Annotated in this window: 57 protein-coding genes (2 of these 57 running past the window's edge); 32 read left to right on the plus strand and 25 right to left on the minus strand. The window is 55.9% G+C overall.

The features are described from left to right. From ACR3FC_RS18730 to ACR3FC_RS18760, 7 genes are all read right to left on the minus strand, one after another. Positions 1–419, minus strand: the 5' portion of a protein-coding gene (locus ACR3FC_RS18730; protein WP_480477703.1) for an ABC transporter permease subunit. Its footprint begins 187 nt before the window's first position; 419 of the gene's 606 nt are visible here — the first part of the coding sequence; it begins with the start codon at positions 417–419; the stop codon falls past the left edge of the window. A 5-nt stretch (positions 420–424) separates the two neighbouring features. After that, positions 425–796: a hypothetical protein gene (locus tag ACR3FC_RS18735; RefSeq protein WP_480477705.1), complete on the minus strand. Its 372-nt coding sequence runs from the start codon at positions 794–796 to the stop codon at positions 425–427. Further along, positions 756–1,832, minus strand: coding sequence for an ABC transporter permease subunit (locus ACR3FC_RS18740; protein ID WP_480477707.1), 1,077 nt, complete (start codon positions 1,830–1,832; stop codon positions 756–758). The genes ACR3FC_RS18735 and ACR3FC_RS18740 overlap by 41 nt, the downstream gene beginning before the upstream one ends. Then, entirely contained in the window at positions 1,829–2,944 is a 1,116-nt protein-coding gene (locus ACR3FC_RS18745) for a putative 2-aminoethylphosphonate ABC transporter ATP-binding protein (RefSeq protein ID WP_480477709.1), read from the minus strand. The genes ACR3FC_RS18740 and ACR3FC_RS18745 overlap by 4 nt, the downstream gene beginning before the upstream one ends. A 132-nt stretch (positions 2,945–3,076) precedes the next feature. Further along, positions 3,077–4,096, minus strand: a complete 1,020-nt coding sequence (locus tag ACR3FC_RS18750) for a putative 2-aminoethylphosphonate ABC transporter substrate-binding protein (RefSeq protein ID WP_480477711.1) — start codon at positions 4,094–4,096, stop codon at positions 3,077–3,079. A 242-nt stretch (positions 4,097–4,338) separates the two neighbouring features. Beyond that, entirely contained in the window at positions 4,339–5,514 is a 1,176-nt protein-coding gene (locus ACR3FC_RS18755; protein WP_480477713.1) for an alpha/beta hydrolase, read from the minus strand. 264 nt (positions 5,515–5,778) lie between these two features. After that, positions 5,779–6,804: a helix-turn-helix domain-containing protein gene (locus tag ACR3FC_RS18760; protein ID WP_480477715.1), complete on the minus strand. Its 1,026-nt coding sequence runs from the start codon at positions 6,802–6,804 to the stop codon at positions 5,779–5,781. Positions 6,805–6,954: 150 nt separating this feature from the next. On the opposite strand from ACR3FC_RS18760, the gene ACR3FC_RS18765 reads away from it, so the two are divergent. From ACR3FC_RS18765 to ACR3FC_RS18795, 7 genes are all read left to right on the plus strand, one after another. Then, complete coding sequence (locus ACR3FC_RS18765; protein ID WP_480477717.1) at positions 6,955–8,019, plus strand: DUF1214 domain-containing protein; 1,065 nt, start codon at positions 6,955–6,957, stop codon at positions 8,017–8,019. Positions 8,020–8,034: 15 nt separating this feature from the next. Then, the gene (locus tag ACR3FC_RS18770; RefSeq protein ID WP_480477719.1) at positions 8,035–9,039 is read left to right on the plus strand and encodes a DUF1214 domain-containing protein; all 1,005 of its coding nucleotides are present in this window, start codon (positions 8,035–8,037) and stop codon (positions 9,037–9,039) included. 20 nt (positions 9,040–9,059) lie between these two features. Then, entirely contained in the window at positions 9,060–9,278 is a 219-nt protein-coding gene (locus tag ACR3FC_RS18775) for a glycine zipper 2TM domain-containing protein (protein WP_480477721.1), read from the plus strand. A 48-nt stretch (positions 9,279–9,326) separates the two neighbouring features. Next, positions 9,327–9,698 (plus strand): hypothetical protein, encoded by a 372-nt coding sequence (locus ACR3FC_RS18780; RefSeq protein ID WP_480477723.1) that lies wholly within the window; start codon positions 9,327–9,329, stop codon positions 9,696–9,698. Positions 9,699–10,457: 759 nt separating this feature from the next. Then, positions 10,458–11,477 (plus strand): putative 2-aminoethylphosphonate ABC transporter substrate-binding protein, encoded by a 1,020-nt coding sequence (locus ACR3FC_RS18785; RefSeq protein WP_480477711.1) that lies wholly within the window; start codon positions 10,458–10,460, stop codon positions 11,475–11,477. 132 nt (positions 11,478–11,609) lie between these two features. Beyond that, the gene (locus ACR3FC_RS18790) at positions 11,610–12,725 is read left to right on the plus strand and encodes a putative 2-aminoethylphosphonate ABC transporter ATP-binding protein (protein WP_480477709.1); all 1,116 of its coding nucleotides are present in this window, start codon (positions 11,610–11,612) and stop codon (positions 12,723–12,725) included. Further along, complete coding sequence (locus ACR3FC_RS18795; protein ID WP_480477725.1) at positions 12,722–14,743, plus strand: putative 2-aminoethylphosphonate ABC transporter permease subunit; 2,022 nt, start codon at positions 12,722–12,724, stop codon at positions 14,741–14,743. The genes ACR3FC_RS18790 and ACR3FC_RS18795 overlap by 4 nt, the downstream gene beginning before the upstream one ends. Positions 14,744–14,983: 240 nt before the next feature. Here ACR3FC_RS18795 and ACR3FC_RS18800 read toward each other — a convergent pair whose 3' ends face one another. After that, a complete protein-coding gene (locus ACR3FC_RS18800; protein WP_480477727.1) occupies positions 14,984–15,769 on the minus strand; it encodes a DeoR/GlpR family DNA-binding transcription regulator in 786 nt (261 codons plus the stop codon). 203 nt (positions 15,770–15,972) lie between these two features. On the opposite strand from ACR3FC_RS18800, the gene ACR3FC_RS18805 reads away from it, so the two are divergent. From ACR3FC_RS18805 to ACR3FC_RS18825, 5 genes are all read left to right on the plus strand, one after another. After that, the gene (locus tag ACR3FC_RS18805; protein ID WP_480477729.1) at positions 15,973–16,920 is read left to right on the plus strand and encodes an ABC transporter substrate-binding protein; all 948 of its coding nucleotides are present in this window, start codon (positions 15,973–15,975) and stop codon (positions 16,918–16,920) included. A gap of 76 nt (positions 16,921–16,996) precedes the next feature. Further along, the gene (locus ACR3FC_RS18810) at positions 16,997–18,019 is read left to right on the plus strand and encodes a quaternary amine ABC transporter ATP-binding protein (RefSeq protein ID WP_480477731.1); all 1,023 of its coding nucleotides are present in this window, start codon (positions 16,997–16,999) and stop codon (positions 18,017–18,019) included. Continuing rightward, positions 18,016–20,007 (plus strand): ABC transporter permease, encoded by a 1,992-nt coding sequence (locus ACR3FC_RS18815; protein ID WP_480477733.1) that lies wholly within the window; start codon positions 18,016–18,018, stop codon positions 20,005–20,007. The genes ACR3FC_RS18810 and ACR3FC_RS18815 overlap by 4 nt, the downstream gene beginning before the upstream one ends. Before the next feature lies 1 nt (position 20,008). Then, entirely contained in the window at positions 20,009–20,890 is an 882-nt protein-coding gene (locus tag ACR3FC_RS18820; protein ID WP_480477735.1) for a phosphotransferase, read from the plus strand. An 8-nt stretch (positions 20,891–20,898) separates the two neighbouring features. Further along, positions 20,899–23,343, plus strand: coding sequence for a GcvT family protein (locus tag ACR3FC_RS18825; RefSeq protein ID WP_480477737.1), 2,445 nt, complete (start codon positions 20,899–20,901; stop codon positions 23,341–23,343). A 224-nt stretch (positions 23,344–23,567) separates the two neighbouring features. On the opposite strand, the gene ACR3FC_RS18830 is transcribed toward ACR3FC_RS18825, so the two are convergent. After that, a complete protein-coding gene (locus ACR3FC_RS18830) occupies positions 23,568–24,047 on the minus strand; it encodes an Lrp/AsnC family transcriptional regulator (RefSeq protein ID WP_480477739.1) in 480 nt (159 codons plus the stop codon). Positions 24,048–24,147: 100 nt separating this feature from the next. Here ACR3FC_RS18830 and ACR3FC_RS18835 point away from each other — a divergent pair, with 100 nt between their 5' ends. Next, entirely contained in the window at positions 24,148–25,335 is a 1,188-nt protein-coding gene (locus ACR3FC_RS18835) for a diaminopropionate ammonia-lyase (RefSeq protein WP_480477741.1), read from the plus strand. A gap of 135 nt (positions 25,336–25,470) precedes the next feature. Here ACR3FC_RS18835 and ACR3FC_RS18840 read toward each other — a convergent pair whose 3' ends face one another. The 4 genes from ACR3FC_RS18840 to ACR3FC_RS18855 all read right to left on the minus strand — a co-directional run bounded on the left by ACR3FC_RS18840 (position 25,471) and on the right by ACR3FC_RS18855 (position 27,980). After that, entirely contained in the window at positions 25,471–26,340 is an 870-nt protein-coding gene (locus ACR3FC_RS18840; RefSeq protein WP_480477743.1) for a VOC family protein, read from the minus strand. Between the two features lie 41 nt (positions 26,341–26,381). Next, entirely contained in the window at positions 26,382–26,594 is a 213-nt protein-coding gene (locus ACR3FC_RS18845; RefSeq protein WP_480477745.1) for a hypothetical protein, read from the minus strand. Between the two features lie 117 nt (positions 26,595–26,711). After that, complete coding sequence (locus ACR3FC_RS18850; RefSeq protein WP_480477747.1) at positions 26,712–27,437, minus strand: MOSC domain-containing protein; 726 nt, start codon at positions 27,435–27,437, stop codon at positions 26,712–26,714. Further along, positions 27,438–27,980, minus strand: coding sequence for a MarR family winged helix-turn-helix transcriptional regulator (locus ACR3FC_RS18855; protein ID WP_480477749.1), 543 nt, complete (start codon positions 27,978–27,980; stop codon positions 27,438–27,440). Between the two features lie 87 nt (positions 27,981–28,067). Between ACR3FC_RS18855 and ACR3FC_RS18860 the strand changes: the two genes are divergently transcribed. From ACR3FC_RS18860 to ACR3FC_RS18875, 4 genes are all read left to right on the plus strand, one after another. After that, positions 28,068–28,817, plus strand: a complete 750-nt coding sequence (locus ACR3FC_RS18860) for a hypothetical protein (protein ID WP_480477751.1) — start codon at positions 28,068–28,070, stop codon at positions 28,815–28,817. 56 nt (positions 28,818–28,873) lie between these two features. After that, positions 28,874–29,398: a redoxin domain-containing protein gene (locus tag ACR3FC_RS18865; RefSeq protein ID WP_480477753.1), complete on the plus strand. Its 525-nt coding sequence runs from the start codon at positions 28,874–28,876 to the stop codon at positions 29,396–29,398. A gap of 343 nt (positions 29,399–29,741) precedes the next feature. After that, a complete protein-coding gene (locus ACR3FC_RS18870) occupies positions 29,742–30,527 on the plus strand; it encodes a phosphodiesterase (RefSeq protein ID WP_480477755.1) in 786 nt (261 codons plus the stop codon). A 3-nt stretch (positions 30,528–30,530) separates the two neighbouring features. After that, entirely contained in the window at positions 30,531–31,400 is an 870-nt protein-coding gene (locus ACR3FC_RS18875; protein ID WP_480477757.1) for an EamA family transporter, read from the plus strand. A gap of 279 nt (positions 31,401–31,679) precedes the next feature. Here ACR3FC_RS18875 and ACR3FC_RS18880 read toward each other — a convergent pair whose 3' ends face one another. From ACR3FC_RS18880 to ACR3FC_RS18910, 7 genes are read right to left on the minus strand one after another with little or no spacing between them, the layout of a single operon-like run. Then, positions 31,680–33,044: an aminotransferase gene (locus ACR3FC_RS18880; protein WP_480477759.1), complete on the minus strand. Its 1,365-nt coding sequence runs from the start codon at positions 33,042–33,044 to the stop codon at positions 31,680–31,682. After that, entirely contained in the window at positions 33,037–34,611 is a 1,575-nt protein-coding gene (locus tag ACR3FC_RS18885; RefSeq protein ID WP_480477761.1) for a trimethylamine methyltransferase family protein, read from the minus strand. Before ACR3FC_RS18885 ends, ACR3FC_RS18880 begins: the two co-directional genes overlap by 8 nt. Further along, positions 34,608–36,674, minus strand: coding sequence for an FAD-dependent oxidoreductase (locus tag ACR3FC_RS18890; protein ID WP_480477763.1), 2,067 nt, complete (start codon positions 36,672–36,674; stop codon positions 34,608–34,610). Before ACR3FC_RS18890 ends, ACR3FC_RS18885 begins: the two co-directional genes overlap by 4 nt. A 60-nt stretch (positions 36,675–36,734) precedes the next feature. Beyond that, positions 36,735–37,796, minus strand: a complete 1,062-nt coding sequence (locus tag ACR3FC_RS18895) for an ABC transporter substrate-binding protein (protein ID WP_480477765.1) — start codon at positions 37,794–37,796, stop codon at positions 36,735–36,737. A gap of 17 nt (positions 37,797–37,813) precedes the next feature. Then, positions 37,814–38,911, minus strand: a complete 1,098-nt coding sequence (locus ACR3FC_RS18900) for an ABC transporter ATP-binding protein (RefSeq protein ID WP_480477767.1) — start codon at positions 38,909–38,911, stop codon at positions 37,814–37,816. After that, a complete protein-coding gene (locus ACR3FC_RS18905) occupies positions 38,908–39,696 on the minus strand; it encodes an ABC transporter permease (protein WP_480477769.1) in 789 nt (262 codons plus the stop codon). The genes ACR3FC_RS18900 and ACR3FC_RS18905 overlap by 4 nt, the downstream gene beginning before the upstream one ends. Next, the gene (locus ACR3FC_RS18910) at positions 39,693–40,550 is read right to left on the minus strand and encodes an ABC transporter permease (protein ID WP_480477772.1); all 858 of its coding nucleotides are present in this window, start codon (positions 40,548–40,550) and stop codon (positions 39,693–39,695) included. Before ACR3FC_RS18910 ends, ACR3FC_RS18905 begins: the two co-directional genes overlap by 4 nt. Positions 40,551–40,689: 139 nt before the next feature. Between ACR3FC_RS18910 and ACR3FC_RS18915 the strand changes: the two genes are divergently transcribed. The 11 genes from ACR3FC_RS18915 to ACR3FC_RS18965 all read left to right on the plus strand — a co-directional run bounded on the left by ACR3FC_RS18915 (position 40,690) and on the right by ACR3FC_RS18965 (position 49,558). Further along, complete coding sequence (locus ACR3FC_RS18915; RefSeq protein WP_480477774.1) at positions 40,690–41,319, plus strand: TetR family transcriptional regulator C-terminal domain-containing protein; 630 nt, start codon at positions 40,690–40,692, stop codon at positions 41,317–41,319. A gap of 402 nt (positions 41,320–41,721) precedes the next feature. Next, on the plus strand, positions 41,722–42,114 hold the full coding sequence (locus ACR3FC_RS18920) for a COG4315 family predicted lipoprotein (RefSeq protein ID WP_480477776.1): 393 nt from the start codon (positions 41,722–41,724) through the stop codon (positions 42,112–42,114). Between the two features lie 42 nt (positions 42,115–42,156). Next, positions 42,157–42,666 (plus strand): RNA polymerase sigma factor, encoded by a 510-nt coding sequence (locus ACR3FC_RS18925; protein WP_480477778.1) that lies wholly within the window; start codon positions 42,157–42,159, stop codon positions 42,664–42,666. Next, a complete protein-coding gene (locus ACR3FC_RS18930) occupies positions 42,663–43,409 on the plus strand; it encodes an anti-sigma factor family protein (RefSeq protein WP_480477780.1) in 747 nt (248 codons plus the stop codon). Before ACR3FC_RS18925 ends, ACR3FC_RS18930 begins: the two co-directional genes overlap by 4 nt. 196 nt (positions 43,410–43,605) lie before the next feature. Then, the gene (locus ACR3FC_RS18935) at positions 43,606–44,766 is read left to right on the plus strand and encodes a Gfo/Idh/MocA family protein (protein WP_480477782.1); all 1,161 of its coding nucleotides are present in this window, start codon (positions 43,606–43,608) and stop codon (positions 44,764–44,766) included. 395 nt (positions 44,767–45,161) lie between these two features. Beyond that, on the plus strand, positions 45,162–45,776 hold the full coding sequence (locus ACR3FC_RS18940; protein ID WP_480477784.1) for a TetR/AcrR family transcriptional regulator: 615 nt from the start codon (positions 45,162–45,164) through the stop codon (positions 45,774–45,776). After that, positions 45,773–46,927 carry an efflux RND transporter periplasmic adaptor subunit gene (locus ACR3FC_RS18945; protein ID WP_480477786.1) on the plus strand — a complete coding sequence of 385 codons (1,155 nt, stop codon included), beginning with the start codon at positions 45,773–45,775 and terminating at the stop codon, positions 46,925–46,927. The genes ACR3FC_RS18940 and ACR3FC_RS18945 overlap by 4 nt, the downstream gene beginning before the upstream one ends. Continuing rightward, on the plus strand, positions 46,924–48,060 hold the full coding sequence (locus tag ACR3FC_RS18950; RefSeq protein WP_480477788.1) for an ABC transporter permease: 1,137 nt from the start codon (positions 46,924–46,926) through the stop codon (positions 48,058–48,060). The genes ACR3FC_RS18945 and ACR3FC_RS18950 overlap by 4 nt, the downstream gene beginning before the upstream one ends. Positions 48,061–48,064: 4 nt before the next feature. Beyond that, on the plus strand, positions 48,065–48,778 hold the full coding sequence (locus tag ACR3FC_RS18955; protein ID WP_480477790.1) for an ABC transporter ATP-binding protein: 714 nt from the start codon (positions 48,065–48,067) through the stop codon (positions 48,776–48,778). Next, positions 48,775–49,176 (plus strand): hypothetical protein, encoded by a 402-nt coding sequence (locus ACR3FC_RS18960; RefSeq protein WP_480477792.1) that lies wholly within the window; start codon positions 48,775–48,777, stop codon positions 49,174–49,176. Before ACR3FC_RS18955 ends, ACR3FC_RS18960 begins: the two co-directional genes overlap by 4 nt. 160 nt (positions 49,177–49,336) lie before the next feature. Then, on the plus strand, positions 49,337–49,558 hold the full coding sequence (locus ACR3FC_RS18965; RefSeq protein ID WP_480477794.1) for a hypothetical protein: 222 nt from the start codon (positions 49,337–49,339) through the stop codon (positions 49,556–49,558). 29 nt (positions 49,559–49,587) lie between these two features. On the opposite strand, the gene ACR3FC_RS18970 is transcribed toward ACR3FC_RS18965, so the two are convergent. Together ACR3FC_RS18970 and ACR3FC_RS18975 are read right to left on the minus strand one after the other, a co-directional pair. Beyond that, a complete protein-coding gene (locus ACR3FC_RS18970) occupies positions 49,588–50,058 on the minus strand; it encodes a MaoC family dehydratase (protein ID WP_480477796.1) in 471 nt (156 codons plus the stop codon). After that, positions 50,055–51,071, minus strand: coding sequence for an aldo/keto reductase (locus tag ACR3FC_RS18975; RefSeq protein ID WP_480477798.1), 1,017 nt, complete (start codon positions 51,069–51,071; stop codon positions 50,055–50,057). Before ACR3FC_RS18975 ends, ACR3FC_RS18970 begins: the two co-directional genes overlap by 4 nt. Before the next feature lie 175 nt (positions 51,072–51,246). On the opposite strand from ACR3FC_RS18975, the gene ACR3FC_RS18980 reads away from it, so the two are divergent. The 4 genes from ACR3FC_RS18980 to ACR3FC_RS18995 are packed head-to-tail and all read left to right on the plus strand — an operon-like array spanning position 51,247 to position 55,182. After that, positions 51,247–52,392: an acyl-CoA dehydrogenase family protein gene (locus tag ACR3FC_RS18980; protein ID WP_480477800.1), complete on the plus strand. Its 1,146-nt coding sequence runs from the start codon at positions 51,247–51,249 to the stop codon at positions 52,390–52,392. Further along, positions 52,389–53,159, plus strand: a complete 771-nt coding sequence (locus ACR3FC_RS18985; RefSeq protein ID WP_480477802.1) for a 3-ketoacyl-ACP reductase — start codon at positions 52,389–52,391, stop codon at positions 53,157–53,159. The genes ACR3FC_RS18980 and ACR3FC_RS18985 overlap by 4 nt, the downstream gene beginning before the upstream one ends. Before the next feature lie 9 nt (positions 53,160–53,168). Next, entirely contained in the window at positions 53,169–54,317 is a 1,149-nt protein-coding gene (locus ACR3FC_RS18990; protein WP_480477804.1) for a dihydrodipicolinate synthase family protein, read from the plus strand. A 4-nt stretch (positions 54,318–54,321) separates the two neighbouring features. Further along, positions 54,322–55,182, plus strand: coding sequence for a sugar phosphate isomerase/epimerase family protein (locus ACR3FC_RS18995; protein WP_480477806.1), 861 nt, complete (start codon positions 54,322–54,324; stop codon positions 55,180–55,182). A gap of 66 nt (positions 55,183–55,248) precedes the next feature. Here ACR3FC_RS18995 and ACR3FC_RS19000 read toward each other — a convergent pair whose 3' ends face one another. The 3 genes in view from ACR3FC_RS19000 to ACR3FC_RS19010 are tightly spaced (at most 25 nt apart) and all read right to left on the minus strand, a layout consistent with a single transcriptional unit that may run on beyond the window. After that, positions 55,249–55,560, minus strand: a complete 312-nt coding sequence (locus ACR3FC_RS19000) for a Dabb family protein (RefSeq protein WP_480477808.1) — start codon at positions 55,558–55,560, stop codon at positions 55,249–55,251. 25 nt (positions 55,561–55,585) lie between these two features. After that, positions 55,586–56,350, minus strand: coding sequence for an enoyl-CoA hydratase/isomerase family protein (locus tag ACR3FC_RS19005; RefSeq protein WP_480477811.1), 765 nt, complete (start codon positions 56,348–56,350; stop codon positions 55,586–55,588). After that, positions 56,350–56,840 carry the final stretch of an acyl CoA:acetate/3-ketoacid CoA transferase gene (locus ACR3FC_RS19010; RefSeq protein ID WP_480477813.1) on the minus strand. Its footprint extends 1,090 nt past the window's final position, so only the last 491 of its 1,581 coding nucleotides appear in the window; its start codon lies off the right edge, out of view; it ends in the stop codon at positions 56,350–56,352. The genes ACR3FC_RS19005 and ACR3FC_RS19010 overlap by 1 nt, the downstream gene beginning before the upstream one ends.

Consider the following 56,840-nt stretch of genomic DNA (forward strand, 5'->3'; position numbering starts at 1 on the left):
ACAACCGCCGACACGGTCGTCATTGCGTTGACGAACAGATAGATCGAGATATCCAGCACCGCAGGCAGGCAGACCGGCACCGTCACGCGGGCAAACAGCTTCATTGTTGGCTGTTTGAGAGAGGCTGACACCGACTCGAACTCTTTATCCATCTGCTTGAGAGCGGTGACCGCCGTCAGGTGCGATACGGTATAGAAATGCGTCACCGTGCAAACCACCAGGATTGCCATGGTGCCGTAGATCGCATTGAACGGATTGGACGGGTTGTTGAAGAAGAAGATATAGGACAGCCCCAGAACCATGCCCGGGATGGCCATCGGCAGCATGGCGAACATCTGAAAGATCGACCGTCCGGTTTTGAAGCCGTTCGATTTTTCCACCAGATACGCCCCGAAGAAGACAACCGTCGTGCCGATCACCGCCGTCAGGAAGGCCAGTTTGATCGAGTTGAAATACGACCCCAGCCGCCGCCATCCATCTTGTCGAACTGGTAGTTCTTGAGGCTCAGGCTCAGATCGTAGGGCCAGAACTTGATCAGCGCCGCAAACTGACACACGGCCAGAAGACCAATGATGAACAGGCCGACCAAGCTGCAGTAGATCAGGAATATGCGATCAGCCTTTGGGTTTGGTGTTGCCTGATATGGAACCGAGCGCGCAGAAAGCAGCGCCACCTGCTTGGACTGAACCATCCGGTCGATGGCAAAAGCCAGAATTGCGGGGATGACCAGAACCACCGAGACCACGGCGCCCATCTCAAAGTTCTGCTGGCCGATCACCTGTTTGTAGATATCCACGGCAAGCACGTTGAACTGGCCGCCGATCACCTTTGGCAGGCCGAAATCGGTGATCACCAGATTGAACACGACAAAGGCTGCGGAAATCAGGCCATAGCGCGCCGGGTATGGTAACGGTCCAGAATGTCCGCCAGGGGGTAGAGCGCAAGCTGACAGCGGCCTCGTACAACCGCGCATCCGATATCGCGAGCGCAGTCGATATGATCAGGAACGCGTGTGGAAAGGTAAAGAAGACCGATCCGATCACGATGCCTATGGGGCCGTAGATACTGGCACCGAACAACAACTCCTTGATCATCCCCTGATTGCCGAACAGGTAGACCAGCGCGATGCCCGGCAGCAGCGAGGGAACCAGAATCGGCGCCATCGCGATCAGGCGAAAGACCCCCTTGAACCGCATGCAGCTTCGGTTCAGCGCATAGGCAAACCAGAACGCCAGCGTCACCGTAACGATTGTGCTGACAACCGAAATCCAAAGGGAATTCTTGATCGAGTTGAACAGGGCTGGTGTCGAGAAGTAGTTGATGAAGTTGCCCAGACCCCGCGCTTGAACCGGCCGCATCTGCACCCGGCGGAACGTGTTGGAATCAAGCTCGACCCAATCGGTGCCTTCGTTCAAAGTCGACCCGACCAGAAAGCGCCCGGCCTCCGTCGTGTTCCGCATCTGGTACATGACCGGGCTGCGAAAGCTGAAATCCGGAAAGAACCCGGTCACCGGCAAACGCCCGTCCGAGCCGGTTGTCAGATCGGTGTCGGAATACACCCCCAATTGCCTGTTCAGTTCGTCAGCCGTCAGGATCGTTCCGTCGAACACACCCGCTTCATCACTGACCTGAAACTCATACTGGGACAGCTCGACCCGGTAGGTCGAGAAGGACTTGGAAAGCATCGTGTAAAGCGGCAGTGCCAGTGTCACGATCAGATAGAGCGCGATCACCATCATGCTTCCGCGCATCAGGATGTCATCGCGGCTGAGCCTGGGCCTGATATCCGGCCCGACAGGCAATGTGTCCTGATTGGTCGACATCGTGCTCATGCCGCAGCCTCCGGAAGGTCAAACGCCATCAGGCGGTTCTCGGGAAGCTCAATCACCATGCTGCACCCCTCTTCCAGCTCAAGACGACGCACGGCGTTGATCGAAAAATCCGCGATCAGTTCCGAAGATCCGAACCGCTCGTTGTTCAGGCGGCAGCGCCAGAACGAGCCCAGAAACTCCATTTCATCGAGCGTGACCTCGATGCAGTTCCGATTGCCGCCCGTGTCAAGATAACCAGCTTCATGAGGGATGATGTCTTCGGGACGAATGGCCGCAATGACAGGGGTTCCATCATTGAACGTGTGGCTGAGGCAGGCAAAGGTCTTTTCCCCGACGCTCAACCGCCCGCCTTTCGTAACCTGAGACTGGATCTGGTTCATTTCACCGATAAAGTCAGCCACGAACAGGTTGGCCGGTTCGCGGTAGATCTCCGTGGGCGATCCAACTTGTTCGATCACCCCGTGGTTCATCACCACGATGCGGTCGGCCATGGCCAGCGCTTCTTCCTGATCGTGCGTCACCATCACGGTGGTCACACCCAGCTTGCGCTGCAATTCCTTGATCTCATGCCGCAGGTGAACGCGCACCTTGGCGTCCAGCGCCGACAGGGGTTCGTCCAGCAGCAGCAGACCGGGATTGGTTGCAATGGCGCGGGCCAGCGCAATCCTCTGCTGCTGGCCACCGGACAATTGCGCCGGGTATTTCCTGCCCTGATCCGGCAGACCAACAAGGTTCAGCAGCTCGCTCACCCGAACCGCGATATCCGACTTGCTGCGGCCCGTGTTTTCAAGGCCAAATGCGATGTTCTTTTCGATCGTCAGGTTCGGGAACAGCGCATAGGACTGGAACACAATCCCGAAATCGCGCTCGGACGGGGGCAGGTTGGAGACGTCCTTGCCATCCTGCATAACCGTACCCTTGGTCTGCAGATCCAGCCCTGCAATCGCCCGCAACAAGGTGGTCTTGCCGCAGCCGGACGGGCCGAGGAAACAAATGAATTCACCTTCTTTGATTTCAAGAGAGATGTCCTTGAGTGCCAGAAAGCTGCCGAACGCTTTCCACAAATTCTGGATGCTGAGATACAGTTCACCGGGTGGTGTTTTCTGAAGCACGGGAGAGGTCCTCACATCTGCACCTCGGGCACGACCGATCCTGGCCGGTGCGCGCCGGGTGAGTTGGTTGTGTTGGTGGGAACAAGAGAGTGGCGGGCAGGAGAGGCACAAAAGCCCCTCCTGCCAATGGAATTACTTCGCTTCAGACTTTCCGTCATAGCGAGACTGCCATTCCTTCAGGATTGCCGCGCGATTGTTGGCGGCATATTCGAAATCATTGTTGATCATCGCATCCAGAAGACCCTCTGGGAAGTGTTCAACCGGTTTTGCAACGCCGGGATACGCCACGACCGCATAGCCGGTATTGTACATCTCGTTGGCCTCTTTGGTGACGGTGAAGTCCACCAGCTTCTGCGCGGCTTCCAGATTTGCAGTGCCGGCCACAATCGCGGTTGCTTCCATGTCCCAGCCGACGCCTTCCGAAGGCACAATGATTTCCAGCGGTGCGCCATCAGCTTTGGATTTCGCCCCACGGAACGCAAAAGAAATACCAATCGGGATCTCGCCCGCCGCCGCCAGTTTGCAAGGTTTCGAGCCGGAATGGGTGTAGCGCGCAATATTCTCGTGCAGCGCATCCATGTATTCCCAGCCACCTTCTTCGCCAAACATTTGAAGCCAGCTGGACACATCAAGGAACCCCGTGCCAGAGGAATTCGGGTTCGGCATGATAACCTGATCCTTGTACATCGGATCAGTCAGGTCCTTCCACGAGGTCGGCGGCTTCAGCCCGGCCTTTTCCGCCTCAACCGTGTTGTAGCAAATCGAGGCAACCCAGGCGTCCATGCCAACCCAGGCAGGCGGGTTGTCACCATCGACGAATTTCGCATCCAGCTTGTCTACGCCAGCCGGCGCATAAGGCTCCAGCATCCCTTCGGATTTCAACAGCAGCAGAGAGGTCGCAGCCAACCCCCAGACCACATCCGCCTGTGGGTTGTCCCGTTCAGCCAGCAGTTTCGCGGTGATGATCCCCGTCGAGTCCCGGACCCAGTTGATCTTGATATCCGGATTGCTCTGATTGAACGTCTCCGCATACCGCGCAAGATCCTCAGCCTCAACAGCAGTGTATACTGTCAATTCCGTTTCCGATGCCGCAGCCGTCGCCGTCAGTAAACCGAACGCCAAAACCGCATAAATTGATCTCTTCTGTTTCATGGTTGTCCTCTGTTGGTGAATTGTTTGACAGGTTCGCCATTCTTGCGCGGCGTTAAATTCACATTTGAGCATTCGCATCTTGACAGATTAATATGCCAAGAAAAATCGATTATACCTTCAAAGTCATAAGCCTGACCTATGGATAAACTTACTTATGAGATTCGAAATGATCAGACGAAGCTTCGTGTGGGAAGCTGGCCAGAATAGCGAACAGACGGGGAAAACCTAACGGTTCCTTTCCTTCAGTAAAAACGCCCCAGTTCCCTGATCCTTTGCGGATAATCATCTGGAAAACGCCAGATGATCTCTCCGGGTGCGCGCACCAGACCGCGCGCGGCGGGGTCTTTGTTGGTCAGCAATGATAGGAAAAGATCGCTGCTGGCCCATGGTGAAGACCGGAAATACCAATGTCCGTTGCCAATGCCCGCCTCTTCGGCATCCGTCACGTCGATGACATGCAGCCTTGGCGTCCGGGCCAGTTCCGCTTGCACCGCAGGCACTGCTTCGCCGGGGGGCGAGGTCTCTCCGACGCGCTTGCGGCCAAAAACGAGCCTAGACATCGCCAGGGCGGAATCCGTTTGCGACTGATAGATCGTCAGGTCCGTAACCGCATCGAGTAGACCGTCCTCGATAGCATGAATGAAATAAGCACGGTCTAGATCGCTGCCGATCAGGATGAGTTTGCCCAACCGCGCGTTTCCATCGGCCCCCAACGCGATTTGATAGGCGGCGTCAAAGGCCAGCCTTGTCCCGGCGCTGTAGCCGATCAGGTGGATGCGACGGGCATTGGTATGGGTCGAGAGAAAGGCAATCAACTCGCGCAGATAACGTCGCGAGGCCAGCGCCGATTCCTGATCACGGAAATAGGCCAGCGTATTTGGGGTTGCTGTCCAGTTGTAACTGATGAAAGCGCCCTGATAGCCCAGAAAATGCTGAAACTGGCTTGAGACTAGGGTGGAATAGTCGAAGTCCACATTATAGCCGTGGATGTAGATGAAAATGTCCTTGTTGGCCGATTGCGCCAATTGCGCATTGATTTGTGACGCAAAACGGCGACCGGCGGCTTCAACTTCGACACGGCTGGGTGGGGTATCCATGTATTTGATTGCGCTGAACGGCAAGATACCGGTCTCGGCCACGCCCACCACACGCAGCCTATAGTCCTGATCCCGCGCCGCGGCGAGTGTTATGCGCCGTGCATTTTCCCAGCTTTCAAGCGGCGGGTCCGACGCAACCTGCGCGACACCCGCCCGCAGCACTTGCCCCCGTGCGTTATTGTAGCTTTTCTGTGGGTCGTCCGGTCCTGCGGGCTGGCGGTCTGTTGCGTAAAACAGTCGCGCCCGCGACTCGAAATTGCCCTCGGTCACATCCTCGAATGGATCAAGCGTGCCATCAGCAAAGACCGTTGGCGAAGGCATAATGTCAATTTCATTGTAGGTTTTCGCTGCACACCCAGTCAGGGCGACACAGATCAATAGCCACCAAAACCTACGCATCAGACCCTTAACGCTCCGTCATATTCCGGCCGCTTTGTGAATTTGCGGCACAAGATTTCACACATTTCTTTTGCAAATAGTCCGACATTGGCAATCGTTTATTGCCACGCGCGACCATAAGTATCAGCCGCAAATTGGGTGCGGTTTCGATGCCCGGCGCCCGCACCGGGCACGACCTCGATGGGTCTAGTCTGCCAAAACCGGGTCAGATCCTGCGCGTTGCTGGGTTCGGTAGAGAGAGGGCGAAACGCCTGTCCAGCGGTTGAAGGCGCGTCGGAAGCTGCGGGGATCTTTATAGCCAAGCGTACTGGCGATCTGGTCAATAGACCTGTCGGTCTGGGTCAGCAAATGCTGTGCCTTGCTTTTTGCAAAGCGGGTTTGGACGGCGTTGAAGGACGTGCCTTCCTGACGCAGCGCGCGCTGCAGGGTTCGCGGCCCTATTGCAAGATGGCTTGCCACGGTATCCTCTGACATATCCGCGTTTGCGACAGTGATCTGCAATATCTGTTCCACTGCATCCCCAATGGTCTGCACAGGATTAACGCCCATCAACGCCGCCAGATCATCAAGATCAATGTTCGCGTCTAGACTGCGGGGCGAAGGGTTGCGCGTTTGCAAATCGCCCAGTCGGATGGCAATACCGGGCGGGCTGTCCCGAAGACGCACGGGGGCGCCAATCATCTCTTCTATTTGCGGGACATCGACTCGCGCCTCATGTGGCAGTTCAATCCAGTCCGGGTGCCAGCCTTCGCCCAGAAAGTGGCGGATAACGGTAGCGAGGACAAACACCGAGCCTTCGTCCAGATGTTTGTGACCCATGACCGTCAGCCCGACTGCACTGCGCCCGACCACGACATGGGTCTCGGTCTGACGAAATACGATCTCTGAACCTGGGTGTATCAGCAAGAACGCCCGTGCCCCGCGCGCCAGCGCGGTAGCCAGGTCAGGCGCGCTCAGCACAAAATTTGAATACGCTCCGTAACGCGCGTAATCGAATTTGCGGCCAATCCGGGCACCAAGAAGCCTGTCGCCCATCGCACGGGCCACCGTTTCAACCAGAATGCCCTCTGATGCGTAGGGTGCAAAACCCGCTTTCAGCGATAGAACAGAACGGTCCAGGCCGACCGCTTGAAGGGCGTCCGCAACGGTGCTCGCTCCGGCGAAATCTTCAAGCAGTTCCACGACATGGGCCAACTCGCGAATTGTAACCATGTTTCGACGCATTGGGTTAGTTTGTCGGGAATTGTCCGGTGACACAACCCGTCAAGGCGCTGCACAATCGCCCTGCGACAACGGGTTACACCGCCGTTCCCTCAACCCGTCATCACCGACGAAACCTGTGATTTCTTAAGGGACATGTTCGTGAGTAAGTCTTTCCCCCTCTCTCTCAGTCAATCGCTGACGTTGCTGGCCACGATCTGGGCTCAGGCGGCGTATGCGCAGGATATGGACACAACCGTCGACAGTTTAAGTGACAGCCGCGAGATCCCGGTTACCATCGACAATTTCATCCGCGCCGCGACTGATCTTGAGCTGGGCAAATATGTGTCACTGGCCGGAGGAGTGAACAGGTTCTTTCACTTTCGCGAACCGACCCCGGTAGATGATCAACCAACTATCCGGATGAACCGCGACACGCTGTACAGCACCGCTGTTATCGACATCAGCGAAGGCGCAACCCTGACGCTGCCAAATGCAGATGGCCGCTATATGACCGCAATGGTTCTCAATCAGGATCATTACATCGAAGAGGTGTTTCACGGTGGTGGCACCTATGCGCTGGATGTCGAGACTTTTGGCACGCCCTATGTTGTCGTCTTCATGCGCGTGTTGGTCGATGCCGCCGATCCTTCGGATGTGGCCACCGTCAACGCGTTGCAGGACCAGATGCTGGTCGAGGCCGGGTCGGCCCGTCCGTTCATCCTTCCCAATTATGACGAAGCCAGTTTTGAGGGGCTGTTACAGAGCATTCTGGCCCTCGGCCCCTATGTGCCGGACAGTTCCCATATGTTCGGCGCGCGTGATCAGGTTCAGGCGGTCCGGCATCTGATCGGCACCGCCGGCGGTTGGGGTGGGTTGCCCGAGCATGAGGCCTATTACGTCAGTGTAGAACCAAATCTGCCAGTGGCCGAGTATCGCATCGATGTTCCCGCCGAGGTGCCGGTCGGGGCGTTCTGGTCTGTCAGCCTTTATAACGCCAGGGGCTTTTTCCAGCCCAACGCGCAAGGTGCCTATAACGTCAATTCAGTGACAGGTGCGCGCAATGGTGATGGATCAATGACCATTCACCTGAGCGGGTGTATGGATGGGCGGGTCAACTGCCTGCCGATCATGGAGGGCTGGAACTATACCGTGCGGATGTATCAGCCCGGGCCCGAGGTTCTCGATGGGACGTGGAGCTTCCCCCCAGTTCGCCTTTTGAATTAACGGAAAGGATTTCTCATGCGACGTCTTCTTTTTGCCCTTGCGCTGTGTGTGCCCTCGATTGCCGCGTCAGAGGAGGTGCGCATCCACAACCTTGTGCGGGCGGAATCTGACACGATGATCCGGGCAAATCTTGCCGCCAATGGGGTGGGCGTGGGCGAAATCGTTCACGAGCGTACGCTGGTTTCGGCGGATGCTCCGCAGCCGATCATCCGCGCAAATCAGGACACGCTTTATTCCGCCGTGATCCTCGACCTGTCCCAGCCGGTCCAGATCACTTTGCCCGACGGCGATGGCCGTTTTCAGTCGATGCTGGCTATCAGCCAGGATCACTACGCCTTTGTCGAGGCGACGCCGGGCACCTATGACCTGACCGAGGACAATGTCGGCACGCGCTTTGCCTTTGTCCTGTTCCGTACATTCGCCGATGCCACGGATGCCGAAGATCTGGCCAGAGCGCATGCGGCGCAGGACGGGATCGAGCTCAGCGGCGGTGGCAACGGCCCGTTCGAAGCGCCGGACTGGGATATGGAAAGCCTGGCCGAGGCGCGCAAGGCGGTGAACGATCTGGCAAGCGCGGTCGGCTTTGATGCGGCCAATGCCTTTGGCCGCAAGGACGAGGTCGACCCGATCGATCACCTGGTCGGCGCCATCGCTGGTTGGGCAGGGCAACCGGCGACCACAGCCTCGGCCGTGATCGCCAGTGTCGATGCAAATGATGGCGAGACGCCCCATGCAATCACGGTCAACGACGTCCCGGTCGACGCGTTTTGGTCGATCACCGTTTACAATGCCAACGGCTATCTTGAGCCGAACGAGCTTGGCCGCAACAGTTACAACAACGTTTCTGCCAAGCCCAACGAGGACGGGTCATACACTATCCACTTCGGTGCATGTGACGATGGCCGGATTAACTGTATCCCGACCCCGCCAAACTGGAATTACACCGTCCGCCTGTACCAGCCGCGCGCCGAAATTCTGGATGGAAGCTGGACCTTTCCATCGGCTGAACGGATCAACTGAACCGATAAGGAGACCGAGATATGCAGTTTTCGACAAAGTCACAGGCCACCGCACTCGCCCTGCTGATGGCCGCAATCCTGGCCTTGCCGCTGCCAGCCGAGGCCCAGTCGCAACGAACGAAGAACACGGTTGGCGGTGCCGTCGTGGGGGCTGGGGTGGGGTACCTCGTATCCGGCAGTGACGGCGCAAAAGCCGGAGCCGTCGTCGGTGCCATCGCAGGCTATCGTAAAAAGCGTTAAGGCCACGCTGCACGTGCCGCACGCTATTGAAGAAATGAGGTAGATCACATGAAACGAGTTCCCCTAACGGCAATTTTCGGGATGTGCATTACAGCGCTGGCGAGCACTGCCACTGCCGATGCGGAGATGGACGAAATCATCGCCGCAGCTGCACCGTTCATGCATCTTAGCTGCGCCAGTGTTCTTGCAGAGCACGAGGATGACCCCGATCAGGTAAGCCAGATCGTGCGTCTCATGGCGATGGTGTCGCTCTACAACCGTCAGATCGATGTCGTGGCTACCGTCCCGGAAGAATATCTGGGCGACCTCAAGATCGAGTTCGTCGAAGAGCTTGAAGACGCCTGCGACAACGACGGTGGCAGGTTGCTGGCCGGGGCAGTGGACGATGCTGTGAGGGAAACCTTTGAAGAGTTCGAATAATCCGCTGCATTAACAATCGGCCGCCGATTGCGGCGGCCGGCTTCTTGATAGGTCTTTTGCAAAATGAAACGGCGCACGGGCGCAAAGGACCATGCCAAGCCCGCTGTGCAATGGGTAAGATGCACATCAAGGTGAAGGGCATTTGTGACAAAGCACGATTGTCTCCAGCCGTGAAGAGATTCGCAACGCAGCTGTGACGCTCTTGGCTGTCCAGCTCAAACCGCACTATCCTGTGTTTCAGAAGAAAGCTTGCTTGTTGTTTTCTCACCCTGGCCTTGCCCAACTCTGGGGTCGAAGCCTCTGGGAAACATGGCGTGATTCAGTGGGATTTCGATTGGGTGAAACTCATTCAGGGCATTACCTTTGTCCCAAAGTAGAAGCAGCTCGCAATTGTGTGGCTTTTTGTTGGTTTTTCTTGACCAGCTAATCAATTTGATACATTTTTCACGACAAAGACCTAAATGGAGCACAAATTAACACGAATTTAGACCGTTTTGTTTGTTCACCGCGATCCTTGGGAAAGAGGTTTCACTTCGGTCCAAGGATGGTTTCAAAGCGGCGGCAATGCTAAACTGGAATTCCTGTGCGGGCTGGTTTTGGCAACCTGATATGGAAAGGTATAGCCCCGACACTTCGCATGTGAACAGCGCATCTTGAGGGTCCAAATCTTTCGAACCACCGGGCACTGGATGCAAATGACCCAAAGCGCCTCGCAAATGAAGGCGCCCAAAAACGAAGATCAACCAACAGAGGACAACCATGAAACAGAAGAGATCAATTTATGCGGTTTTGGCGTTCGGTTTACTGACGGCGACGGCTGCGGCATCGGAAACGGAATTGACAGTATACACTGCTGTTGAGGCTGAGGATCTTGCGCGGTATGCGGAGACGTTCAATCAGAGCAATCCGGATATCAAGATCAACTGGGTCCGGGACTCGACGGGGATCATCACCGCGAAACTGCTGGCTGAACGGGACAACCCACAGGCGGATGTGGTCTGGGGGTTGGCTGCGACCTCTCTGCTGCTGTTGAAATCCGAAGGGATGCTGGAGCCTTATGCGCCGGCTGGCGTAGACAAGCTGGATGCGAAATTCGTCGATGGTGACAACCCGCCTGCCTGGGTTGGCATGGACGCCTGGGTTGCCTCGATTTGCTACAACACGGTTGAGGCGGAAAAGGCCGGGCTGAAGCCGCCGACCTCGTGGAAGGACCTGACTGATCCGATGTACAAGGATCAGGTTATCATGCCGAACCCGAATTCCTCTGGCACGGGGTTCCTTGATGTGTCCAGCTGGCTTCAAATGTTTGGCGAAGAAGGTGGCTGGGAATACATGGATGCGCTGCACGAGAATATTGCGCGCTACACCCATTCCGGCTCGAAACCTTGCAAACTGGCGGCGGCGGGCGAGATCCCGATTGGTATTTCTTTTGCGTTCCGTGGGGCGAAATCCAAAGCTGATGGCGCACCGCTGGAAATCATTGTGCCTTCGGAAGGCGTCGGCTGGGACATGGAAGCAACCGCGATTGTGGCCGGCACTGCAAATCTGGAAGCCGCGCAGAAGCTGGTGGACTTCACCGTCACCAAAGAGGCCAACGAGATGTACAATACCGGCTATGCGGTCGTGGCGTATCCCGGCGTTGCAAAACCGGTTGAACACTTCCCAGAGGGTCTTCTGGATGCGATGATCAACAATGATTTCGAATATGCCGCCAACAATCGCGCGGCAATCCTGAAGGAATGGCAGTCTCGCTATGACGGAAAGTCTGAAGCGAAGTAATTCCATTGGCAGGAGGGGCTTTTGTGCCTCTCCTGCCCGCCACTCTCTTGTTCCCACCAACACAACCAACTCACCCGGCGCGCACCGGCCAGGATCGGTCGTGCCCGAGGTGCAGATGTGAGGACCTCTCCCGTGCTTCAGAAAACACCACCCGGTGAACTGTATCTCAGCATCCAGAATTTGTGGAAAGCGTTCGGCAGCTTTCTGGCACTCAAGGACATCTCTCTTGAAATCAAAGAAGGTGAATTCATTTGTTTCCTCGGCCCGTCCGGCTGCGGCAAGACCACCTTGTTGCGGGCGATTGCAGGGCTGGATCTGCAGACCAAGGGTACGGTTATGCAGGATGGCAAGGACGTCTCCAACCTGCCCCCGTCCGAGCGCGATTTCGGGATTGTGTTCCAGTCCTATGCGCTGTTCCCGAACCTGACGATCGAAAAGAACATCGCATTTGGCCTTGAAAACACGGGCCGCAGCAAGTCGGATATCGCGGTTCGGGTGAGCGAGCTGCTGAACCTTGTTGGTCTGCCGGATCAGGGCAGGAAATACCCGGCGCAATTGTCCGGTGGCCAGCAGCAGAGGATTGCGCTGGCCCGCGCCATTGCAACCAATCCCGGTCTGCTGCTGCTGGACGAACCCCTGTCGGCGCTGGACGCCAAGGTGCGCGTTCACCTGCGGCATGAGATCAAGGAATTGCAGCGCAAGCTGGGTGTGACCACCGTGATGGTGACGCACGATCAGGAAGAAGCGCTGGCCATGGCCGACCGCATCGTGGTGATGAACCACGGGGTGATCGAACAAGTTGGATCGCCCACGGAGATCTACCGCGAACCGGCCAACCTGTTCGTGGCTGACTTTATCGGTGAAATGAACCAGATCCAGTCTCAGGTTACGAAAGGCGGGCGGTTGAGCGTCGGGGAAAAGACCTTTGCCTGCCTCAGCCACACGTTCAATGATGGAACCCCTGTCATTGCGGCCATTCGTCCCGAAGACATCATCCCTCATGAAGCTGGTTATCTTGACACGGGCGGCAATCGGAACTGCATCGAGGTCACGCTCGATGAAATGGAGTTTCTGGGCTCGTTCTGGCGCTGCCGCCTGAACAACGAGCGGTTCGGATCTTCGGAACTGATCGCGGATTTTTCGATCAACGCCGTGCGTCGTCTTGAGCTGGAAGAGGGGTGCAGCATGGTGATTGAGCTTCCCGAGAACCGCCTGATGGCGTTTGACCTTCCGGAGGCTGCGGCATGAGCACGATGTCGACCAATCAGGACACATTGCCTGTCGGGCCGGATATCAGGCCCAGGCTCAGCCGCGATGACATCCTGATGCGCGGAAGCATGATGGTGATCGCGCTCTATCTGATCGTGACACTGGCACTGCCGCTTTACACGATGCTTTCCAAGTCCTTCTCGACCTACCGGGTCGAGCTGTCCCAGTATGAGTTTCAGGTCAGTGATGAAGCGGGTGTGTTCGACGGAACGATCCTGACGGCTGACGAACTGAACAGGCAATTGGGGGTGTATTCCGACACCGATCTGACAACCGGCTCGGACGGGCGTTTGCCGGTGACCGGGTTCTTTCCGGATTTCAGCTTTCGCAGCCCGGTCATGTACCAGATGCGGAACACGACGGAGGCCGGGCGCTTTCTGGTCGGGTCGACTTTGAACGAAGGCACCGATTGGGTCGAGCTTGATTCCAACACGTTCCGCCGGGTGCAGATGCGGCCGGTTCAAGCGCGGGGTCTGGGCAACTTCATCAACTACTTCTCGACACCAGCCCTGTTCAACTCGATCAAGAATTCCCTTTGGATTTCGGTTGTCAGCACAATCGTTACGGTGACGCTGGCGTTCTGGTTTGCCTATGCGCTGAACCGAAGCTGCATGCGGTTCAAGGGGGTCTTTCGCCTGATCGCGATGGCGCCGATTCTGGTTCCCTCGCTGCTGCCGGGCATCGCGCTGGTCTACCTGTTCGGCAATCAGGGGATGATCAAGGAGTTGTTGTTCGGTGCCAGTATCTACGGCCCCATAGGCATCGTGATCGGATCGGTCTTCTTTACCTTTCCACACGCGTTCCTGATCATATCGACTGCGCTCGCGATATCGGATGCGCGGTTGTACGAGGCCGCTGTCAGCTTGCGCTCTACCCCCTGGCGGACATTCTGGACCGTTACCATACCCGGCGCGCGCTATGGCCTGATTTCCGCAGCCTTTGTCGTGTTCAATCTGGTGATCACCGATTTCGGCCTGCCAAAGGTGATCGGCGGCCAGTTCAACGTGCTTGCCGTGGATATCTACAAACAGGTGATCGGCCAGCAGAACTTTGAGATGGGCGCCGTGGTCTCGGTGGTTCTGGTCATCCCCGCAATTCTGGCTTTTGCCATCGACCGGATGGTTCAGTCCAAGCAGGTGGCGCTGCTTTCTGCGCGCTCGGTTCCATATCAGGCAACACCAAACCCAAAGGCTGATCGCATATTCCTGATCTACTGCAGCTTGGTCGGCCTGTTCATCATTGGTCTTCTGGCCGTGTGTCAGTTTGCGGCGCTGATCAAGTTCTGGCCCTACGATCTGAGCCTGAGCCTCAAGAACTACCAGTTCGACAAGATGGATGGCGGCGGCTGGGGGTCGTATTTCAACTCGATCAAACTGGCCTTCCTGACGGCGGTGATCGGCACGACGGTTGTCTTCTTCGGGGCGTATCTGGTGGAAAAATCGAACGGCTTCAAAACCGGACGGTCGATCTTTCAGATGTTCGCCATGCTGCCGATGGCCATCCCGGGCATGGTTCTGGGGCTGTCCTATATCTTCTTCTTCAACAACCCGTCCAATCCGTTCAATGCGATCTACGGCACCATGGCAATCCTGGTGGTTTGCACGGTGACGCATTTCTATACCGTATCGCACCTGACGGCGGTCACCGCTCTCAAGCAGATGGATAAAGAGTTCGAGTCGGTGTCAGCCTCTCTCAAACAGCCAACAATGAAGCTGTTTGCCCGCGTGACGGTGCCGGTCTGCCTGCCTGCGGTGCTGGATATCTCGATCTATCTGTTCGTCAACGCAATGACGACCGTGTCGGCGGTTGTGTTCCTCTATTCACCCAAAACCACACTCGCGTCCATCGCGGTGCTGAACATGGATGATGCCGGGGACATCGCACCCGCAGCCGCAATGGGCATGATGATCTTCTACACCAACGCCGCCGCCCGGATCTTCCACCTGATGGCATCAAAAGGCATCCTGGCCCGCACACAGGCCTGGCGCAGCAGGTAATCCACAAAAAAACTCAAGAACCCGCCGGTCACATATCTCCGGCGGTTTCCTTCTCCCCAAGAACCCGCTCCGCAAAGTCCATAAACGCCCGTATGATCTTGACATCGCGACGCTGGGACGATGTGCTCTCAGTAGTCAATCTTTCTTTTGCAATGAAACAGGTGGAGCATCGGAGGGTTCCTTCACACCGGCTTGCCCGAAATATCACGTGACCTGATCTGCCCTGATGAGACAGAGCGCCTAGTCCGACCCTGCGATAACTACTTCGATATCATTTTTATCGAGCATGTCCTGGATATTGGCAGGAGGACGGCGGTCGGTAAAAAACACATCAATTCCGGCCATGTTGTGAAGAGATATCGGAGCCCGCTTGTTGAATTTTCCGCTGTCGGCAACGACGATGCGCACTTGCGCATTTTCAGCCGCAGCACGTGCGATATTGGCTTCTTCGAGATCATGCAGCATAAAGCCCAAATCTCCATTCACGGCTCCAACCGAAAACACTGCCAACTGTACGTTGAAACGCTTCACAAGATCCAATGCCTCTGCACCGAAAGCACCCCCATCATGGGCGCGCAATTCTCCACCGGCCAGAAACACCCGGTTGTTGTTGTGCTTTGACAACGTGTAAGCGACGAAAACCGAATTGGTAACCACAAACAGGTCTTTATGTTTCCGCAACGCAAGCGCGACGTAGGCGGTTGTCGAACCGATATCCAGAAATAAGGAGTCCCCGTCGCTAATTGTATTTGCGACTGCCCGGGCTATTGCTTCTTTCGCATGCGCTTGCGTTCCCAAGCGGTTTTCAAAAGGTGGTTCAATTGCGTCTTCGCTAAGATGTACGCCGCCATGAACCTTCCTCACGATCTTGCGCTCTTCCAGTGCCTTGACGTTACGCCGGATCGTTTCATTGGAAACATTCAGTTTTTGAGCCAAGAGGCTGACCCTGCACGACCCGCCCGCATGTTGCAGCTCTCGAAGGATTTCTTCTTCGCGCTGATTTGTGGTTTTTCGTGGCTTTAACATGCGACCTCCTGAAAGGGGGATACGGCAGTCATCCCAATAAAACAATATTGCGCCCAATACGGTGCCATTCGGGGCTTTTTATGCGAATTATAACGAATTATCGTGGAGAAATGTGGTTTTTATTGACGTAGTTGTCAGATTGGCGCAGCATGGAAGTGTAATAAACGAAAAACACTCAAAAAGCCACATTCAGGGAGCACAACATGATCAGGAAATTCAATACACTACACGCAATAGCATTAGTCGCTGGCGTAACTGCTTCGGCTTCTTGGGCCGTCGAATCGACGGACCCTATCAAACTGACGCTGCATGATTGGTCAGGACAGCTGATCAACACCAAGATAATGGGAGCAATTCTTCAAGAGGCAGGGTACAACGTTGAATATGTTCAGGCGGACTATATCGCTCAGTTTGCGGGCCTGAAGACAGGTGATCTACATCTGGCAATGGAAATCTGGGAAACCACCGGGCGTGAAGCGCTGGACGAAGCCACCGCCTCTGGCAACGTGGTGAACGTTGGTGAAACCGGTCTGATGGCGATCGAAGAATGGTGGTACCCAGCTTACATGAAAGACCGCTGCCCAGGCCTGCCAAACTGGGAAGCTTTGAAAGACTGCGCAGGGGAATTTGCCACCGCTGAAACCTCGCCAAATGGGCGCTATGTCGGTGGACCTGTGACCTGGGGCGGTTTCGACGACGAGCGCGTCGAAGCATTAGAGCTAGAGTTTGAAGTTGTCCACGCAGGCACGGATGCAGCGCTTTTTGCAGAACTGGAATCTGCATATCAGCGTGAAGATCCGATCATGCTTTGGGTCTATGTTCCACACTGGGCCCCGGCCAAATATGACGGCGAATTCGTGGAGTTTCCGCCATATTCGCCCGAGTGCTACAGCGACCCGTCAGTTGGTGTGAACCCGGATTTGGCCTATGACTGCGGAAAACCGCGTGGTCCGATCTGGAAGGCTGCTTGGGCTGGTCTGCAAGAGAAGTGGCCGGGCGCGTATGACATCATCGAAGCCTATAACATCAATAACGACGAGATGAGCGCCATGGTCGGCAAAGCCGATCTGGACGGTGTGGATATTGATGCAGTTGTCGCGGATTGGATGGAGACGAACAAAGACCGTTGGTCTGGCTGGATCTCTAAATAATCTGCTTGGCCGAAGCGGTTACCCCGCTCTCCTCTACCGCTTCGGTCTTCTTCCGTTTTAGTACCGGACATCACAGATGACCCCCACAACAAAACTGTCCTGCCGAAACGTTTGGAAGCTTTACGGTTCAAACGCCGAGACCCTTCTGGCGCAAAATCCGAACCCATCGGCAGATGAAATTCGAAATGCGGGTGTTATCGGAGCGGTACGCAACGCCAATATTGAAATCGTCGAAGGTGAAATCTTCATCATCATGGGCCTGTCCGGTTCAGGCAAATCAACCCTGGTTCGTTGTCTGTCCAGGTTGATCGAACCCACGAGCGGAGAGGTTCTGTTCGACGACGCCGACCTGCTGCGCGCCGGCGAAAAAGAAATGATTGAAATTCGCCGGCACAAGATGGGCATGGTGTTTCAGCATTTTGCCCTGCTGCCGCACCTGACTGTGTTGCAGAATGTGATGTTCCCCCTGACCATTCAGGCTACGCCCAAACACGAGGCCGAAGCAAAGGCGAGAGACGTGGTGGAACTGGTCGGTCTGAAGGGGCGTGAAGACTACTATCCACGAGAGCTCTCGGGTGGTCAGCAACAGCGTGTGGGCATTGCCCGATCATTGGTGACAGAGCCCGATTTGTGGTTCCTGGACGAACCTTTTTCGGCCCTCGATCCGCTGATCCGTCGCGAAATGCAGGACGAATTTCTGCGACTACAGGAACGGTTGCATAAGACTATTGTCTTTATCACGCACGACTTTGAAGAAGCCGTTCGCTTGGCCGACCGCATCGCCATTATGAAGGATGGTGAAGTCATCCAGATTGCCACCCCAGAGGAGCTGGTGATGAATCCAGCGACAGATTATGTGGCTGAATTCACGCGGCATATTCCGCGCTCCAAGGTTTTGACGGTTGGTGGTGTAATGACGGTCGGCGCTGCGGGTAAAGGTGAGCCCATTGTGCAATCAACCCGCGTCTCGGCCGTGGCGGAACGGATCATCACCGCAGATGCACCAATTCCCGTGACAGACAGCAATGGTCTGGTTATTGGCGCCATTGATCGCAAGGCTGTGGCCTATGTGCTATTCGGTGAAGGGGACGCGGTATGAGCCGCCTGTCCCGCAGCCAGCTTGTCATTCTGCTGCTTGTCGGACTGACAATCCTGCTGGGGTATTTCGGCAGTAACCTGGGAAAAGCGCTGGATGCGCGCTGGATCACCAAATTCCCGTCGGCTTGGGTCGTCCCGTTCAAAACTTATATTTCATCTGCGATGTCCTGGTTGATCGAGGATGCAGCAATCGGCCCAGTTTCGTTCACCGACGTTACCCGCGCTGCCGCTTGGTTGATCGAACAGCCCTATGACCTTGTATTGTCCCTGCTGGCCGAAGGTTTTGTCACCGGGCAAGGCAATGATGCGCAAGTCATTCTACCTGCGATCAGCTGGATTGTAGTGATCACCGCCGTAGTAGCTTTGGGACAGTATTGCCGGGACTGGGGGCTCGCGGCATTGGTCGGCGGCTGCTTTACCTATCTGGCCGTCTTTGGCCAGTGGGACAGCGCGATGGTTACGCTTGCCTCGGTCCTGATTGCGGTGCCCATTGGCGCGGGCGGTGGGCTGTTGTTGGGGATATTGGCCTATCGCCACCTGACTTTCGACCGCATCATCTCGCCCATTCTGGACTTGATGCAGACAATCCCGATCTTCGCCTATCTGGTACCAATTCTGTTCATGTTCGGCTTTGGACCGATTTCGGCGCTGGTCGCCACGATCATCTATGCGACGCCGCCTATGGTGCGGATCACCACGCTTGCCTTGAGAGCCGTCGACCCCGAGATTTTGGACTTCGGGCGCATGGCAGGCACGACGCAAAAACAGTTGATGTGGCGCGTTTTGGTTCCTTCCGCCAGCCACAGTCTGATGGTGGGTGTCAATCAGGTGATCATGCTGACGCTGAACATGGTCATCATCGCCTCGATGATCGGGGCCGGAGGATTGGGGTTCGACGTCCTTGCCGCGCTGCGCAGACTGGATATCGGTGCAGGGTTCGAGGCCGGTATTGCCATTGTCGTTCTGGCCATTGCGGTTGATCGCCTAAGTCAGGCTTTCGCCGAGCGTATGGGGCAGGTCCATCACGAGCTCCCCGGCTCGTGGGTTACCCGCCATCGCCGGACAATTCTGGTATTGATCCTGCTAATTTTGACCTGGGTTCTGGGGCAGTTCTCACCCCTGCTGCTGGAGTATCCTGAAAGTCAAACGATAACCACTGGCGGGTTCTGGGATGACACGGTCAAATACCTGAACATCAACTATTTCGACACGTTCGAGGCGATTAAGATCTTCTTCCTGACGTGGTTCATGATCCCGATCAAAACGGTCTTGCTGGGAATTCCATGGCCTTGGGCCATTGCCATGCTGACCTTGCTGGGTTGGCATGCAGGGGGCTGGCGGCTGGCACTGCTGTGCGGAGGACTGGCGTCTCTGATCCTCATTTCAGGACTGTGGGCCAAGGCAATGGTGACAGTTTATCTCTGCGGAGCCTCTGTGTTTCTTGCGACTCTGATCGGGGTTCCGCTGGGTGTTGTGGCCGCACTTAACAAACGCGCCGGGACAGTGATCAACCTGTTTATTGATACGCTGCAGACATTACCCAGCTTTGTCTATCTGATCCCGGTAGTGATGCTGTTCCGTGTCGGCGATTTCACTGCTCTGATTGCCATAGTCCTTTACGCACTGGCCCCGGCCGTGCGTTACGCGGCCCACGGCGTGCGATCGGTCAGTGAGGAATTGATCGAGGCTGGATTGGTTTCTGGCTGCACAGGCACGCAACTCCTGCGCCATATTCGCTTGCCCATGGCCCTGCCCGAAATCCTTTTGGGTATTAACCAGACCATCATGCTGGCGCTGTCCATGCTGGTTATCACGGCCCTCGTTGGCACCCGGGATTTGGGGCAAGAGGTCTACATTGCCCTGACAAAGGCTGACACTGGCCGGGGTCTGGTGGCAGGGCTGTCCATCGCATTCATTGCCATCATCGCTGATAGGCTGATCAACGCAAGCGCTCGTCAGGCACGCATCCGCTTTGGAATGGAGAGTTGATATGACCCAATCCGATCTGATGACCCGCATTCGCAAGCTACCGATCTGGCAGGGCGAGATCAAAGCCACCCCTTTGACGGGTGGGATCACAAATGTGAACTACAAGGTTACTGACAGCAGTGGATCCTACGTGGTGCGTGTCGGTGACGACATCCCTTTGCACCAGGTGATGCGCTTTAACGAACTGGCCGCCAGTAAGGCCGCCCATGCTGCAGGTCTGTCACCCGCTGTAGTGTTTTCGTCCAACGAATTAACAGTCCTGGAATTCGTCGAAAGCCGCACTCTGACCGAAGAACACGTACGCGACCCCAGTATGCTGCCTCGAGTGCTGGAGCTCGTGAAAGCTTGCCACCTTGAGGTGCCCAAGCACCTGCGCGGCCCCTCACTGGTGTTCTGGGTCTTTCATGTCATCCGCGACTATGCCGCCACCCTCACCGATCGTGGAAGTTCGCATAAAGGCCTGATCCCTGAACTTGTGCAAATTGGAAATGATCTGGAAGCCGAGGCCGGGCCGTACGACATCGTGTTTGGCCATAACGACCTGCTTTGCGGCAACTTTCTGGACGATGGCACCCGCCTGTGGCTGATCGATTTCGACTACGCGGGCTTCAACTCGCCATTGTTTGATTTGGGTGGGCTGGCCTCGAACAACTCTCTTTCCAATGAACAAGAGGACTGGGTTCTGGAAACCTACTTTCAGGCACCCGTCACCAACCAATTGCGTCATCGCTATACGGCGATGAAATGCGCCTCGCTGCTTCGTGAAACCATGTGGAGCATGGTGTCCGAGATCACCTCGGATATCGACTTCGACTACGCAGCCTACACAAGCGAAAATCTCGCACGGTTTCGCACGGCCCTGACCGATTACAAAAACACCTGAGGACAGATATGACCGACCTTCCAAATACAGCCAAAGCCGTCATCATCGGCGGCGGCATCATCGGCTGCTCGACCGCCTATCACCTTGCCAAGCTCGGTTGGACCGACACGGTGCTGCTGGAGCGCAAAAAGCTGACTTCGGGCACCACATTCCATGCTGCGGGTCTGGTGGGGCAGCTGCGTTCGAACGCCAATATCACTCAGCTGCTGGGATATTCAGTCGATCTGTACAACAAGATTGAAGAAGAAACCGGTCTGGGAACGGGTTGGAAAATGAATGGTGGTTTGCGCCTTGCCTGCAACGAGGAACGCTGGACCGAGGTCAAACGGCAGGCCACCACAGCCCATTCCTTTGGTCTGGACATGCAGCTGCTAACCCCGAAGGAAGCGCAGGATCTTTGGCCGCTGATGGATATCGGTGACGTCATCGGCGCGGCGTTCCTGCCCACCGATGGGCAAGCAAACCCCTCGGACATTACCCAGGCGCTGGCCAAGGGAGCGCGCATGGCAGGCGCGAAGATATTCGAGGATACCAAGGCCACCGATCTTGAAATCGAGAACGGCAAGATCCGCGCCGTAATCACTGAACATGGCCGTATCGAATGTGAAAAGGTGATCGTGTGTGCCGGTCAGTGGACGCGCGATTTTGCCGCCAAGTTCGGTGTGAATGTGCCGCTGGTGCCAATGGAACATCAGTACATGGTCACAGAACCATTTGGTGTACCCGGTGATCTGCCTACCCTGCGGGATCCCGATCGGCTGACCTATTACAAGGAAGAAGTTGGTGGGCTCGTCATGGGCGGTTATGAGCCGAACCCGATCCCGTGGGCGGTGAATGGCATACCTAAAGATTTCCACTACACCTTGCTCGACAGTAACTTCGACCATTTCGAACAGATCATGGAGCTGTCGCTGGGCCGGGTGCCAGCGTTGGAGACCGCGGGGATCAAGACCCTGACCAATGGTCCCGAAAGCTTCACTCCGGATGGCAACTTCATTGTAGGTGAAGCACCAGAGCTAAAGAATTTCTTTGTTGGTGCTGGTTTCAACGCCTTTGGCATTGCTTCTGGCGGTGGCGCCGGAATGGTGCTGGCAGAATGGGCCGCCAAGGGCGAGCCGCCCTTTGACCTGTGGTCCGCCGACATTCGCCGTTTTGGCCGCCCGCATTTCGACACCGATTGGGTTCGCACCCGAACAGTCGAAGCATATGGCAAACACTACACTATGGCTTGGCCTCATGAAGAACACGAGTCCGGCCGCCCCTGCCGCAAGTCACCGCTGTACGATACGCTTATGGATCAGGGCGCTTGCTTTGGCGAAAAACTGGGTTGGGAGCGTCCGAACTGGTTTGCCGACGCATCGCTGGGTGAAACGCCCAAGGACGAATACAGCTTTGGTCGCCAGAACTGGTTCGCTGCCGTTGGTCGCGAACACAAAGCGGCCCGGGAGGCGGCCGTGCTGTTCGATCAAACATCGTTCGCCAAATTCGCGCTGAAAGGCCCCGACGCCCTGGCTGCGATGAACTGGATATGTGCCAATGATGTGGACAAACCGGTGGGCGCTCTGGTCTATACCCAGATGCTGAATGACAAGGGCGGAATTGAATGCGACCTGACCGTGGGCCGTGTAGCGCATGATGAGTTCTACATTGTCACCGGCACAGGCTTTGCCACCCACGATTTCGACTGGATCAGCCGCAATATTCCGGACGGGCTGAACTGCCAGCTGTTCGATATCACCTCCTCAAACGCAGTATTGTCGCTGATGGGGCCGAAATCGCGAGACATTCTGGCGGCGGTTACCCGCGACGATGTGTCGAATGACGGGTTCAAGTTTGGTACGATCCGGACAATCGGTATCGCCGGTTGCCCTGTCAGGGCACTGCGGGTGACATATGTGGGCGAGCTTGGCTGGGAACTGCACTTGCCTGTTGAATATGCACAAACAGTCTACACTGCGCTGATGGAAGTAGGGCAGCCACACGGGTTGGTTAATGCAGGCTACCGCGCAATTGAATCTCTTCGGTTAGAAAAGAGTTACCGCGCCTGGGGATCTGACATCGGGCCCGATCACACGCCGTTTGAAAGCGGTCTGGGATGGGCTGTGAAACTGCGCAAAAACATAAACTTCAAGGGCCGCGCGGCAAGCGAAAAGCAAAAGGCCGAGGGCGTCAAAAAGATGCTGGCCTGCTTTACCGTCGACCCTGATGTGGTGCTGTTGGGCCGCGAAACGATATACCGGGATGGAGAACGTGTGGGTTGGCTAACGTCGGGTGGCTATGGTTACACGACCGGCAAATCCATCGGTTACGGCTATGTCCGAAACCAGGGTGGTGTCGATGCGGAATTTGTTACGTCCGGCACATATGAGTTGGAGGTTGCGACCCAACGTGTCCCCTGCGACGTTACACTTCAACCGCTTTACGATCCCAAAATGGACCGTATCAAATCGTAACACAAACCCCTGTAGCTTGGATGAGGTTGGGGCAAATGTGTCCCAACCTCATTACCTCGGGAAAGGTGTTCATTTTCCAGTTAAACCAAGAGGTGTCCCGGCAGGATTTACTGTCCAGATCACCAGGTTGCCGGCAGATTTGGAATGCACAAGCACTTTGTTTCCTGTTCTCGCCGCGCAACGTCAAATACCCCGCCGCACTACCTGCGCTGGTGGGGCACAAGTCAGATGTTCAACTGCATGGATGACTTTGTTCGGTCCATTGCAACGAATGTCCTGAACTTTCGGATGTTCTTGTTCGAGAAGAATAACCGTTGGGTAAGCTTTTCATATTCCGACATATCTCGAACGATAACGATCAGAACAAAATCCACTTCACCAGTAACATAGTAACATTGCTGAACCTCAGGGGCACCAAAGAAGCTGTTCTTGATTTCATCGATTTTTCCGCCTGTCTCGGTTTTTAGTTCGACTTCGACGAAAATGGTCAGCGGCAATCCCACGGCTGCCGGATCAATATGCGCTGATTGCGCGGCAATGATCCCTTCCGCCTCCATGCGTTTGATCCTTCGCTGTACGCTGGGCGCAGACAGATTCACGCTTTCACCGATTTGACGGTGCGGCACCGTATTGTCCTGCTGCAACACCCTAAGAATCGCGAGATCGAAGCTATCCAGACTTCCTGATGAAAATTTTTGCTTCACGGCAACCTCATGCAAGTTTGTTTCAATTTTACCTGCAACTTAGAGCAAAAACATCACCGCCATTGATTTATTTTTGCACCATCAATGGAAGGACCACAAAATGCTCGCAAACTTTGAGACTGTCGGAATTGAAAGCCATGCAGCCAAGCCACGCTTTGGCCATGCCGCCGCAACCACTTTACCCCGCGAGGGTTTTGACCTCGCGCAGCGGGAAATTCAAAGCTGGAATGGATATGAAAGAGCCCCAATGCTATCCCTTCAAGGTCTAGCCGATGCGCTGAATCTGGGCACAGTCTGTTACAAGCATGAAGGGTTAAGATTTGGCTTGGGCAGTTTCAAAGCACTTGGCGGCGCTTATGCGGTTCTGCGGGTATTACAGCGTGAATTGACCGAAAAGGCAGGCCGGGAAGTCACCGCTGATGAGATTCGAAACGGCACCCATGCTGCCGGAATTGCAGACATAACCGTCATCTCCGCAACAGATGGCAATCACGGGCGTTCAGTGGCTTGGGGTGCCCAGCGCTTCGGCGCGCCTTGCCGAATTTACATTCACAAAGAAGTAAGCGAATTTCGCGCCGACGCAATGCGCCAGCTGGGGGCCGAAGTGATCCGAGTTGATGGAGATTACGACGCTTCCGTAGCAAAGACCCGCATTGATGCAGCAGAACACGGCTGGTTGATCGTTTCGGATACTTCCTGGCCCGGTTACACTCAGGCACCGCTTGATGTCATGGCTGGCTATGGGGTCATGGCGCGTGAGATCGTGCAGGACTTAGCTTTGCCACCCACTCATGTCTTCCTGCAAGGCGGCGTTGGAGGCTTGGCGGCTGCCGTCACCGCGGTATTCCTCCAGGATTGGGGGCAGAATGCTCCGCGCGTCATCGTGGTCGAGCCTGAATTGGCCCCCTGCCTTTTTGCAAGCGCCCAGGCAAATCGGCCTACAGCCGTCGAAGTAGGCGAAGAAACCATAATGGCTGGGTTATCCTGCGGCGCGCCGTCCGAATTGGCATGGAACGTTTTGGGAGAGGCCGCCAGCGGTTTTATGACGATCCCTGATCAGCTTGTGGCACCGGCCGTCCGCCTATTGGCAAACGGCGCTTTCGGAGATGAGCCAATCGAGGCTGGCGAAAGCGCCGTAGCCGGTCTGATTGGCTTGATCTGCGCGTCATTGCGCACCGACCTGCGACAACAATTTCAAATTACACCAAAATCCAGAGTGATGTTAATCGGGTCAGAGGGCGTCACAGATCCGCATGTTTTCAACCGGATCATGAATGATAGCAACTGACATGCGGAAATGACCCCGCTTGGTATTCCCCCTTGGTGGAAGCCGCGCCCGGCTTCCACCTTCCGGCCAGGCCGCCGGAGTTTACCTCTGTCCCACCTGCAAGATACGCCTTTGTCCTTAGCCAATCATGCAGGTTCACTTCCTTTCGACAGAGAACCGCGTTCCCCAAGGGTCCGTCAGCTCTTGCGGTTGCAATACAGTCCCATCCGTCAACAGCACGATCTCGTCCAAGCCGCTGCTGTCAGTTGGACGAGCTTTTGCACCATTGCTGTTCCAGATATTGCCTGCAAAGTGATGGTGGTACCCGCCCGAACTGTAGAACCCTGCTGAACCTTCGTGCAGCATGCAGTCCTGCGCTAGATGTCGCGTCATAAATTCGTCGACCGAATTGATATCCCCGACCTGAAGGTGGACATGTCCGACCACCATATTTTCCGGAGCCCCGGACCAGTCTGTCCGTGCTGCACCTGCAATGGCCCCCAGATCCAGATGATGCGAGCCCATGCGGGTATACTTTCCATCCATCTGCCATGTATCAACAGGCCGGTCGGCGTAGATTTCGATCCCATTGTCTTCTGGATCGTTGAGATACAACGCCTCGCTGACGTCGTGATCCGCCGCCCCGGTCAACGGGATGCGGTTTTGTGCAGCATAGATCAGCCAGCGTCCCAGGTAATCGCGGTCCGGCATTAGAAAAGCTGTATGGAAAAGGCCCGCCGCATGCGGATAGCGACGCGCGGTACGGTCTTGGCGCAACTCGAGCAGAACGTTGTTTCCAGCGCCCAGTTTCAGGGTTTCGCCATCCCGCGCCAATTCCTCAAGGCCGAGCACTTGTTGGTAAAAGGTCCCAACAGCGTCCAGATCGTTCACAATCAGTGCCACACGGCCGATTGACACGGGGGCTTCACTGCTTTTCACGCCAAAGACTCCTTTTCTGAGGTTCGAAACCCCCTTCCCATCAACCGCGCTGGCGTAAGCCCGCGTACCCAGCATATCCGCGATCATCGCTGTACTGGCGGCGGCAGTCAAACCTCAGGCCATCCTGTTTAGAAATCCTCGCCTGTGCACATTGCCGGGATTGCAGCATAGAGACCCTCGGCAAGCACGCGGTACAGATCGACCTGCACATCACGATCGGCGGCCAGTTCACCGGCAACAGCCTCGATCAACTCAACCGGCCCCTCGCCACACGCGGTGGCGTGCTGAACATAGGTATCGCCAATATACCACGCGAAGTTGTTGAGGTTCCGGTAAACCAAAACATCCCGACAAAACCCTTCGGACAGTTTGATCGAGGCCTGGGTTTGTGCGTCTTTGCTTAGCTTATCGGCAGGGAGCGGGGTACCTGCCCAAGTCGTCCGCCCATCATACCGACGTCACCCAGTGGACCCCTCGGACGACGTATTCGGCATGCTCCCCAATCTTGCACGCGTATCTTCTTTTACATCGCCCATGGCCATGCGCGCGAAGGCTTGCCGCCAGCCTGGGACGAGGTCTGACAGATTTGCGAGGGCTTCGGCATCTTCACGGGAAACTCGTCGTGTTAGACGGGCGCGGGTCACGTACAACACGCTCCAGTCCGGATTGCGCCTTTCAATCAACGTTATTCGATCTCCTGCTTCGACCTCACCGGTTTCCAGAACACGGTAGTACCACCCTGTGCGACCCGTTTTCTGAAACAGGTAGGGCATCCTTTCATTTCCAGTGTGCAGTCCCAGTTTCCAGCAGGGCTGACGGCCCTGGCTGATTTGAACGATTGCCGTGCCCAGCCTCAGGATGTCGCCAATGCACAGATTTTCCTCGGTCAAACCGGTTGTTGAGATGTTTTCACCAAAAGCAGCGGGCACTGCGCCGGGAGGCAGCTGCCCTTCTCTCTGCCAATCCGCATAGTGATCCTGCGCATAATGGTGAATGGCTTTCTCTGCACCGCCATGCACGGTCAGGTCCGCCTGTGCATCGTCAGAAAAACCAGTAAGAGAAATGACCTGACGGCCAGACACCCGGTCCTTTTGAATGGCAGAGGGCGGCCTTGCTTCCCAGCGGTTCGTGACACGACCCAGGAAAATGCTACCGATTTCTGAGGATAGTTCAGGAAGGAACATTCAGGCTTCTTTGTGTTCGATGCATATCTTTTCTTCTTCGCCGCGCTCGAGGCTAAGGTTCAGCAAAGTGCAAAAGTCATTTCCCACGCCTGTCTCATGATAGGCGCAGGTCATGCATTTCCCGAACGAGTGGCCACCGTTCGCTGCCAATGCCAACCTCAAGCTCTGAAGAAGACCCTCCTTGAGGGACACCTGAACGCTGGCGGGCAGATTGCCAATGGCGTCTGCAATCGGATTGGCCTCTGCCAAAACGGCGCGACCAGCCTCGTTCAACTCATACGAGATCGACCGCTGGTCAGATTTTTGCCGGTGTTCGGCGGCGTATCCCTTGCGCACAAGCGCCTTCAGGGTCTGGGACATCGTTCCGCGTGTTGTCCCAAGGTATTCTGCGACATGTGACGGTGAACGGGAAAACTGATTTGCCTCGGACAGGTACTCCAGCGCGGCTCTTTGCGTCGGATTCAGGTCGCCCGCCCAGCCCGCAGCGGAATCTATCCTGGCAAGGCGGTTGATAAGGATACGAATATTGTGATCGTTTCTCATGCTACATCAAGTAGCGAGTCGAAATTAAAGTTGCAATGTGTTTCTTCTTATTATAGCGAGTCGCTATTACTTGACCGGAGATGAGAAATGACACTTACTTGGAAATCACTTGCTGCCATTGTGATCGGAGCTTCACCTGCCATCGCAGACGGCACTCACGCCCTTCATCAGGAGGGGGCTGTTATCTCTCCCGCTGATGCCAGCATGGCGGCTGACTTCGACATCCTTGCAGCGCATGCGCATCGCAACGGCAATACTGTTACGTTTCACATGACCACCAGCGGCACTGCCGGGGCTTCGGTTCCAGCGGCAACCGGGGCAGTGGGCGGGTCAGACGTCTGGTCCTATGTGTGGCCTACATCTCTGGATCCGTCCGCAGTGGGTTTCGAAGGCGGCACCGGCATCCTGGCAATGGCAGCAGCCAGCCACCCGGATTTTGACGACACGCCTCTTTTTGATGAAAACGGCGATGGCAATCCAGCCAATGATGGCATCGAGTGGCACAGCCACTGGGTTGTACTCACCCCGACCGAAGCTTGCGGCCCGGGCGCCCTTGCAGTGCGCGATATTCCCGAAGGGTCGACGCCAAAGCTTCCTGCGACCTGGCCTGGGTTCCCAATCTTTCTGGACAGCCCTGGGTTCACACCGCTGTTCGATGGCCCGGAAATTCAGGTTAATGCTGGGTTTTCCAGCGACGTTCAGCTTGAGGGCATCGCTTATGATGGCGTGACCTCTGCCCTGCGGGTAAACGCCAACATTCACGCTCCGCTGTTGTGCGTCACGGATGTTTTCGACATTGCGTCGGGCGACCTGAGCCTGCCGGGCAAGCTTCAGTAACGGTATCAGCCGGTCGCTTCACGCAGGCGTCCGGCCCCTGAACAAGAGAGACCAATATGCAAGCACCTGAACTACAGGTCAGTGAATGGTTCAACACTGACAAGAATTTAAAGCTTTCGGATTTCCAGGGTAAGGTTGTCCTGATTGAGGCTTTCCAGATGCTGTGCCCAGGCTGCATCCTCCATGGCATTCCTCTGGCACAAGCTGTGCGGGAGCATTTTTCCAGCGAACACGTCGCCGTAATCGGTTTGCACACCGTTTTCGAACATCATGACGCGATGACCCCGGTATCACTGAAAGCCTTTCTTCACGAATACCGTATCAAATTTCCTGTGGCGGTCGACAAACAGGGCACCGGGCCGTTGCCGGAAACCATGGCGGCATACGGAATGCGCGGCACGCCCAGCCTTGTTCTGTTGGATCAGTCAGGACGGATTGCAGCACATCACTTTGGCCAGGTCTCAGAGCTGCAAGTGGGTGCAGAGATTGGCAGCCTGCTTGCCCGTAAGGCTGCTGCTGAGGACGCAAGTCGGCACCCCAGTCAGGCCAGCCGGTGTGATGACACTGGCTGCGCTGTGTAAAACGGAAGTGTAGAGAAGACAAACCAAGGCGCACTTCCCATTCTCGGTTTGTGCTACTTGGGTTCACCCTTTTCTTAACTGTGCAGGTCTGCCCTGGTTTCACATGATCGTTTCGGCCAGGCACCACGCCCGTTTCAGATTTGAATACCGCGATAGCAATAAGGCCGGATCATCTGGAATACGGTTTCACACCGGTCGAGGCAAGTTTCGCAAACTCTGTCGTGTTCGGCTGCCAACCTTGTCGTGTATGAGCGAGTGATGCCAGTGAAATTCTTACTAAATCCGTGCGATCGGCAAGCTTCGTCGATACCTTGTTTCTTGCATTACTCGGGGGAAATGGCGGATGAAGTTCATTCACATCACTGATATACACCTCGTCCGCGACTCCGGACCGCTCAATGGCGGTTTTCCGTCCCAACGGTTGGACGCCTGCTTGGACGATATCCTTCAGTGGCATTCCGATGCGGCGTTCTGTGTCATCTCTGGCGACTTGGCTGAATTTGCCGAGGAGGAGGCCTATCGGGCTCTCAAGGCGAGACTGGCCGCATTTCCTCTTCGCTCATTTCTGCTGATTGGAAATCACGACGACCGAGCCGTTTTCCAATCGGTCTTCCCGGATCATCCAAAGGATGCCAATGGGTTTGTCCAGCATCGGTTCGAAATGGACGAGGGTGTTTTCTTGTTTCTCGATTCAACCAAAGACGGGCGCGATGTGCATGAAGGGCAGCTTTGCCCTGCCCGGCTGGACTGGCTCAGGCAGCAACTGACCGAAGCCGAGGACAAGCCCACCTATGTGTTTTTGCACCACCCACCCTTTGACCTTGGCATTCCCCTTGTGGACGATATCAGGCTGGTCGAGGCGGACGCCTTTGCTGATGCCCTCAAACTCGGACGCAATATTCGGCATGTATTTTACGGTCATGTACACCGCATGACCTACGTGAATTGGCGCGGCTTTCCATTTACCAGCCTGCCCAGCCTCAACCACCAGGTCCCGTTGAATGCGACCAGCGTCGATGGCGAGTTCTGCGACGAACCTCCGGCCTACGGTGTGGTACAGATTGCCGAGGATCAGCTGACGGTGCATTTCAACACTTTCCTGCAACGCAACCCATTGCATCAGACCTGAGGCATGGAATCCTACTGGATCGCATTGGTTCTCGTTTCGGCGGCAACCCACCCATTGCGCGACCTTACGCTGAAAGGGGTTGCGCATCCGGTGTCGTGCTATGTCGGGGTGTCCCTGACCTGGGTGATCCTGGCGGCGGTTCAAACGCTGGCCATGGGACATGATCTGAGCCTGCCTTATGAGGTCTGGCCCTTTGTCGCGATTTCGGCCCTTGGGCTTGCCTTCTATTACTACGGCACGTTGTCGGCCCTGAGACGTGGAAACCTTTCGGTCTATTATCCGATCATCCGTTCGTCGCCGATTGCCATTGTCGCTTTCAGCTGGCTGGCCCTTGATCAGCATTATTCGTGGTTCACATTGGTGGGAATCGCGCTGGTCCTTTTAGGCAGCCTGATGATCCAGAAGTCGCCCGGCGGCCTACTGCACGATCACAGAGCATTCGCGCTGGCAAGTATGGCGATGCTGGGGTCGGCTGCCTATTCGTTAAGCGATGCCCAAGCGATGAAGCTGACCAATCCGGCACCTTTCCTGTTTTTCACCTATATTCTTGTGACACCGCTGCTTGCTGGCATCAGGGCCTGGGAAGATCGCCACTTGTCAGCCCCGTTCCTGGGGGTCGTGCGGGGCTGGGCACAGGCACCGGTGCGGATCGCATTTGCCGGGATCGTGTCCTATCTGTCCTACCTGTTCATCCTGACCGCTTTTCAGCTTGGGGCTGAGGCCGCCACAGTCAGCGCGGTCCGGCAAGCATCAATCCCGGTTTCGGTGACCCTCGCAGCGATCATCCTCAAGGAATCCCGCTTTCTGCACCGTATCGGCTGGGCCAGCCTGATCGCACTGGGAATTCTCTTGATTACGCTGTCCCGAGGTTGAACCTGCATCCACTGTCTTGACGTACTGCGAATTCACCATTCTTCCACTGGCCTTGTTTGGGATCTCTCTGGACGAAAATGGCCGGTCCTGAAATGACATGCACGACAGAACCAAAGGTCAGAAACACTCCATCTCTGGACCCAATGCGTAGATGCCATAGTCGTTCAGACAGAGCGAATACGCCAAATCCTTAGCGAAAAATGAACTTGGCAATCCCTAAGATCGAAATGCCGCTATATTACCCGATCTCCAGATTATTGCAGAAACAGCCCACACCAGTCACCGGCCACTGATTCTGCCGAGCCATTCGGATGTCGCTTCTAGCCCTTGCCGCAGGATAGTAAACATATGCTCGATTTCGCCTTGTGTAATGATGAGGGGCGGCGAAAGAACACACATGTTGATCACGGGTCGAACAAGCAGACCGCGTTTCTGGCATTCCATATCGATACGGCTGCCAATCTCATAGTCGCGCCCCAGCTCGCTCTGGGGATCGCCATCGACTGAGCACTGAACACACCCCATCAATCCCATCCCACGCGCATCGGCCACGATGTCAATCTGGCGCAACTGCTGTAACTGATCCTGAAATACTGGGCCGACTTTTCGAACGTGTTCGAGTATCCTTTCCCGCTCGATAATCTCGATGTTTTTCAACCCGGCAGCCGCGCTGACCGGATGGCCCGAATAGGTATAGCCATTCGAAAAGGTGGCATCTTTTCCCGCAACATCCGCAATCAACCTGTCAGAAATAATCGCGGCCCCCATCGGCGCATACCCGGATGTCATTCCTTTGGCACAGGTGATTATGTCAGGCTGAATGCCAAAGACAGCCTCGGAGGCGAACCAATGACCCAAACGACCGAAAGCCGTCACGACCTCGTCGGAAATATACAATACATCATACTTCCTGCAGATGTTCAGGCAGCGTGCGTGATACCCAATTGGTGGTACGATGACGCCGCCCGAGGCCAAAACCGGTTCGGCGATAAAAGCGGCAACATTTTCCGGGCCAAGTGCCACAATGGCGTTTTCGAGATCGGCAACTTTCTCGTTCAGAAAGCTTTCATCGCTTTGACCGGGCGCGCGGTAAAGCGGGTTCACGTCCGGCAGGAAATGCGCCAGGTCGTCGGCCTTGTCGAGCCAGAGCCTGTCACGTTCCTTCCCACTGACGCTGGCCGCCAGATATGTGCTTCCGTGATAGGCTTTTTGCCTTGAAATGATTTTCTTTTTCTCTGGCCAACCCATTAGGTTGTTGCGGAAATGGACAAACCGGATGGCAGTATCAACCGCAGTGGAACCGCCGGTTGTAAAGAAGACATTATTCAGGTCACCCGGCGCACGTTTGGCGATTTCGCGGGCAAACTGTGCCGCAGTCGAGTTTGTGTTGTTGAAGGGCGAGAAATAGGCAAGGTTCCGGGCTTGCTCGGCCATTGCTTCGGCCATTTCCGCGCGTCCATACCCAATCTGGGTGCACCACATGCCCCCCGGTCCGTCGATCAGGCGTGCACCTTTTTCGTTTATCAGATGAATGCCGCTGGCACCTTCGATAAAGGTGCGGTCGTTTTCACCCAAAGCCTCCATCCCTTCCCACGGGTGCAGGAAGTGGTCGTTGTCCCATTGCTTTACGTTGGAACTATCCATGGCGCGCCATGCTTTCCGCGCTTAACACAATGGGAAATTCTTCGCGTACCCGAGCGTCCAAAGCGCCAAAATAATTAGGAAAATGGCTGTCGAGGATGGAATTCGCCTTGTCGCGGGCGCGGTCCAGAAGATCCGTTTTCCCCTCATTCTCCCAAGTGTCCGTACGCTCGCGGTCCATAAGCTGAGGGTAGACGAATTCGCTGTTCATATAGCTCAGCGTGTGCGGATTGCCGAGGAAATGACCCGGATCTATGGCACATTGGTGAATCACATCCACCGCCATGGTTTCATCGGTAACCTCTATCCCGCGCAACGATCGCAGGATCATGCCGCCCGCTTCGTCATCGATGACCATGCTTTCAAAGCTGCATCCCATAAGACTACCGATCATACCACCAAACTCGCACAGGCGATTGGCGCCGGCATGCGCTGCAAGGGTAAAGGTCAGCGCCTTTTCCAACCCGTATTGTGCATCGGGTATTTTTGCATCGGTCATACCTGCACCCACCGAAGTGGGAAGGCCGTAAAAGTTGCCCATCTGAATTGCTGCGGCACCGATCAGCGCCTGTTCGCCGCTGCCGCCAGTGAAAGACCCGCTGCGCAGGTCCGTAATGAAGGGCCAGGCCGCAAAGCAGATAGGGCAACCCGGCGTGATCAGGTTGACGATGGCGACGCAGGCAAGTGTTTCGGCGACGGTTTGAACCAGTGTTCCCGCAAGCGTCGCCGGAGCCGTGGCCCCGGCTTGAGGCGGCACGGCCAGATCAACAGTCAGGCCCAGCTTGGCAGTATCGATCAAGATTTCCATGTTTTCCTTGCCGATCCGCAGAGGGGAAACAATGGGGCAGCCGCCGAATATGACGCTTGGCTTTTTCAGGAAAGCCCCCTCGCCGCCCTGAGCCAGGTCAAACATGCGGATGGCATGTTGAATGTGGCTGCGGTCGCGGAATGTCAGGCAGGCGGGTTTTTGGCTGCCTGCAAGCATGGCGTAAATGGTGTTCATGTCATGGGTGAAATCATCGGTCACATCCGTCGCCAGAACCGTGTCGCCCAGCATGTGAATGTTTTCCAATCGGTCTACCAGGCGGGTGAAATCATAAACATCACGCAGAACCGACGGACGATAGGTTTTGGTTTTGGCATCGAATGTTGTCACGGCGGTTCCAGAGTTGGCGAAGTAAACGCTCTCTGCCGAACAATGCATGTCGTCTTTGCCTTCACGCTCTCCGCGGGCATAGACATAAAACTCCTTGGCAGCACCAGCCAGGATGTCTTCCATCAGGGCGCGTGGAAAGCACAGCCGATTGAGGTCACTCAACATTGCACCTTTGGGAAGCACCAGCTCAAGCAACTCCGGGAAATGGTCGGTAATACCGGTTTGTTCCAGAACGGTCAGGGCTGCATGATGGATGTTCTCCATATCGATTTGAGTCAGAGGTCTATAGCGTCCGCCGCTCAGACCCCCGCGTACGGCTTCGTTACCCGTGGTCGTCTGTTGTACCTTCAGACGCGCTGCGCGCCCGCCGCCCCCGCGACGACGTGAACGGGTTGTTTCATTGGTGCTGTTCATGTCGCATCCTCTGCCAAATCAATAATCTCACGGCGAAACCAGTCTTTGTCTGCATCGGCCTTTGGGCGCTCGAAATCGCGGGCGGCGCGATGGCCGGCAAAAACCGCGTCTGCGATCAATCCCGGCGACGCGGCATCACCAATGAGGTCAAGGGTTTTCAAACCGGCCCCCTTCAGGCTGTCGAAAAGGGCGGTTTCACGCCAGCGCTCGGTCACCAGAACCGTTGAGGCGCACGGGATTTCAATTTCGCGGCCGGTAAAGACACAGCCGATCCGCACCGCGCCGCCCTGAACCGCCGTAAGCACCTGATTGCAACGGATATCGACGCCCAATTCAATCATACGGGCCTGGATGCGGGACTGTTCCAAAGTATGAACGGCGTAGGCCGAAACCAAACTCTCTGGCGTGGCAAAAATGACCTGATATCCGGCAGTCGCCAGTTTCTCGGCAATCACTCCCGCCAGATAGATGTGGTCATCATCATAGATCATCACCGGGCCGCCCGGGGGCAGAACCCCATTCATGATCTCATCAGGCGTCAACACATTGGCATCCGGCATGACCGTGGGCAGGCGGCGCTGCGTGTTGCGACCCACGCCATCTGCGCGCCAATAGCTGCCGGTTGCGACAAAGACATGTTCGATGCCAAGCTCGGAGACTTGTCCGGCTTCGAGCTTGCTGTCCGTGAACAACTGTACGTTGGCCCGCTGCTTCAGATCGTTCAGGCGATAGTCAACCACCCGCGACCAGGCGGCGAGGCCGGGAAGTCTGCTTTCCCTGCCAACCCGTCCACCAAATTCGGTCGAGGCCTCGGCCAGTGTCACCTGATACCCGCGCCGTGCCAATTGCATGGTGCATTCCAGCCCCGCAGGTCCGCCACCGATGACCAGCACTTCTGCCTCGCTTTTTTTCGGCTCAATGATCTCGGGGTGCCAGCCGCGGCGCCATTCCTCGCCCATCGTTGGGTTTTGTGTGCAGCGGATCGGAACACCCAGATTGTCCGACGACACGCAGATATTGCAGCCGATGCATTCGCGGATTTCGTCGATCCTGCCTTCCTCGATCTTTTTTGGTATGAAAGGGTCCGCAATGGATGGCCGCGCGGCACCGATAAGGTCGACAATTCCCTTATTGACCACCGACAGCATCATGTCCGGGGACGTCAGTCGGCCAACGCCAACAACAGGTTTTCGGGTGATCTGTTTGACGTGAGACAGAAACGCGTTCTGATAACCATCTTCGGGCTGGAAACGGGTCGTTGCGCTGTCATTGGACCAATCCGCCACATTCACGTCCCACAGGTCGGGAAGATCGGCCAATAGCTCGACAATGGCGCGGCCTTCTTCTGCCGCCTGCATACCGTCGGCGCCCATCATCTCGTCAATGGCAAAGCGGAACGCCACGGCACAGCTGTCGCCTATGGCATCGTGGGTGTCTTCCAGCAGTTCACGGGTCAGCCGCACTCGATTTTCAAGCGACCCCCCATATTCATCGCTGCGCTGGTTCATATGGGGCAGCATGAAATGCTGTGCCAATGTCATGTTGTGCCCGGCATAGACATAAACGATGTCAAACCCGGCCTCTTTCGCGCGCAGGGCCGCGTCGCGGTGCCAGCGGCGAAGTTCCCTAATATCAGCCTTGTCCATGGCCTGCGCATGCTTTGGATGCGTCGTATCCACAGACATTTCGGAAGGTGCAAGAACCGGAGCGCGGGTCAGTAGATTCTGCGCATGGTTGCCGTTATGAACCAGTTGGATGGCCGCCAGCGCGCCATGTGCATGCACTGCATCGGTCATCAGCCGCAGCGCAGGCACATCGCGTGCATCCCACAATCGCCCTTCAGGGAACGGGGACAAATCCGAGGTCGGATGAATCTCGGTTTCCTGATTAGACACCACGGCCCAGCCACCTTCTGCTTTCATTCCCCGCACGGCAGCGTCCGCCCGCGGCCTGAGATGCCCCATCCCGGTGCAATGCGGCACCTGATAAAAGCGGTTTCTGGCTGTCACCGGCCCGATCTGGATCGGTTCAAAAAGCAGAGCATATGGGTTCGCGTTCGACATAATCACGCGTTTTCCTGTAGTTGGGTTCCGGAGCCCTTAGGCCCCGGATGATGGGTTGTGTTAGAAGCCGGCTTTGATCCGCTCGAATTCGGCCAGCATCTTCGCCTCAAGCTCGGGGTTCACAGCATCAAAGAACAAGCTGCCTTCGAAGAAGCTTTTGGGATCGGAAAAACCATAGGCTTCGATATTGGCCTGATCGGCGATTTCAAACGCTTTTGCGTTGGAATGCGGGTAGCCCCAGTTGTCGATGATGTACTGACCACTGGCAGGGTCCGTAAGCGCGTTCAAAAGGTCATAGACCTGATCGACCGGTGTCGTGGACGATTTCAGATGCACATAGCCACACGCCCAGGTCGCGATGCCCTTGTCCACGTTGCGCATCATGGCCGCGGGCACTTCGTTCCAGATCAGGTTCAGTTCGGACTGGTTCCAGGCCCAACCCATTTCGATCTCGCCACTGGTCATGGCCTGGTCAAACTGACCCGCATCGGACCAGTAAAAGCGCATGTTTGGATGGATCGAGCGCAGGAAATCCGATGCTTCCTTGAATTGCTCATCGCTCAGGTTGGTGTAGTCATCCGCGTTTCCGGTGGCCAGCGCGGCCAGGGCATAAGCAGACGATGCGGCATCCGGGATGGCGATTTTGCCCGCAAAGGCCGGGTCCGCCATCAGTTGCAGCGAGATGTCATCCCCCGAGATCTTGTCGGTGCGATAGATCAGGCCCGTGTTCCCCCATTCAAATGGCAGCATGTAAAGCTGGCCGTCCAGAACGATGGCGTCGACCTCTTTGATCTCGGGCAGCACATCCGTCCAATTGGTCAGCTTGCTTTCGTCCAAAGGCTGAATCAGATCAGCTGCGACCCATTTTCTGACAGCGTCGGAACAAGGATGTGCCAGATCAGCGGTAAAACCGGAACTCAGCTTGGTAAAGGCTTCTTCCTGGCTTCCGAAATAGGAATAGCTTGGCGCTTCATCCCCGTATTTTTCCATGTAGCTGGCAAAGAACCCGGGATCTTCATATCCCGACCAGTCAAAAACCGTCAGATCAGCGCCACCTGCACTGGCACTGCCTGTCGTTAACGCCGTCGCACATGCGAAGGCCGCAATTCCCTGAAGTTTCATTCTATCCTCCCTCTGTTTTATTCCGAATTCGTACCAAGATCGATCACACTCGCCGCCTGAAGCCCCAGCCAAACGGAGTCGCCACGATTGAAATCGACCGTGTGAAAATAGTTTGGAACCGAGACCGAGATTGGTTTTTCGGCCCCTGCCACCTGAATGTGGTAGTGAATATTTTCACCGTAGAAGGCGACGTTGCTGACGGTGCCTTGAACCGTTGATAGGTAGTCTTCAGGCCGATCCGCAGCAATCTCCAGCTGTTCCGGTCGAATACCGATATTCATGTTTCTGGCGCTGATCGCCACATTGGGATTTCTCTCGATTTCCATCCGCCCGAAGGCAGCCGCATCGATTGACAACGTGCCACCGCTTTCGCCAAGCAACCGGGCCGGCAATATGTTCATCTCACCGATGAAGCGAGCCACTTGCTGATCACAGGGACGGGCATAAAGCGTTGTTGGCGTGTCCACCTGCTTGAGTTGCCCGTTGAACATCACGCCGATACGGTCGGACATGGTCATCGCCTCGTACTGGTCATGCGTGACCATCACAAAGGTAATGCCAAGCGACTGTTGCAGATTGCGCATTTCAAACTGCATCTGTTCGCGCAGCTTCTTGTCAAGCGCTGACAAGGGTTCATCCAAAAGCAACACCTTGGGTCGCATGATCAGCGCGCGGGCAAGCGCCACCCTTTGACGTTGCCCGCCCGATAATTCGCTTGCGCCGCGATCCTGAAGACCACCCAGTTCGACCATTTCCAAGGCTTCGGCGACGCGCTGATCGATCTCGGCCTTAGGCGCTTTGCCCCGCAACCCGTAGGCTACGTTATTCCCGACATTGAGGTGCGGAAAGATTGCGTAGCTTTGGAAAACCATGTTCGTCGGGCGTTTGTTGGCGGGCACTCCTTCCATATCCTGACCGTCAATCAGCACTTTCCCTCTGGTGGGTTCCTGAAAGCCCGCGATCATGCGTAAAACCGTGGTCTTGCCACACCCTGAGGGACCGAGGAGCGAAAAGAACTCGCCCTCTCTGAGGTCAAGGTTTATGCCGCTCGCGGCCACAAATGTGCCGTAGCGCTTTTCGACATCCCTGAGCTCTATGATGTTTCTGGTTGTCATCGGACCTCAGATGCGGATGAACGGCGGCGGAAGTATTCAGCCAGAACCAGAAGCAGAACCGAGGTTAGCAACAGGATCGACCCCAGCGCCAACACATTTGGAAGCTTGGCGGGGAAACGGATCTGGCTCCAGATGTAAACCGGCAGGGTTGGCTGGTTGCCGGACAGGAAAAAGGCAAGGACGAATTCATCGAAACTGACGGTGAATGTGACCAAAACACTGGCTACGATACCGGGGGCGACGACCGGCAGCGTCACGCGGCGGAAGGTTTCGAACACACCAACGCCCAGATCGTAAGATGCTTCCTCCAGTGATGCGTCGAAGTCATCAAAGGCGGATTTCAAGATCGAGACAGAGAACGGCAGCGCGAGAAACGTGTGGCCCAGAATGACAGTCAGCAATGACGGCCTGAGACCAAGAAACAGAAACAGGACCAGCATTGAAGAGGCGACGATAATACCTGGGATCACCAAAGGCAGCATCACCAGACCTTCTGCCGCGCGTTGACCCCGAAAACGGTACCGAACAAAGGCACGGGCGGCGAACAGCCCCATGGCGGTCGACAGAAGGGCAACAACAGTTCCGACGGCAAGCGAGTTCCAAAGCGCCTGGATCAACGTGTCCTGCTCGCCTAGCTTACGATACCAGTCCAGTGTCCAGCCCTTGATCGGGAACGCAACGATTGTGCCGCTATTGAACGAGAACAGAGGCAGGAACAGAACCGGCAGGTACAGAAACAGCAGATACAGGAACGCATAGGCTGTCAGGGTCGAAGGACGTCTCATCTGATCCGCCTCCCCAGCCGCGTTGCGGACATGATAAACACGATGGCCACAAAACCCACCGACAGCATTGCGATCAGCGATAGCGTAGCCCCAAGGGGCCAGTTGTTGGCGGCCCCGAACTGCACCTGAATAAGATTGGCGATCATCTTCCCATCTGAACCACCAACCAGAGCCGGGGTCACATAATCACCAACTGTAGGGATGAAGATGATCAGGCAAGCGGCAATGATACCTGGGATCGTCAGCGGCAGCGTCACCCGCATAAAACGTTGAAAGGGACTGTTCCCAAGATCTGTTGCAGCCTCAAGCAGACTGGGATCGATTTTCTGCAATGAGACATAGATCGGCAGGATCGCAAATGGCGCCCAGGCATGAGCGAGCGTCAGCACGACTGCGAATTCGTTGTAGAGCAGGAAGTCGAGAGGCTCGCTGATCAGACCCAGCGCCAGAAGCGCAGAGTTCATAACGCCGTTGAAACCCAAAATGAGTTTCCAGGCAAATACGCGCAGCAAATAGCTGGACCAAAATGGAATGGTGATGAGCAGAAGCCAGATGGTCTTTTTCTGGGCCTTCATCGCGATAAAATACGCGATGGGATAGGCCAGTGCGACGGTGACTACGGTCACCGCTCCGGCAATCCAGATCGACCGAAGCATCAGGTGACGGACCAGCGGATCCGCAAACGCTTCGCTGTAATTCTTCAGCGTCGGTGTCTTGTCGAGCGTCACATAGGTTTGGGTCCAGAATGAATAGGCAATCAGGATCAACAATGGCGCCGCGACCAGAAACCCAACGTAAGCCGTGGCTGGCGCGCTGAGGGTATATCCCCGGGACGCTTCGCTGCGAAAGATCACCCAACCTCCCTTCCCGAAATTCACGAATTACTAATGGACGATCGTCCATTAAATGTTGCGCCAGAAAGGCCTTTCGTGTCAATATTCCTTTGATCTACCTCTATGAGGCATTCACAAACGGTTGGTAACATTGAACAAAGTGCAAAGCACCAAGGAACAAAAACGCGGTTCAAAGCGGGATCCGGAAGCCAACAAACAGCTACTGATCGACGCGACTCTGGACACAATTGCCGATATTGGAGTTACCGATACCTCGGTCAGCCGAATCTGCGAGCGCTCCGGCCTGTCGCGCGGAATGATCCATTTGCATTTCGGGGGTAAGGACAATTTGCTGACCGCAGCCGCCCGGCATTTCAGCACCGAGTATTATGCCGAGATGGACAGAAGGACGGATCTGGGCGCGAGCGCAACGCCCGAAGACCGTGTTATGGCAGTAATTGAGGCCGACCTGTCAGAAGCACTGCTCAATCCGCGCAGTACGAAAATCTGGCATGCGTTTCGGGGTATCGCAAGCTCTCATCCAGGTATCGCCCGTTACAGCAGCACTCAGGATGACAAACTTGTCGAAACCTTGCGGTCCGCGTTCAAAGAGATAGCCCCTAAAAACGGACGTGACCCGAACCTAGTAGATGACGCAACCAGCGGAACGCTCGCCTTGCTGGAAGGGATGTGGGTGAATTACCTAACCGATATGCAGGGATTTTCACGCCGCCGCTCTGTCAACCTTGTTCGAAGGTTTTTATGCGGACTTTTCCCTGGAAAATTCTAGGTTTAAGCCTTGGCGGTGTTCTAGTTCAAGTTGGATAACTCGGAGACAGAAGTTTCTGAGAGAAAATTGTTCCGGGCGCATACAATCAGCTCGTCTGTGCTTTCGTTTTGAAACAACTGCGACTGCCGTGCCATTACTTACATACCCAAACTTGGGACACTGTCAGGTGACGAAGCCCCCTGCCCCACGGGCCTAAGGCGCTTGTCCACTTGTCGACAGATACAGGTTATTCGTACCCAAACCGTACATGGGTGACCTTTCCTGTAGGCTCGGATTTTGGCTTAGCCACCACAACAATGCCTACACGCCACAAAAAAAGTTTCACTTTGGGGAATTTTTTCCAGGCGCCTTCGTAGTTGTATTGTCTGCCATCCGGCAGACCTGAAAAAGTCGGAGAATCCAATGTCCCTAAAATCCCTCACTTTTGCCGGTGTCGCGCTGGTTGCGACTGCAACCGGTTCATTTGCGGATGGTCAAACCGGTGCGCCAGCCGTAACTGGCCAGCTCAACGGAGAAACCTTCCTGATGGATGCGCACAAGATGACGCTCTATACCTTTGACAAGGACGAGACAGGCGTTTCGAATTGCTATGATGACTGTGCCGCCAAATGGCCGCCGCTGATGGGTGATGCCAACATGGAACTGAAAAAAGGCTACAGCCTGATTGAACGCAAGGATGGCAGCGTTCAGGTCGCCTACAAAGGAAAGCCGCTTTACCTATGGTTCAAAGACGAAAACCCTGGGGACATGACAGGGGACGGTGTAAAAGGTGTTTGGCATATCGCACGCCCCTGAACCTTGGTGCCGGGGGAAAGTTTCCTCCCCCGGCTTACGTACATGCTTCAGTCATTTGAAAACCAGCTTGAAAACTGCCTCCCCGATCTTTGGCGTTATGCCTGGTCGCTGACCCGTGACCGGGATGCGGCGGATGATCTGGTGCAGGATTGTGTTGAACGCGCCCTTCGCAAACGATTGCTATGGCTTCCGGGACGGCCGTTGAAACCATGGCTCACTAAAATATTGTTGAACCTCTACCGGGACAGGTGGCGTCGAGAGACCAAATTCAACACTGTCGATCTCGACAACATTTCGACGCTGGCAGCTACGACAAGCACGGCCGAAGAACGGTTGGAACTCAAGGCTGTCTGGAAGGCGCTGGATTCTGTTCCTCAAGATCAGCGAGAAGCCCTTCTTTCTGTTGTGATTGGTGGGTTAAGCTATGACGAAGCGGCCACAACTTTGTCCATTCCAAAGGGTACGCTGATGTCGCGGATCTCGCGCGCGCGTACTAAAATCAAATCTGAAATGGACGCTTCGACCGCCGTGAAGATCAGGAGCGTGAAATGACGCACACCCCATCCATCGAAGACCTGGTTCAGCGTAGCATAGACGGTGAGTTGTCACCGGAAGAGAGCGAACGCCTTGACCGTCACCTTGCCCGTCACCCGGACGATGCAGCGCGCGTTCGTGCAATGCAGCGTCAATCTGATCTGATAAACAAGGCGGTCCCTGTACCTTCTGCGGCACATCTTCGAAGTCTGCGGAAACAGGCCACGCCACCCTCGCCAGTCTCTTTGAGGCTGGTTGCTTCGGTCGCGGTTTTTACAGTCGGATTCGGCTTGGGATCTTATTTGCAACCTTGGAACAGTGGAACAACCGACGATCTGGCATTGTTTTCGCAACACGCAAAGGCGGCGCATTCTCTATTCGCCGTTGAGGTTCTTCACCCTGTAGAAGTCGCCGCTGCGGAAAAAGACCACTTGCAAACCTGGCTCTCCAATCGTCTGGGCTCTGCCATTATCGCGCCGCAACTTGGGGAAACCGGGTTCTCCCTGATTGGAGGACGCCTTTTGCCCGCAGGAGACCGAGCCTCAGCTTTATTTATGTACGAGAATGCAGAGGGTGATCGGTTAAGTTTGATGGCCACGCATGGCGACACAACTCAAACTCAATCATTTCGGTTTCGACAAGAGGACGGGTATCTTGTCGTCTTCTGGCAGGACGGACCCTGGCAGTATACGTTGGTCGGAGACCAGCAGCGCGACCCGATGGAACACATCGCCCGCTTGGCGCATGGTCAAATGATCTAGAGACTGCTTTGAGCGGCTTCATTCGCGCAGAAGCTTTGCGAAACCCGCAAGTTTACAGCAAAAAGCAGTCCGAAGTTACCGGTGTCTGTTGCGGTGAACCGCACCAAGTGGCAAGAACTTTTTTGTTGGTTGAGAATATCTTAACTCCGCGTATGCCGGTCAGTGAACGGTGTTCGGTATTCAAAAGGAGAGCTACATGGCTAACCTATCAGGGGTTCGTGCGGCAGTCATTGGAACGGGTTTTATCGGAACGGTTCACGTGCAGACCTTGCGCCGCTTGGGTGTGCAGATAGCTGGCGTTCTTGGCTCATCTCCGGAAAGAGGCGCAGCCGGCGCCGCAGAACTCGGTGTGGCACAGGCATACTCGTCCTTGGAGGAGTTGCTGGCCGATAATAGCGTGGATGTGGTTCACGTTACTTCCCCGAACCAGGCGCATTATCCGCAGGTCATGGCCATCCTCAGAGCTGGAAAACACGTGATCTGCGAAAAACCACTGGCAATGACCAGCCAGCAATCGGCTGAAATGGTCAAAATGTCAGCAGCGTCCGGTAAGATTTGCGCGGTGTGCTACAATATCCGGTTTTATCCTCTGAACCAGCACGCACACGAAATGGTCAACCAAGGTGATTTGGGCGATATCCGCCTTGTCACAGGCCACTACCATCAGGATTGGCTTGCGAAACAAACGGACTGGAATTGGCGATTGCAGGCCCAGTCAGGAGGAGTTCTGCGTTCGGTTGGCGATATTGGCACGCACTGGGTCGATTTGACGGGCTTTATTACAGGATTAAAGGCAAAATCCGTTTTCGCGGATTTGACGACATTTCTACCGGAGCGGCAGCGCCCGATGGGGCCAGTTGGAACATTCTCAAACGCAGGTGGCGCAACCGAGACCGTGGCGATTGATACAGACGACAGCGCAGCAATCCTGATACGGTATGAGGGCGGCGCCAAGGGGGTCATGACGACGTCGCAGATCAATTTCGGACGCAAGAACTCCCTAGTCTGGGACATAGCCGGAAGCAAATCCAGTGCGGCATGGGACAGCGAAAAGCCGGATCATCTGTTCATAGGTCATCGCGACGCCGCCAATCAGGTATTGATGCGTGATTTTACCCTGATGAATGCAGCCGGGACCCGTGCCGCGTCTTTACCGCCGGGCCATGTCGAAGGGTTCGCGGACAGTTTTTTTAACTTTTTTAACAGCGTTTATCTGGACATTTGCACATGCACGCACGGGCAAGGCAGCACGTGGGCGACATTTGAAGACGGTCACTATGAAATGCGTTTCTGCGAGGCCGTTCTCAAATCCGCCCGAGAAAGCCGCTGGGTCGATTTGGTCGAGATTTCAGATTGATGCCGCCAAACGCGGCGTCCAGTGTTCTGTTAAAACACTGACTGCTGCCGGGATCTGTCGCAAACTTCACCCCCACCTGTTGTCCGTCGTCAGGGATTTTGGTACAGATGGCTATCTGATCTAAGAGAGGGTCCGGCGCATCTGACTGGTTTGATTATGCGGCCTATTTGCGACGATCCCAAGCGGCTTGATGTCGTGTTTTTCACGAAGTTTGTCTTTAGGTGCCCCGCGGTTATTGAGTGCTTTCCGCTATTTTCCTGTCGATCATATCGCTCCTAAAAGGTGCCAAGCGACCCTTTCCGCCCCCGATGCCGAAATCAAATGCAGGTGCGCTTGACGGCAAGTGTATCTCGTCTTAGATAGTTAGTTATTAATCACTAACAAAATGATATCCAATGCCTGCACGCAAGCCCGCAGATGAACGCAAGACCGAGATCGTACAGGCAATGCTGCGTCTCGCGGACGAGTTGGGCCCAGATCGCCTGACCACGCAGTCGGTTGCTGATACAGTCGGGCTGACGCAGCCCGCAATCTTTCGGCATTTCGCGACCAAACAGGATTTATGGTTGGCGGTGGCAGCAGAGATTTCTGAACGCCTCCGAACCGCATGGGGTGACGCGCTTAGGACATCCGCCGATCCGGCAGAGCGGATCAAAGCGTTGATCTTGGCACAATTGCACCAGATCGAGACTATGCCTGCCATCCCGTCCATTCTGTTCTCGCGCGAGCTACAGGTCGAAAACGACGATCTCCGGCAATCTGTTCTTACGCTGATGACTGAATTGGTCGGATTGCTGTCCATCGAGCTGACCAACGGGCAAAAAACGGGCCTGTTCGACACAGACCTGCCGCCTGAAGACGGAGCGCTACTGTTGGTCTCGCTGGTGCAAGGGTTGGCGATCCGCTGGACTTTGGGGAAACGCGGTTTCGCATTGGAATCCGAAGGAAGCCGATTGCTCGATGCTCAGATGCGGCTATTCCGAATAGCAAGTACAGAGGTTTCGCCATGAACCGCCGTATCATCCTGGGTGTCAGCCTTGTTGTCGTCCTCGCAGTCTTTGGCAGGTTTGTCCTTACAGAGCGCCCGATCAGTGTTTCCGCGGCCGCAATTGAACAGAATGTCCCTGTACGTGTTTATGGGCTGGGTACGGTCGAGGCCCGGATCGTCTCAGATGTTGGATTTGAAGTTGGTGCCACGCTGACAGAACTTTCGGTCGACAGTGGTGATACGATCAAAGCGGAGCAGGTCCTTGCCCGGCTTCATCCGACGGAACAACAAGCAAAAGTCGCGCGCGCCAAAGCGGGGGTTGCCGCCGCAGAGGCTACCTTGGGCAAGGCTGAGGCAAATGTGATACGCGCGCGTGCCATTCTTGCGCAGCGGCAGTCGACAAATGCGCGCCAGCAGGAACTTGCCGGGCGCAACGCCGTCTCGACTCAGGCTGCGGAAGAAGCGCAGCGGGATGTCGATGTTGCAGCCGCTGATCTGGCCGTCGCAGAAAGTGATGTTGAGGTTGCCCAATCCATGCACAATGACGCCAAGGCAGTTCTGCAATACGAGCGTGTACTGCTTGATCATCATGTTTTGCGGGCACCGTTTGACGCGGTCGTTGTTGAGCGTCATGTCGAAGCAGGTACTGTTGTTGTCGCTGGTGAACCTATCTTTACCCTTGTGGACCCGAACACTGTCTGGGCATTGGCCTATATTGATGAAGAGCGGGCCGGGCCCCTGCAACTCGGACAAGTTGCCGAAGTGAGGTTGCGGTCTTTGCCGCACAAGGTCTTCACCGGCAAGATCGCGCGGATCGGTATAGAAAGCGACCGGGTGAACGAAGAACGCCGAGTCTGGATTGCATGCAATCGGTGCCCGGAACAGGTTTTTCTCGGCGAACAGGCCGAAGTTTGGATCACAGTGACAGAGCTGGTCGAAGCGATGTTGGTTCCAGAGATCGCAATAACCGGTTTTGACGGGCATGAAGGTCGTATCTGGGTCGCGCAGGATGGGCGTGCGCATCAGGTGTCGGCAGTTTTCGGGCACCGGACCGAAGATGCGCGGGTCGAGCTGGTTAGTGGTATTCCCAATGGCTCGCAGGTCATCTTGGCGCCCGTTAAAGGGCTGTCTGAAGGGCGCATGGTTCGAGTCGTCGAGAGGAATGCGCCATGAACCTCGCCTACCGCGATGTGCGTCACAATCTGTTCCGCTTCGTTCTGACTTGCCTCGGCCTCAGCCTTCTGATGGCGGTCGTGCTGGCAATGATTGGTATTTACAATGGGCTGGTTGCAGACGCGCTGAATATTGTCAAAGCACCGCGAGCAGATCTTTGGATTGTTGAAACTGGTACACGCGGGCCATTTGCAGAAGCCTCAAAAATTCCCGACGGAACCCGTGATGCCGTGGGGCGATTGCACGGTGTGGCCGAAGCGGGCAGCATCACATACCAGACTGTCGAAGCGCCCTTTCGCGGCGAAACGCTACGCCTGTACGTGATCGGATACGAGCCAGGTCACCCCGGTGGACCCGAAGCAATCTCGGTAGGGCGTGGGATCAGCCAGTCCCATTTCGAAATCGTGGCAGATGCCAAATCCGGACTGTCCGTCGGCGATGTGATCCGACTGGGCCGCGATCCTTTCACTGTGGTCGGGTTGGTCGAGGATACGATGAATTCCGCCGGTGATCCGGCGGCGTTTATCACCTTGCGCGATGCGCAAGTGCTACAGACGCAACTGGCCCCGTCGGCTCAACGCGTCCAGCAGGCGCGAGGCGCGGGGTTGCTCGAAAGTCAGGACAGCGTTGCGGCTGTGATCGCGCGGCTTGAACCGCTTGCAGACCCGCAAGAAGTGGCGCAGTCGGTGCGCCAATGGAAACATCTTGGGGCCCTGACACAAGCCGATCAGGAGTCTATCTTGCTAATGTCTGTGGTGGATCGAGCAAAGCGGCAGATAGGTTTGTTTCTGGGCATTCTATTGTCCGTTTCAGCCGTTGTAATCGCGCTAATTATCTACACGATGACCATGGAAAAGCTAAAGCAGATCGCCACACTCAAACTGATCGGCGCCCCCGACCACACGATCATCGGGCTGATCGTGCAGCAATCCATTGCACTTGGTGCGGTTGGCTGGAGTTTCGGCCTGATCCTTATCCTGCTAGTCAAGGACTACTTCCCCCGCCGGGTTGTGTTGGAGCCGATCAACGCCGTCGCTTTGGCAGGGATCATCCTCGTTGTCTGCATCGTCGCCAGCGGCCTTGGCGTTCGTGCCGCACTCAAGGTCGATCCGGCCACGGCAATCGGAGGGTGACGTCATGCTCAATGATCCGCGCCGCGTGATTGTAGATGTTACCAATGTCTCCAAGCACTTTGGCGAAGGTGATGCTCGCGTCGACGCATTGAAGGGTGTTGATCTGTCAGTCCAGGCAGGCGAAGTCGTGGCACTACTCGGCCCGTCTGGATCGGGTAAAACGACGCTTCTGAATGTCATTGGCTGCATCATTGCTCCGAGTACGGGGAAGGTTACGCTGGACAATGAGGTGGTTTACGACAAGCAATGGCTGCGAAACGATCTGCGCAAGCTACGGCTCGACAAGATCGGGTTTATCTTTCAGTTCCATAATCTTCTGCCATTTCTCGATGCCAAAGATAACGTTGCCCTAGTGCTGAAACTGGCTGGAAAATCGACGATCGAAGCGCAAAGGCGCGCTATCGAACTGCTGGACTATCTGGAGGTCGGTCACCGCAGGGATGCGATGCCCGCGCTTCTGTCCGGAGGTGAGGCGCAGCGTGTGGCCATCGCACGCGCCCTTGCCAACAGCCCGCGCATCATTCTGGCAGATGAACCAACTGCGGCGCTTGACAGCCAGCGGGCCGGGATCGTGATGGACTTGATGCGCAAGCTCGCGGCTGAGCAAGACGCCTGCATCATCGCTGTGACACATGATGAAAAGATTTATGACCGGTTCGACAAGCTGTTCCACCTGCGCGACGGCCTACTTGATGGAACGGAAGGGGGCGTGACATGAGAAATGCGACCCTTGGCAACCGCGCCCTGAAAGTAGCGTCAAGCGTAGCATTAGTTTTCGGCGCGTTGACCGTATTCTCAGGCGGGTGGGCCTTGTTTGGTGGCGAGGAAGCACGCACCGCCGTTGGCGATGCGGTGCCCTTCGTGCTGTGGTTCAACTTTCTGGCGGGGTTCGCCTATGTCGTGGCCGGTATTGGGCTGTTTCTTCGGCACCGGTCAGCGGCCTGGATATCAACAGGCATTCTGGTTGCCACCGTTCTGGTTTTCCTGGCCTTCGGCGTTCATGTGTTGCAAGGCAACGCCTACGAGATGCGCACGGTTGGTGCGATGACCCTTCGCGCGGGTGTCTGGTTAGCCATTTCTGTTGTGGCTTGGATACATATCTTGCGAACGGATTGACCCTTACAGACCCTGATTTCCCGGCCGTAGAATATTTGGTGAAATCCAACGTCGCTTCACACATGGGACACGGCCTGGACAATGAATACATGACCGCTCTGTTCGGCTCTCGGTCATTGAGATGGTGTACCGCGTTCCTGATCACCGTCCTCTCAGAGTAATGGCCCAACTGAAGCGCTCAACCAAGCTCTTCATGGAAGAAACACCTACGGCAGTCATCGCGCCACTGATCGAGATCTGCACAACCAACGGGATCGCGGTCGCCAGAATAATCGCGAAGCGGCTTTTTTTGTACCACGAGGTCTGGCTTTCGGCTATTTGCCGAGATTGCGGGATAGGTGTGCCCGGTAAGTCGCTGCTTCTGGCCGCTCAAAAAGTTTGACACATCCGTGATGTCGACATGTCCGCACATCAATCTTGATGAAGGTGCAGATCAAAGATCAACTCATTGGTTCCCTGCTGAACTCTCAGATCATCTTGATTGAAAACATCAAACTGAAATTCAATGATCCCGCGTTTTCCCGATGTCGTAATGCGTTTTGAGACGACGATCAGATCAGCCCGGATCGTGTCACCTGCGAAGACGGGTTTCTCGAACCGCCAGTTCCACCCGAGCGACGCCAGGCCATCGGGTTTTGCTTGAGACTGAAACTTGAGCCCATCAACCACTGACAGCACAAGAAGGCCATGCGCAACGCGGGCTTTGAACCCCCGCCGCCGGGCTGCGTCATCGTCGAGATGAAGCTCATATTCATCTCTGGTCAGCGCGGCAAAAGCGGCAATGCGATCCGCAGAAATCTCTGCGGACCCCGTTTTCATGACATCCCCGACCGTTAGATCGTGATAGCCATATCTTCCTGCCGGCAGCGCAGTTCGCTTCATTCCGGGACTGGGGCGTCTTCTCGAAGAAGCCCCTTTGCCTTGAGGTCAGACCAAAACTCTGCGGGAGTGTCGTGGCTGAACCAGTTGAGGTTCTGGTCCAGCTGCTCGACCGTGCGGGTCCCGGCCAGAAAACTGGGGACTGCCGGGTGCGCCACAACAAATTGCAGTGCGGCTGCGGGCAAGGGCACGTTGTATTCCGCGCAAACAGCTTCGATCTTGGCGACTTTTCCCATGATCTCGGCTGGTGCTGGGGCGTAGTTGTACTTGGCCCCCTCCTTGGCACCAGTCGCCAGAATGCCGGAATTGAAGCCACCGCCAACAACCACCGCCGCGCCGCGCTCCTCGCAAAGTGGCAGGAATTTATCCAGCGCATCCTGTTCCAGCAAGGTGTAGCGACCCGCCAGCAGGAAGCAGTCGAAGTCACGCTGCTCAAGCGCGGCGTGGCAGACTTCCCACTCGTTCACACCAACACCGATTGCTTTAACAACGCCTTGGTCGCGCAGGCTTTCCAGCGCTTTCCACGCACCATCCATAGCTTGTCTGAACACTTCGGGCTGTTCGTCACCGCGCGTGAAGACATCGATATCGTGAATGAAACAGATATCCATCCGCTCCAAAGCCATCCGCTGCAAGCTGTCTTCAAACGACCGCATGACGCCGTCGTAAGTGTAATCAAAATGCATCGTGAACGGCGCAGCGTTAGTCCACGGAGCGAAATCGATATCCTGACGTCGGGCAGGCTTCAGCACGCGCCCCACTTTGGACGACAGGATGAAGTCGCCACGGTTCTTCCATCGCAAACTATAACCGGTCCGCATTTCCGAAAGGCCGTGGCCGTACATCGGTGCCGTGTCAAAATACCGAACACCCTTGCCCCAGGCATGCTGGATCATCGAATCCGATGTTTCTTCGTCGATTTCACGAAAGATGTTACCGATTGGCGCTGTGCCAAATCCAAAGGCGGTCACCTCTAGATCGACCCTACCAAATTTGTTTTTTGCATTCGGGTTCATGCGAGCCTCCCATTGGCAAACCGGAACCAGGAAAACGACCGGGTTGCGTATCTCTATTGTTTATTAAGTAACTGTTTGGTTATTTATCCTAATTTTTCAACCCGATCAAGCCACTTGACGAAGGCGGGTCCGGCAACGTATTAGTAACCGATTAGTTACATCTTGGGGCACAGCTATGTTTCTGACGGAAACCCACATTCAAGTCCGTGATATGACCCGGCAGTTCGCAGAGGATGTAATCCGCCCCGTGGCGGAAGAACTGGATCGGGACTCTCGCTTTCCGGCGGAAATTTATGATCAGATGGCCGAACTTGGCCTGTTTGGCATTGGTGTTCCCGAAGAGCTGGGCGGGCCTGGCTTTGACACCGTAACCTACGCGCTGGTGATGGAGGAGCTGTCCCGCGGCTACGCATCGATCGCAGATCAGTGCGGCCTGCTTGAGCTGGTTACAACCTTGCTGGTGCGTCACGGAACGGCGGAACAGCAGCAGAAATGGCTGGGCAATCTGCTGGCCGCCAAATTGCGGCCAGCCTATTGCATCACCGAACCCGAGGCGGGCACTGACGTGTCGGGTATCCGCACCACTGCGGTACGCGATGGTGAAGGATGGGTTTTGAACGGCGGCAAAATCTGGATTCACAACGCACCTGTTGCGGATTTGGGCTTTGTTCTGGCCCGAACAGATCCCGAGGCGGGACATCGCGGCATGTCCATCTTTGTGGTCGACCTGCACGCAGACGGCGTTTCGCGAGGTTCGAAAGAACTCAAAATGGGGCAACGCGCCAGTCAGGTAGGGCCTTTGTCATTCGACAATGTACGTCTGCCCGCTGATGCTTTGTTGGGTACCGAAGGGCGCGGCTTTCATATGATGATGAGCGTGCTCGACAAGGGCCGGGTCGGCATCGCGGCGCTAGCCGTCGGAATAGGTCAGGCAGGTCTGGAAGCCGCCACCGATTACGCGCAGCAGCGCAAACAATTCAACAAACCCATCTCGGATTTTCAGGGCGTTCAGTGGTTGCTGGCTGACATCGCCAAGGATGTCGAAGCGGCCCGGCTTCTGGTTCACTCGGCCGCCTACAAAATCGACACAGGCCAAGATGCAACCAAGGCCTGTTCAATGGCCAAGTGCTTTGCCGGGGATATGGCTGTTCAGCGCTCATCGGATGCTGTGCAGGTATTTGGCGGGTCCGGGTATATCCGTGGATTTGAGGTGGAACGCCTGTATCGCGATGCAAAAATCACCCAGATTTATGAGGGCACAAACCAGATTCAGCGTATGATCATAGCTCGGGAGTTGCTGACAAAAGGGGCAGCAACATGAGCGCGCACGCAGCACTTGTAACCGGGTCCTCCCGGGGGATCGGCCTTGCGGCAGCCGTAGCTTTGGCGCGCGAAGGTTTTGCCATCGCCGTCAACGGCCCCCAAATAGACGATGAACTGAGCGCCGCCGTGGACAGGATCCGCGCAATTGGCGTTCCGGTTGTAACCGCCGCTTTTGACGTTTCGAACACCGCAATCCACGATGAGCAGTTGGCAGCCGTAGAGGCAGCAATCGGCCCTCTAACGACACTTGTTAACAATGCTGGCGTCGGCGTGATGCAAAGAGGCGATCTGCTGGACGTCTCTGAAGAAAGCTATGATCGCTGCATGTCCGTGAACACGAAGGCGATGTTCTTTCTGTCGCAAGCCTTTGCCAGACGCCTTTTGGCGCGGGATCGGGACACGGAGACATTTCACAGCATCGTCAACGTGACCTCCTCGAACGCGGTGGCTGTTGCGGCCCCGCGGGCAGAATATTGCGCCTCGAAGGCTGCTGCCGCCATGATTTCCAAGACCTTCGCAGTGCGGCTCGGGCCCGAAAACATCGCGGTTTACGACGTCCAGCCCGGCCTGATCGCCACCGACATGACAGCCCCGGTGATCGAGCAGTACGACCAGCGCGCCAAGGACGGGCTGACTTTGTTCCCCAGGGTGGGTCACCCAGATGAGATGGGTAAGATCATCGCCTCTCTGGCCAGCGGCAAACTTCCTTATACAACCGGACAGGTAATCTCGGCGGATGCCGGGATGCTTGTTCCCCGTTACTGAGGTCACCCGATGAAGATCAGGCTTCCCGACACAACTGGCAAATTGCTTGACTACGCATTAGTCGGAACACCCGTCGCGCCCTCGAAACTGACACCCAATTCGGCCCGGGTATTGTATTCTGCCGCGCATGTGGTGGCCGACCCGTTTGGCGATCACGACCCGACAGGCCCAGCCCATGTGGACTGGGACAAGACGATGGAGTTCCGTCACTATCTTGCCGGTATGGGTATGGGTATTGCCGAGGCGATGGATACCGCCCAGCGCGGCATGGGTCTGGACTGGAAGGGCGCGCTGGAACTGATCCGCCGCACCAGGGAAGAACTGCCGGATGCGCTGGTCGCCAATGGCTGCGGCACTGATCATCTGGATCCTGCCGAAACGCGCTGTCTGGACGATGTGCGCCGCGCTTATCTGGAACAAGTCGATGCAATTCAGAAACTCGACGGCCGCATCATCCTGATGGCGTCGCGCGCCTTGGCGAAGGTTGCCAACGGACCCGAAGACTATGTCTCGGTATATAATGACGTGCTGTCCGCCTGCGACCATCCCGTAATCCTGCACTGGCTGGGCGAGATGTTCGACCCCCAGCTGGCCGGGTATTGGGGCACCGACAGATTCGATACCGCACTTGAAACCGCTCTGAACGTTATTAGCGGCAATGTGGACAAGGTTGAGGGCATCAAGATCTCGCTACTTGACGCAGAGAAAGAGATCGTCATGCGCCGTCTTCTGCCCAACGGCGTGAAGATGTATACGGGCGATGATTTTAGCTATCCCGAGTTAATCGAAGGCGACGAACAAGGCCATTCCCACGCCTTGCTGGGTATCTTTGACCCGCTGGCCCCGGCGGCGGCCTATGCAGTCAGCAAACTCAGCGAGGGTGACGCCAAAACCTTCCGTGCCACGCTTGATCCCACCGTGCCACTGGCGCGTCATATCTTCCGCGCCCCAACGCAATACTACAAAACCGGTGTTGTCTTTCTGGCCTGGCTCAACGGTTTTCAGGACCATTTCATCATGTTGAACGGCGCGCAGGCAACGCGGTCTCTGCCCTATTTCACTGATTGCTTCAAAATGGCGGATGCGTGTGGTTTGTTGCGCAACCCGGATCTGGCCGTCGAGCGGATGGGCAACTTGCTGAACTTATACGGAGCCTGAGGGGATGCGTGACTTCTCGCAGGATCATTCCGCGCTGGCCCTGAACACGGCGACCCTTGGCCACAATCTTGACGGCCATGGCGCCGGATGGCCGCCCGAACGTGTCATCCATGCCTGTGCCGAGCGGGGATATGGCGGCATCACATTCTGGCGGCGCGAACTGGGCGGACGTGAAGCCGAGTTCGGGCAGCGTGTTCGCGATGCGGGAATGCAGGTCGCGGGTCTGTGCCGAACACCTTTTCTGACCGGCCCTTTGGCGTTGCCAACCGATCAGCAGATCATGGATGATTTCCACCTGTCCATTGATCAGGCTGCGGCCTTGGGAACCTCGGTGCTGACCGTTGTCGCCGGTGGCCCAGAACCGGGCACCAAGGGTGTTCTGGAAAGCCAGAAAATCCTGGCCGACCGCGTTGCCCGCGCAGCCCCTTATGCGGCAGAGCGCGGGGTCCAACTGGCGCTGGAGCCGCTCAACCCTGCAACTGCAGGTAATCGCACTTGTCTGATGACCGCTGCCGATGCGCTGAATGTCTGCGACGCGGTTGCGGAAGGCAATGTAGGTGTCGCAATTGATGTCTATCACGTCTGGTGGGACACGACGCTGGCTGACACGCTGGCGACTCGCGCGAAGGGTCGCATTCTGGGATATCACCTGTGTGATTGGCTGGCAGATACAACAGATGTACTATTGGACCGGGGCATGATGGGTGACGGGGTAGCCGATCTGCCCGCGCTGCGTAGTGCGGTCGAAGCCGCCGGGTATAACGGACTGTGCGAAGTCGAGGTTTTTTCGGCTAACAACTGGTGGAAGCGCGACCCAAACGAAGTTCTGGACACAATCGTTGATCGTTTTCGAAGCTGTTGCTGAGAGTAAAACTGCCCGCGAGCCCGTTCGGTTCATCGCCACTACGTTAAAAAAAAGCAGTATCCCACATTACAGTTTAATGTCACATACAAAGACGCCGTCTAGACCTCCGGCGACTTTTGCCACAATACGGCTTCCGATTTCCTGATGCGTCGGATCAACCAAATAGGCATCCCGGACAATAGCGTCGCGAAAATCAAACCAGAACATATCATTGAACCCGCGAACCAAGTCCGTCTCGACCGAGACATTCTTGCGACTTTGGAAATCCAAAACACCGTCAATTCGATCCTTAAGGCTCTCAAGGTCCTGATACAGAGCTGTTTTCCGATCGTCTGACACGTCGACTTCAAAACGCAGGTGAACAAGGTGACGTATCATTTTGAGTTTCCCTTTCAGCGAGGTGTTACCAGAATTTAGCTTTTTCACGGCCCTTGTAGGCGGACAGACCGGTTTGCAGCTCGGGTTGTGCGGCAGCAATACGACCGGCGAGCGCCTCAAAGACACGCTCGCGCTCTTCTCCTTCGGCGGCATTGATCAGCATCTTCACCAACTCAGTTGCAACTGGTCCACGATGGCGCATGCTTTTGGCCAAGGTGACGGCGGTCGCCAGACCCTCGCCCTTTTCAACCACCCGATCGACGATCCCTGTCTCCAGCGCCGCTTCCGCCGAAAACTCTTCACCGAAGATAGCCATGCGCCGCACAAGCTGAGCACCAAACCGGCGCACCGCCCGCTGAGTTCCGGACCAGCCGGGGATTATACCAAGCGCGGGCTCGGGTTGACCGATCCGTATGTGGGATTCTGCGATGCGATAGTCTGCGCATGCCGCCAGCTCAAGTCCGCCGCCCAAAACATGGCCGTTCAGCACAGCAATCAACGGTTGCCGCAGGCGTGCAAGCGCGTCCAGCGCCTGATGCCCATCCCGTAACCAATGTCGACTAAACCCGTCCGGAGGTCGGCTTGCCCATGCGTCAATGTCGCCGCCCGCACAAAACCCCTTGCCCGCGCCAGTCAGGACAACAACATGCACATCGCCGGCATGTTCGATCTGTCGGCAGAGGATCAAAAGATCATCCATCATGGTTTCATCGATCGCATTCAACCGGTCAGGCCGGTTAATGGTCAGCCGTGCGACACCGTCCTCGATGTTCAGCAGAAAGTGCTCCATCAAGTCGCCTGCAGTTGCAGACCCATCGGGGCCGGATCAAACAGGTCTGCATCCATTGTTACCAAGTCATCCGAAACCAACAACGGGGTGGCCGCCTGATCCAGAACGTCTTGCTTCAGGTCCACGCCTGGCGCGATTTCGGTCACCATCAGGCCACGTTCCGTGAGTTTGATTACACAGCGCTCGGTCACGTAGGTCACGTCCTGCCCCTGCGCATTTGCGCGAATGCCGGAAAATGAAATCTGATCGACCTCGTGAACAAATTTTGCAACCTTACCCTCTTGCAAGATTTTCAATTGCCCATCTTCAACAGTCATTCTTGCCCCTGCATTGAAATTGCCCGAGAAAACGATCTTCCGGGCCCGCGCTGTTATATCAACAAAACCACCCGCCCCGGCCGTTCTGTGCGGAATGGCGGACAGACGTGAAACATTGACAGAGCCGGTCCTGTCAACTTCAAGGAACGACAGGAGCGAGGCGTCAAACCCAC

This window comes from Ruegeria sp. AF3, from assembly GCF_056536285.1.

Excerpts from the sequence above, each read along its gene's own strand:
- ACR3FC_RS18760 (WP_480477715.1), bottom strand. The coding sequence starts at position 6,804 with ATGGTTACAATTCGCGAGTTGGCCCATGTCGTGGAACTGCTTGAAGAT.
- ACR3FC_RS18755 (WP_480477713.1), bottom strand. The coding sequence starts at position 5,514 with ATGCCTTCGCCAACGGTCTTTGCTGATGGCACGCTTGATCCATTCGAG.
- ACR3FC_RS18970 (WP_480477796.1), bottom strand. The coding sequence starts at position 50,058 with ATGAAGCGAACTGCGCTGCCGGCAGGAAGATATGGCTATCACGATCTA.
- ACR3FC_RS18960 (WP_480477792.1), top strand. The coding sequence starts at position 48,775 with ATGAGAAATGCGACCCTTGGCAACCGCGCCCTGAAAGTAGCGTCAAGC.
- ACR3FC_RS18775 (WP_480477721.1), top strand. The coding sequence starts at position 9,060 with ATGCAGTTTTCGACAAAGTCACAGGCCACCGCACTCGCCCTGCTGATG.
- ACR3FC_RS19000 (WP_480477808.1), bottom strand. The coding sequence starts at position 55,560 with ATGATACGTCACCTTGTTCACCTGCGTTTTGAAGTCGACGTGTCAGAC.
- ACR3FC_RS18935 (WP_480477782.1), top strand. The coding sequence starts at position 43,606 with ATGGCTAACCTATCAGGGGTTCGTGCGGCAGTCATTGGAACGGGTTTT.
- ACR3FC_RS18795 (WP_480477725.1), top strand. The coding sequence starts at position 12,722 with ATGAGCACGATGTCGACCAATCAGGACACATTGCCTGTCGGGCCGGAT.
- ACR3FC_RS18870 (WP_480477755.1), top strand. The coding sequence starts at position 29,742 with ATGAAGTTCATTCACATCACTGATATACACCTCGTCCGCGACTCCGGA.
- ACR3FC_RS18770 (WP_480477719.1), top strand. The coding sequence starts at position 8,035 with ATGCGACGTCTTCTTTTTGCCCTTGCGCTGTGTGTGCCCTCGATTGCC.
- ACR3FC_RS18945 (WP_480477786.1), top strand. The coding sequence starts at position 45,773 with ATGAACCGCCGTATCATCCTGGGTGTCAGCCTTGTTGTCGTCCTCGCA.
- ACR3FC_RS18990 (WP_480477804.1), top strand. The coding sequence starts at position 53,169 with ATGAAGATCAGGCTTCCCGACACAACTGGCAAATTGCTTGACTACGCA.
- ACR3FC_RS18965 (WP_480477794.1), top strand. The coding sequence starts at position 49,337 with ATGGCCCAACTGAAGCGCTCAACCAAGCTCTTCATGGAAGAAACACCT.
- ACR3FC_RS18885 (WP_480477761.1), bottom strand. The coding sequence starts at position 34,611 with ATGAACAGCACCAATGAAACAACCCGTTCACGTCGTCGCGGGGGCGGC.
- ACR3FC_RS18840 (WP_480477743.1), bottom strand. The coding sequence starts at position 26,340 with ATGATCGCGGATATGCTGGGTACGCGGGCTTACGCCAGCGCGGTTGAT.
- ACR3FC_RS18800 (WP_480477727.1), bottom strand. The coding sequence starts at position 15,769 with ATGTTAAAGCCACGAAAAACCACAAATCAGCGCGAAGAAGAAATCCTT.
- ACR3FC_RS18805 (WP_480477729.1), top strand. The coding sequence starts at position 15,973 with ATGATCAGGAAATTCAATACACTACACGCAATAGCATTAGTCGCTGGC.
- ACR3FC_RS18810 (WP_480477731.1), top strand. The coding sequence starts at position 16,997 with ATGACCCCCACAACAAAACTGTCCTGCCGAAACGTTTGGAAGCTTTAC.
- ACR3FC_RS18750 (WP_480477711.1), bottom strand. The coding sequence starts at position 4,096 with ATGAAACAGAAGAGATCAATTTATGCGGTTTTGGCGTTCGGTTTACTG.
- ACR3FC_RS18780 (WP_480477723.1), top strand. The coding sequence starts at position 9,327 with ATGAAACGAGTTCCCCTAACGGCAATTTTCGGGATGTGCATTACAGCG.
- ACR3FC_RS18875 (WP_480477757.1), top strand. The coding sequence starts at position 30,531 with ATGGAATCCTACTGGATCGCATTGGTTCTCGTTTCGGCGGCAACCCAC.
- ACR3FC_RS18900 (WP_480477767.1), bottom strand. The coding sequence starts at position 38,911 with ATGACAACCAGAAACATCATAGAGCTCAGGGATGTCGAAAAGCGCTAC.
- ACR3FC_RS18950 (WP_480477788.1), top strand. The coding sequence starts at position 46,924 with ATGAACCTCGCCTACCGCGATGTGCGTCACAATCTGTTCCGCTTCGTT.
- ACR3FC_RS18825 (WP_480477737.1), top strand. The coding sequence starts at position 20,899 with ATGACCGACCTTCCAAATACAGCCAAAGCCGTCATCATCGGCGGCGGC.
- ACR3FC_RS18820 (WP_480477735.1), top strand. The coding sequence starts at position 20,009 with ATGACCCAATCCGATCTGATGACCCGCATTCGCAAGCTACCGATCTGG.
- ACR3FC_RS18855 (WP_480477749.1), bottom strand. The coding sequence starts at position 27,980 with ATGAGAAACGATCACAATATTCGTATCCTTATCAACCGCCTTGCCAGG.
- ACR3FC_RS18880 (WP_480477759.1), bottom strand. The coding sequence starts at position 33,044 with ATGGATAGTTCCAACGTAAAGCAATGGGACAACGACCACTTCCTGCAC.
- ACR3FC_RS18860 (WP_480477751.1), top strand. The coding sequence starts at position 28,068 with ATGACACTTACTTGGAAATCACTTGCTGCCATTGTGATCGGAGCTTCA.
- ACR3FC_RS18995 (WP_480477806.1), top strand. The coding sequence starts at position 54,322 with ATGCGTGACTTCTCGCAGGATCATTCCGCGCTGGCCCTGAACACGGCG.
- ACR3FC_RS18940 (WP_480477784.1), top strand. The coding sequence starts at position 45,162 with ATGCCTGCACGCAAGCCCGCAGATGAACGCAAGACCGAGATCGTACAG.
- ACR3FC_RS18785 (WP_480477711.1), top strand. The coding sequence starts at position 10,458 with ATGAAACAGAAGAGATCAATTTATGCGGTTTTGGCGTTCGGTTTACTG.
- ACR3FC_RS18815 (WP_480477733.1), top strand. The coding sequence starts at position 18,016 with ATGAGCCGCCTGTCCCGCAGCCAGCTTGTCATTCTGCTGCTTGTCGGA.
- ACR3FC_RS18930 (WP_480477780.1), top strand. The coding sequence starts at position 42,663 with ATGACGCACACCCCATCCATCGAAGACCTGGTTCAGCGTAGCATAGAC.
- ACR3FC_RS18895 (WP_480477765.1), bottom strand. The coding sequence starts at position 37,796 with ATGAAACTTCAGGGAATTGCGGCCTTCGCATGTGCGACGGCGTTAACG.
- ACR3FC_RS18835 (WP_480477741.1), top strand. The coding sequence starts at position 24,148 with ATGCTCGCAAACTTTGAGACTGTCGGAATTGAAAGCCATGCAGCCAAG.
- ACR3FC_RS18740 (WP_480477707.1), bottom strand. The coding sequence starts at position 1,832 with ATGAGCACGATGTCGACCAATCAGGACACATTGCCTGTCGGGCCGGAT.
- ACR3FC_RS18905 (WP_480477769.1), bottom strand. The coding sequence starts at position 39,696 with ATGAGACGTCCTTCGACCCTGACAGCCTATGCGTTCCTGTATCTGCTG.
- ACR3FC_RS18980 (WP_480477800.1), top strand. The coding sequence starts at position 51,247 with ATGTTTCTGACGGAAACCCACATTCAAGTCCGTGATATGACCCGGCAG.
- ACR3FC_RS18955 (WP_480477790.1), top strand. The coding sequence starts at position 48,065 with ATGCTCAATGATCCGCGCCGCGTGATTGTAGATGTTACCAATGTCTCC.
- ACR3FC_RS18890 (WP_480477763.1), bottom strand. The coding sequence starts at position 36,674 with ATGTCGAACGCGAACCCATATGCTCTGCTTTTTGAACCGATCCAGATC.
- ACR3FC_RS18865 (WP_480477753.1), top strand. The coding sequence starts at position 28,874 with ATGCAAGCACCTGAACTACAGGTCAGTGAATGGTTCAACACTGACAAG.
- ACR3FC_RS19005 (WP_480477811.1), bottom strand. The coding sequence starts at position 56,350 with ATGGAGCACTTTCTGCTGAACATCGAGGACGGTGTCGCACGGCTGACC.
- ACR3FC_RS18985 (WP_480477802.1), top strand. The coding sequence starts at position 52,389 with ATGAGCGCGCACGCAGCACTTGTAACCGGGTCCTCCCGGGGGATCGGC.
- ACR3FC_RS18925 (WP_480477778.1), top strand. The coding sequence starts at position 42,157 with ATGCTTCAGTCATTTGAAAACCAGCTTGAAAACTGCCTCCCCGATCTT.
- ACR3FC_RS18975 (WP_480477798.1), bottom strand. The coding sequence starts at position 51,071 with ATGAACCCGAATGCAAAAAACAAATTTGGTAGGGTCGATCTAGAGGTG.
- ACR3FC_RS18850 (WP_480477747.1), bottom strand. The coding sequence starts at position 27,437 with ATGTTCCTTCCTGAACTATCCTCAGAAATCGGTAGCATTTTCCTGGGT.
- ACR3FC_RS18920 (WP_480477776.1), top strand. The coding sequence starts at position 41,722 with ATGTCCCTAAAATCCCTCACTTTTGCCGGTGTCGCGCTGGTTGCGACT.